We start from the raw sequence: 55,003 nt of genomic DNA, 5'->3' as shown, positions 1-55,003 counted from the left end.
CTTCGGTGTGGACCCGGAGATCGCCGACAACGGCTGGACCATCTTCCTCGGCGGCCAGCAGGCCGAGCCGGAGCCGTACAAGAAGACGTACCGGTCCATCCCGGCCAGCGCGTTCTTCTCCAGCCAGACCGGCGAGGCGACGAACGAGACGCAGGTGACGATCGTCGAGAACACCGGCAAGACGCTCACCGGCATCTGGCACTTCAAGCTGAAGAAGGAATCCTGATCCTCCGGTGCGCTGCCGGATCCTGATCGTGACGGCCGTGGCGGCGGAGGCGGACTCCGTCGCCGGCGGCCTCACGGCGCCCGCCCGCCGGGGCGGGGAGCTTCCCGTGCCGGGCGGCCTCGTGCTGCGCCGCCACGGGGACGCGGACGTCCTCGTGGGCGGGGTCGGCCCCGCCGCCGTCGCCGCCGCGACCGGGGCCGCGCTGACCCGCGCCGCGCTCGCCGGCGAGCCGTACGGGCTCGTCGTCTCCGCCGGGATCGCCGGCGGCTTCCCGGGCCGTGCCCCGCTCGGCTCGCTCGTCGTCGCGGACGCGATCGTCGCCGCCGACCTGGGCGCCGACACGCCCGACGGCTACCTGCCCGTGGAGGAGCTGGGCTTCGGCCGCTCCGTCCACCGCGTGCCCGCCGCCCTCACCGGGCCCGTCGCCGCCGCGCTCGCGGCCGCCGGGCTCCCGCACACCACCGGCGGCGTGCTGACCGTCTCCACCGTGACCGGCACCGCCGCCCGCGCCGACGCGCTCGCCGTCCGCCACCCGGGGGCCGCCGCCGAGGCGATGGAGGGCTTCGGCGTCGCCGAGGCCGCCGCCGCGCACGGCGCCGCCGTCCTCGAACTGCGGGCCGTGTCGAACGCCGTCGGCCCCCGCGACCGCGCCGCCTGGCGCGTCGGTGACGCCCTGGCCGTCCTGCGGCGGGCGGCGGGCGCCCTGGAAACCACCCTCTGCGCCCTGGAGGCACGGCCGTGCAGCTGAAGATCGCCTACTCGCCCTGTCCGAACGACACCTTCGTCTTCGACGCCTGGGCCCACGGCCGGGTCCCCGGCGCCCCGCACCTCGACGTCACCTTCGCCGACATCGACGTCACCAACGGCTGGGCGGAGGGCGGCACCGACACCCACGACGTCCTGAAGGTCTCGTACGCGGTCCTGCCGTGGATCCTCGACGAGTACGCGCTGCTGCCCTGCGGCGGCGCGCTGGGCCGCGGCTGCGGGCCGCTCGTCCTCACCCGGGACGCGGCGGCCGGCGCGGACCTCGCCGGGAGGACGGTCGCGGTGCCGAGCGAGCGCTCGACCGCGTACCTGCTCTTCCGGCTGTGGGCGGCCGAGACGGTGCCGGGCGGGGTCGGCGAGGTCGTCGTGATGCCGTTCCACGAGATCATGCCCGCCGTCCGGGACGGCAAGGTCGACGCGGGGCTGGTCATCCACGAGGCCCGGTTCACGTACAAGGCGTACGGGCTGCACAAGCTCGCGGACATGGGCGAGCACTGGGAGTCCGCCACCGGGCTGCCGATCCCGCTCGGCGCGATCGTCGCGCGCCGCTCGCTCGGCGCGGAGACGCTGCGGCTGCTCGCCGACTCCGCCCGGGCCTCGGTGCGGATGGCGTGGGACGACCCGGACGCCTCGCGGCCGTACGTCATGGAGCACGCGCAGGAGATGGACCCGAAGGTCGCCGACCAGCACATCGGGCTGTACGTGAACGAGTTCACCGCCGACCTCGGCGAGGCCGGCTACGCGGCGGTCCGGGGGCTGCTCACCCGGGCCGCGGCCGAGGGGCTGGTGCCGCCCCTCGGCCCGGACGCGCTCGCCTTCCCGTAGGGGAACGGGGTCAGACGTCGAGCTGGTCCGCGACCGCCCGCAGCAGGCCGGCGATCTTCTTGCCGGCCGCCTTGTCGGGGTACCGGCCGCGCTCCAGCATCGGCGTGATGTTCTCCAGGACCGTCGTCAGGTCCTGCACGATCGACGCCAGTTCGTCGGGCTTGCGGCGCTGCGCCGCCGCCACCGACGGGGTCGGGTCGAGGACCGTGACGGAGAGCGCCTGGTCACCCCGCTGACCCGCGACGACGCCGAACTCCACCCGCTGGCCCGGCTTCAGTGCGTCGACTCCGGCAGGGAGCACCGACGAGTGCACGAAGACGTCACCGCCGTCGTCACGGGAGAGAAAGCCGAAGCCCTTCTCGCTGTTGAACCATTTGACCTTGCCGGTAGGCACGTCTGTCCTCGTCCTCGTTGACTCGTCGGGGTAGCAAAAACAGCGGGTCGAAAGCGGCCCGCGGTCTCCAAGGCTAGCTGTCGGGGGACCGGTGACAAGACGCCGCCGGGCTGTTCCTGTGGCCAGGGAACTACCCTGGCGCCATGCGTAGTGAAACCCGTACAGAGCCGGTGGACGATTCCGCGCCGGGCGACGGTCTCGTCAAGGCCGGTGTCGTCGTCTTCGCGATCGGGGCGGTCGCGACGCTGGTGACGGTGGCTCCGCTCTTCCTCGGCACCGACCCGTTCCCGACCGTCGCCTACCTGGTGTCGATGCTGATGGGCGTCGGTTTCGCGCTCGCCGCCGCCGGGGTGCTGCGCTCGGTCGCGGCCCAGCGGCGGCAGGCCCGGCGGGGGCGGAGCACCGCCTAGCGGACGTACGTCTTCCACCAGGCGCGGAAGTCCGTCAGGTCCTTCAGGACCACGTCGGCGCCCGCCTCGTGGAGCTCCTCGGGGGAGCACGGACCGGTCGCGACGGCGACCGAGAACGCGTCGGCGGCCTTCGCGCCGCGCACGTCGCCGACGTGGTCGCCGACGTACACCGAGGCGCCGTGGGCGCGCAGCGCCTCCGCCTTGGCCTCGGCGAAGAGGCGGCCGACGATCGCGTCCGGCGCGATGCCCAGGTGGGCGAAGTGGCGCTCGGCGTCCGGGCCGTTCTTGGCGGTGACGACGACGGTCCGGCCGCCCGCCTCGCGGACGGCGTCGAGGGCGTCGCGGGCGCCGGGCATGGGGACGGTCGGCGCGATGGCGTGGTCGGCGTAGAGGGCGCGGTAGCGGGCGGTCATCTCGGGGACGTGCTCGGCCGGGACCCAGTGGGCCATCTCCTGCTCCAGCGGCGGGCCGAGGCGGGTGACGACGAGGTCGGCGTCGATCGCGACGCCGTACCGCTCGGAGAACGCCTCGAAGGCGGCCTTGATGCCGGGGCGGGTGTCGAGCAGCGTCAGGTCGAGGTCGAAGCCGACCGTGAGCGGGCCGGGGCGCGTGTTCGTCGTCATGGGGGACATTGTGCCCAGGTGTTCGAATACGGGTGCTGCTTAAACTGAGCCAAGCCTTACCGAACCTCCTCCTCGCCCGATGGGTGCACATGACAGCCGCTTTCCGTTCCAGACGGGTCCTCGCGACCTCGGCGGCCGTCGTCGCCCTGCTGCTCGCCGTCCTCCTCAGCCTCGCCGTCGGCGCCCGGACCATCGCCCCCGGCACCGTCCTCGACGCGCTCCTGCACGGAGCCACCGGGGACGACGCCGAGGTGGTGCGACAGCTCCGCGTCCCCCGGACCGTCATCGGACTCATCGTCGGCGCCGCCCTCGCGCTCGCCGGCACCGCCCTCCAGGGCATCACCCGCAACCCGATCGCCGACCCCGGCATCCTCGGCATCAGCCAGGGCTCCTCGGTCGCCGTCGTCCTCGCCATCGCCTTCCTCGGCGTGCACAGCCTCTCCGGGTACGTGTGGTTCGCCTTCCTCGGCGCCGCTCTCGCCTCCGTCGCCGTGTACGCCATCGCCTCCAGCGGCCGCGGCGGCGCCACGCCCGTGAAGCTGGCGCTCGGCGGCGCGGCGATCAACGCGCTGCTGCTGTCGGTGACGACCGGCGTGCTCACGACCAAGGCGGCGGCGCTCGACGAGTTCCGGTTCTGGCAGACCGGCTCGCTCGACGGGCGGGACGCGGCCACCATCGCGCAGATCTGGCCGTTCGCGCTGGCCGGCGCCCTCCTGGTGCTGTCGGTGGCGCGCGGCCTGGACGCGCTCGCGCTCGGCGAGGACGTCGCCAAGGGCCTCGGGCAGAAGGTCGCGACCGTCCGGATCGTCGGCGGGCTCGGCGCGACCGTCCTCACCGGCGCGGCCGTCGCCGCCGCCGGACCGATCGCCTTCGTCGGCCTCGCCGTCCCGCACATCGCCCGCGCCGTCGTCGGCTCCGACCACCGGTGGGTGCTGCCGACGGCCGCGCTCATCGGGCCCGTGATGGTGCTGGTCGCGGACGTCGCCGGCCGGATCGTCCTCCCGCCCGGCGAGGTGCCGGCCGGAGTCATGACCGCGCTCATCGGCGTGCCGTTCCTGGTGACGCTGGTCCGGCGGAAGGCGGTCCCGGCATGAGCCCCGACCGGACCCGCACGGCCGTCCCGGTCCGCACCGCGGCCCCGGCCCGCGCCGCCGCCGCCCGCCCCGCCGGGTACGCCCTGGTCCGCACCGGACCCGCCTCCTTCCTGGTCCACCGGCGGTCGGTGCTCGCCGCCGCGGTGCTGCTCCTGCTGCTGGCCGCGGTCTCGGTCGCGTACCTCTGCGTCGGCGAGCGGTTCGTCGCCCCCGGCGAGGTGCTCACCGTCCTGACCGGCGGCGACTCCCCCGCCGCGTTCGTCGTCGAGGAGCTGCGCGAGCCCCGGCTCGTCACCGCCCTCGCCACCGGCGCCGCCTTCGGCGTCGCGGGCGCCCTCATCCAGACCGTCGCCCGCAACCCGCTCGCCTCGCCCGACATCATCGGCATCAGCCAGGGCGCCGGCGCGCTCACCGTCGCCGCCATGACCTTCGGCCTCGCCTCGTACACGGTGCTGCCGTACCTGTCGATCGCCGGCGGGGTGCTGGCCGCCGCCCTCGTGTACGCCTTCGCCTGGCGCGGCGGGCTGCACGCCACCCGCTTCGTCCTCATCGGCATCGGCATCGCGATCGCGCTCCGCTCGCTGATCACCCTCTTCATGACCAAGGGCGACTACCTCGTCGCCCAGCAGGCGCAGATCTGGATGACCGGCTCGCTCAACGGGCGCGGCTGGGAGGAGTCCGCCCCGGTCCGGTGGACGCTGCTGCTGATGCTGCCCGCCGTGCTGTGGGCGGCCCGCGCCCAGCGGACCGTCTCCCTCGACGACGCCACGGCGACCGGGCTCGGCGTCCGGCTCGGGCGGGTGCGGCTCGGGCTCGTCGCGATCGGCGTGGTGCTGGCCTCGGTCGCGACCGGGGTCGCCGGGCCGGTCGACTTCGTGGCGCTGCTCGCCCCGCAGATCGCCCGCCGGGTGACGCGCACCGCGCAGATCCCGCTGTTCTGCTCGGCGCTGCTCGGCGCCCTGGTCGTCACCGCCGCCGACCTCGTCGGACGGCGGCTGTTCTCCCCGGTGGAACTGCCGGTGGGTGTCCTCACGGCGGCGGTCGGCGCCCCGTATCTGATCTGGCTCATCGTCCGGAGCCGCACGGGAGAGAGAGCATGAGCAGGCTGACCGCGCGCGGGCTGACCCTCGCCTACGAGAACCGGGTCGTCGTCGAGGACCTCGACCTGGCCGTCCCCGACGGCAAGGTGACCGTCATCGTCGGACCCAACGCCTGCGGCAAGTCGACCACCCTGCGGGCGCTCGGCCGGCTCCTCAAGCCCGTGCGGGGCGCCGTCCTGCTCGACGGCGAGGAGCTGGCGAAGCTCCCCACGAAGCGGATCGCCCGCGCGGTCGGCCTGCTGCCGCAGACGCCCGTCGCGCCCGAGGCGATCACGGTCGCCGACCTGGTGGCGCGCGGCCGGCAGCCGCACCAGGCGTGGTGGAAGCAGTGGTCCGAGGAGGACGAGCGGGCGGTCGCGGAGGCCATGGCCCGCACCGACGTCGCCGCCCTCGCCGACCGCTCCGTCGACGAGCTGTCCGGCGGCCAGCGGCAGCGGGTGTGGATCGCGATGGCGCTCGCCCAGGAGACGGACCTGCTGCTCCTCGACGAGCCCACCACCTACCTGGACATCGCCCACCAGGTGGAGGTCCTGGACCTGGTCCGCCGCCTCAACCGCTCCCGCGGCCGGACGGTCGTCCTGGTCCTGCACGACCTCAACCAGGCGGCCCGGTACGCCGACCACCTCGTCGCCATGAAGGCCGGCCGGGTCGTCGCCGAGGGCCCCCCGTCGGAGGTCGTCACCGAGGAACTCGTCCGCGAGGTCTTCGGCCTCCCGTCCGTCGTCGTCCCCGACCCGGTCACCGGCTCCCCCCTGGTCATCCCGGGCGCGCCGTGGGACGCGGAGCCGGCCTAGCGTCCGGCCCTCAGGCGCGGCGGGCGCGCCAGAGGAGGTAGAGGGCGGAGGCCGCGGCGGCGGCCTTGAGGGTCCAGGGCCAGGTGGCGGCGACGGCCGCGCCCATGGCGTCGCCGCCCGCGGCGATCGGCTCACCCCAGCGGCCCTCGACGCGGCCCCACAGCCAGGCGACGCCGCCCGCCGCGGCGAGGCCGGGCAGGACGAAGACGGCCGTCTTGACCTCGCCGGGGGTGAGGCGGCGGGAGCCGTACGCGATGAGCCAGCCGGCGGCGAGGGCGAGGAGCCAGCCGAAGACGGCGCCGGCGAGCAGGAGCAGCGCGGCGAGCAGCAGGAAGGGGTGGGCGAAGCCGCGGCGGGCGGAGGCCCGGGCGGGCGCCTCCTCCTCCGGCTCCGCCTCGGCGGCTTCCGCCGGGCGGCGGCGCAGCAGCAGGCGGGCCAGGCGGCGCGCCCGGCTCGCGGGGGCCGCCGGCTCGCCGGGGCCCTCCTCCTCCGGTGCCTCGGGCTCCGGCGGGCGGAAGAGCTCCGGGGCCTCCACGCCGCCGACGAACCCGGGGACGATCGGCTCGCCGTCGTCGTCCCCCGGCCCGCCGGGGCCCCCGAACCACCAGTCGTCCGCCCGCGCCGCCGCCGACGCCCCGGTCGCCCGGGGGCGCGGCACGGGCGCGGGCTCGGCGGGAGCGTCCGTACGGCCGCCGCCCGCGTCGGAGGCCCCGCGGGGGCGCGGGGGGCCGGCCGGGGGCGTCGCGCCGCCGGCCCACCACGCGGCGCGCCCCTCGGCGGGGCGGGCGGACGGTTCGGTACGGGGGGACCCGTCCGGCCCGGGCGCGGCCGGTTCCGCCGTGGCGGCGGCGCGGCCGACGACCTCGTCGGGGGTGCCCAGGTCGCCGAGGATGCCGCGGACGGCGGCGGGGGACTCCTCGCCGCGGGTGGCGCGGCGGCGGTCGATCTCGTCGCGGAGGCCCGCGACGAGGGCGCTGCGCTCGCCCGGCGGCAGGTGCTGCTGCTGGGCCAGGTCGCCGACCCGGCTCAGGTAGTCGAAGACCATCCGGTCGCTCTCGATGCCCACGCCGTCCCTCCCCGTCCGGCCGAACGCCGTCCCGGTCCTGACGGTAGCGCCTGCGCAGCGGATAACGTGGGGCGGATGGGGATCGGCGAGCTGGACCGGGAGGCGCACGTGCCCGAGGGACGTCCGAGTGGGACCGCGGGGAGCCCGCGCACGCTGGCCGAGGCGCTGCGGGCGCGCGGGGACGACGGGCTGGCCGCGCTGTTGCGGGCCCGCCCCGACCTGCTGGGGCCGGTGCCGAACGACCTGACGCAGCTGGCCACCCGGGCCGGGACGCGGGCGTCGGTGGTGCGGGCGCTGGAGCGGCTCGACCGGTTCACGCTCCAGGTGGCGGAGGTCCTCGCGGTGGCGCCGGACCCGGCGCCGTACCCGGTGCTGCTCGGGCTGTTCAGCGGCGGCGCCGCCGCGCCGGAGGTCGAGGCGGCGCTGCCCGGCGCGGTGGCGCTGCTGCGCGAGCAGGCGCTGGTGTGGGGCGACGACGACCGGCTGCGGCTGGTGCGGACCGCGCGGGAGCTGCTGTCGCCGTCGCCGCAGCACCCCTCCCCCACCGGCCTCGGGCCGACCGTCGCGGAGGCGACGGCCGGGATGTCGCCGGGCCGGCTCCAGGAGATCGTGGCGGCGGCCGGGCTGCCGTCCACGCACGACCCGGTGTCGGCGGTCGCCGCGCTCACCGCGCTCTTCACCGACCGGAAGCGGATGGGGGCGCTGCTCGACACGGCGCCGCCGGAGGCCCTCGCGGTCCTCGACCGGCTGGTGTGGGGGCCGCCGTACGGCGAGGTGACGGCGAAGCCGACGCCGCCGGTGAGCTGGCTGCGCGACCGGGGGCTGCTGCTGCCGGTGTCGCCGCGCACGATGGTGCTGCCCCGCGAGGTGGCGCTGCACCTGCGGGGCGGGCGGGCGCACCGGGCGCCGGAGCCGCGCGCCCCCGAGGTGGAGGCGGCGCGCGCGTACCGTCCCGAGGTGGTGGACGGTGCCGCCGCCGGGCAGGCGTACGCGGCCTTGGCCGCCGTCGAGGAGCTGCTGAAGTCCTGGGAGCACGGCGGTCCTGCGGTGCTGCGGGCCGGCGGCCTGTCGGTGCGGGACCTGCGGCGGACCGCGACGGCGCTGGACGTGCCGGAGCCGGTGGCGGCGTTCTGGATGGAACTGGCGTACGGGGCGGGGCTGCTGGCCTCGGACGGCGAGGCGGACGAGCGGTACGCGCCGACGCCCGCGTACGACGACTGGCTCGACCTGCCGCCGGCCGAGCGCTGGGCGCGGCTGGTCACCGCCTGGCTGGCGGCGACTCGCACGCCGGGCCTGGTCGGCGGGCAGGACGCGAAGGGGCGGACGCTGGCGGCGCTCGGCCCCGATCTGGACCGGGCGGCGGCGCCGGAGGTGCGCCGCCGGGTCCTCGGGCTGCTGGCGACCCTGGAGCCGGGCACGGCGGCCGATCCGGAGAGCCTGCTGGCCCGGCTGCGCTGGGAGCGGCCGGCGCGCGGCACGGGCGGCACGGGCGCGGGCCGTCCGGGCACGCCCGCTCCCGCGCCGGCTCCGGCGCAGGAGGCCGGCGCGGCGGGGCCGTGGGCGTCCGAGCAGCGGGCCGCCGAACCGGCCGCCGGCCCGAGGCACCCCGCCGACCTGCGGGAACGGCTGGCCCGCTGGACGCTGGAGGACGCCGAGCTGCTGGGGGTCACCGGGCGCGGGGCGCTGTCCACGGCCGGACGGGCCCTGCTCAACCTGCCGCTGTCCGAGGCCGCCGCGCCGGACGCCGAGGGCGGCGGGGTGGAGCCGGAGGTGGCGGTCGAGCGGGCGGCGGAGCTCCTGGAGCCGCTGCTGCCGGAGGCCGTCGACCACGTGCTCCTCCAGGCCGACCTGACGGCCGTCGCGCCGGGCCCGCTGCTGCGGCCGCTGGCCGACGCGCTGGCGGTCCTGGCGGACGTGGAGTCGAAGGGCGGCGCGACGGTCTACCGGTTCACGCCCGGTTCGGTGCGGCGCGCGCTGGACACCGGCCGGACCGCCTCCGACCTGCACGCCTTCCTCGCCGCGCACTCCCGCACGCCGGTGCCGCAGCCGCTCGCGTACCTCATCGACGACGTGGCCAGGAAGCACGGGCATCTGCGGGTCGGGGCGGCGTCCGCGTACGTCCGCTGCGACGACGACGCGCTGCTCGGCGAGATCCTCGCGGACCGCCGCTCGGCCGCCCTGGGGCTGCGCCGCCTCGCCCCGACGGTGCTGGCCGCGCAGGCGGACCCGGTCGCGCTCCTGGAGGGCCTGCGGTCGATGGGCTACGCCCCGGCGGCGGAGTCGGCGGAGGGCGACGTGCTGATCGCCCGCGCCGACGCCCACCGCACCCCGCCCCGTACGCCCCCGGTCCCCGTCCCCGACGGCCCGCCGGTCCCCGACGCCACCCTGCTCGCGGCGGCGGTCCGCGCGATCCGGGCCGGTGACCGGGCGGCCACGGCGGTCCGCAAGGAGCCCGCCGCCGTCCCCGTCACGGCCGGCGGCCTCCCCCGCACCTCCGCCGCCGAGACCCTGGCGACGGTCCAGGCGGCGGCGATGACGGGCTCGGCGGTCTGGATCGGCTACGTCAACGCCGAGGGCGCCGCCAGCCAGCGCGTCATCGCCCCGGTCCGCGTCGAGGGCGGCTTCGTCACGGGCTACGACCACACCGCCGACGAGGTGCGGACGTACCCGCTGCACCGGATCACGGGGGTGGCGGAGCTGGCGGACGAGGAGGTCTAGGCCCTCGGCGCGACCAGGGCGGCCGGGTCGACCTCCAGCGGGAAGGGCTTCTCGATCGGCGTCGTCCGACCCGCTTCGGCGACCGTGCGCTCGACGTAGCGGCCGTCCCGCAGCTCGCACACGACCAGTGTCGGCACCGGCTCCAGTTCGAGCCGCCACAGGTGCTCGATGCCCGCCTCCGCGTAGTACGGCGGCTTCAGCAGGCGGTCGGTGCGGCGGCCGGACGACGACGGGGAGACGATCTCGACGACGAGCAGCACGTCGTCGGCGTCGCACGTCGCCGGGTCCTCCGCCGCGGCGGCCGCCTCGACGACGACGATGTCCGGGATGAAGAGGCCGTCGGGCAGCACGAGATTGACGGCCTCAAGGACCTCCGCCGCCACGCCCGCCCTCTGGACGGCATGGTCCAACAACATCGCGAGGCGCAGCGACGCCCGCTGGTGCTTGAATCCCGGAGCCGGTGACATCACGAGCGCTTCCCCCATCAATTCACGACGCTGACCACGGTCCTCCCCCAATGCCAGGACTTCCTCTATGGTCCAGGGCCCGTAGTGCGGATCGTGCGCGACGCTCATCTCGCCACCTCCCTCTCGTGGAACCGGTCGCCTTCAGTGTGGCAGCCCCCTCCGGCATCGGCCGCGCATCGTGCAGACTGGACGTTTGGCCGCGCGGAAGGGAACCCACATACGTGAACGGTCCACTCATCGTCCAGAGCGACAAGACGCTGCTCCTGGAGGTCGACCATGAGCTCGCCGAAGCCTGTCGGCGGGCGATCGCGCCGTTCGCGGAGCTGGAGCGGGCGCCCGAGCACATCCACACGTACCGGGTGACGCCGCTCGGGCTGTGGAACGCGCGGGCCGCCGGGCACGACGCCGAGCAGGTGGTGGACGCGCTCGTGGAGTACTCCCGCTACCCGGTGCCGCACGCGCTGCTCGTGGACATCGCCGAGACGATGGGGCGGTACGGGCGGCTCACGCTCAGCAAGCACCCGGCGCACGGGCTGGTGCTGACGACGACCGACCGGCCGGTGCTGGAGGAGATCCTGCGGTCGAAGCGGGTGCAGCCGCTGGTCGGGGCGCGGATCGACGCCGACACCGTGGTCGTGCACCCGTCCGAGCGCGGGCAGATCAAGCAGACGCTGCTGAAGCTGGGGTGGCCGGCCGAGGACCTCGCCGGGTACGTGGACGGCGAGGCGCACCCGATCGAGCTCGCCGAGGACGGCTGGAGCCTGCGGCCGTACCAGCGGCACGCCGTCGAGGGGTTCTGGCACGGCGGGAGCGGGGTCGTCGTGCTGCCCTGCGGGGCCGGGAAGACGCTGGTCGGGGCCGGGGCGATGGCCAAGGCTAAGGCGACGACGCTGATCCTCGTCACCAACACGGTCTCCGCCCGGCAGTGGAAGAACGAGCTGGTGAAGCGGACCTCGCTGACCGAGGACGAGATCGGCGAGTACAGCGGGACGAAGAAGGAGATCCGGCCCGTCACCATCGCCACGTACCAGGTGCTGACGACGAAGCGGAAGGGCGTCTATCCGCACCTGGAGCTCTTCGACTCCCGCGACTGGGGCCTGATCGTCTACGACGAGGTGCACCTGCTGCCCGCGCCGGTCTTCAAGTTCACCGCCGACCTCCAGGCCCGGCGGCGGCTCGGCCTGACCGCGACGCTCGTGCGCGAGGACGGCAAGGAGGCGGACGTCTTCTCCCTCATCGGGCCGAAGCGGTTCGACGCGCCGTGGAAGGAGATCGAGGCGCAGGGGTACATCGCGCCCGCCGACTGCGTCGAGGTGCGGGTCAACCTGACCGACTCGGAGCGGCTCGCGTACGCCACCGCCGAGGCGGAGGAGAAGTACCGCTTCTGCGCGACGACGGCGACCAAGCGGCGGGTGACGGAGGCGCTGGTGAAGCGGTTCGCCGGGCAGCAGATCCTCGTCATCGGCCAGTACATCGACCAGCTCGACGAGCTCGGCGCGCACCTCGACGCGCCCGTCATCAAGGGCGAGACGTCGAACAAGGAGCGGGAGCGGCTCTTCGACGCGTTCCGCAACGGCGAGATCAACGTGCTCGTCGTGTCGAAGGTCGCGAACTTCTCGATCGACCTGCCCGAGGCGACCGTCGCCATCCAGGTCTCCGGCACCTTCGGCTCCCGCCAGGAGGAGGCGCAGCGCCTCGGCCGCGTCCTACGGCCGAAGGCCGACGGGCACCAGGCGCACTTCTACTCGGTGGTGGCGCGGGACACCATCGACCAGGACTTCGCCGCGCACCGGCAGCGGTTCCTGGCCGAGCAGGGGTACGCGTACCGGATCGTGGACGCGGACGAGCTGCTGGCGCCGTAGGGGGGCCGGTACGCTGGCGCCGGGACCCGCACGACGGCAGGAGGAGGCCGGGATGCCTCACCAGGAGATCTACGAGGTGCTGTTCACCGAGGCGGCGGCCGCTTCCCGCGACCGGCTGGACCCCGTGCGGCGGGCCTCCTTCGACAAGGCCGTCGAGATCCTCGCGCGCGACCCGTACACCGAGGTGTCCCAGCCCATAGGGGCGGGCGAGCAGGACCGGGAGATCCGGCTCACGCCGCACATCGTGGCGGAGTACATGGTGTCCCGGGGGCGTCTGCTCCTGGTCGTCCTGCGCATCTTCGACGACGCGGACATCCTCCTTCCGGAGGGCTGAGGGCCCGCCGGGCGCGGTCGGGGGGCTCAGTCCCGGGCCCGGTCCCGTACGTGTGCGGGGCGGGGGTTCCTGACGCCCGCCTCCGGCGGCCCGGGGTCGCCGAGGAGGGCCACGCCCACGGCCGCGCCGCCGAAGGCGCGCACCGCGCGGAGGGCCGTCGCCGCGACGCGGCGGGGGCGGGGGACGGTGGTCACGAGGGTGAAGGTCGTCGCGGTCATGTCTCCATGATGGAATCCGGACATTCGGAACACATCGGCCTGGGGGTGGAATCCGGGGAGAACCGGGGTCACCCTTACGGCGGACCCCTCCCCCTACGGGAAAACGATTCGCACCGGACGGCGGGGCGGAGTTAGACTCACCGGCTTCCCCCGCCTCCCGTCGCGTACGGAGAGCGCCGCCGTCCGGTCGGAAACCGGCGGCCACATCGACGTGTCCGTGTGTCCGTATGTCCGACCGGAGGCTTCACCGTGTCCGCAGCTGTGCCCACCGACGACCCGCTCGTACGCGAGCGGGCCCACCTCTCCGCCTCCCGCGCCGCCCTGCGCGCGATGCGCGAGGAGGTGGAGGCGCTGGACATCAAGGACGTCACCGCGAACTGGGTGAACTCGATCGTCCTGGAGCGGCAGATCGAGGACCGCATCAAGGCGCTCGCGGACCTCGCCCACACCCCGCTGTTCTTCGGCCGGCTCGACTACCTGCCGCCCGACCGGCTCGGGCGGCCCGTCGTCGGAGACGACTCGATCGGCACTGTCTACATCGGCCGCCGGCACGTCCACGACGCGCAGGGCGACCCGATGGTCATCGACTGGCGCGCGCCGGTCTCGCAGCCGTACTACCAGGCGTCGAAGAAGGACCCGCAGGACGTCGGGCTGCGCCGCCGCTTCGGATACACGGGCGGCGAGCTCACCGCGTACGAGGACGAGCACCTGTCCGACCCGGCCGAGCTGGAGCGGACGAGCCGGCTGCTCCAGGCGGAGATCGAGCGGCCGCGCGTCGGCCCCATGCGGGACATCGTGGCGACGATCCAGCCGGAGCAGGACGAGATCGTCCGCTCCGACCTGTCGGGGACGCTGTGCGTGCAGGGAGGGCCGGGCACCGGAAAGACGGCGGTCGGCCTGCACCGCGTCGCCTATCTGCTGTACGCCCACCGGGAGCGGCTGGCCCGCACCGGCACCCTCGTCATCGGGCCGAACCGGTCCTTCCTCCAGTACATCGAGCAGGTGCTGCCCGCCCTCGGCGAGCTGGAGGTGAAGCAGGCGACCGTCGACGACCTCGTCGCCCATGTGGAGGTGCGCGGTACGGACGAGGCGGCGACGGCCGTCGTGAAGGGCGACGCCCGCATGGCGGAGGTCCTGCGGCGGGCGGTGTGGTCGCACGTGTCGATGCCGTCCGAGCCGCTGATGGTGGTGCGCGGTTCGCGGCGCTGGCGGGTTCCGGCGTACGAACTGGAGGAGATCGTCCGGGAACTGACGGAGCGTGACATCCGATACGGGGCGGCGCGCGAGGCGCTGCCGCAGCGGATCGCGCACGCGGTGCTGGTGCGGATGGAGCAGGCGGGCGAGGCGCCGGACGACCGGGTGCAGAACGCGGTCGCGCGGAACGCGGCCGTGAAGGCGCTGGTCAAGGAGTGCTGGCCGGCGGTCGACCCGGCGAAGCTGGTGCTGCGGCTGCTGAGCGACGCGGAGTTCCTGGCCGAGCACGCGGAGGGCGTGCTGAGCGAGGAGGAGCGGAAGCTGCTGCTGTGGGCGAAGCCGGCGCGGAGCGTGAAGACGGCGAAGTGGTCGGCGGCGGACGCGGTGCTGATCGACGAGGTGACGGACCTGGTCGAGCGGACCCACTCGCTCGGGCACGTGGTCCTCGACGAGGCGCAGGACCTCTCCCCCATGCAGTACCGGGCGGTGGGCCGGCGCTGCACGACCGGTTCGGCGACGGTCCTCGGCGACCTCGCGCAGGGCACCACGCCGTGGGCCACGCGGAGCTGGGAGGACGCCCTCGCGCACCTCGGCAAGCCGGAGTCCCGGATCGAGGAGCTGACGGCCGGCTTCCGCGTGCCGAGCGAGGTCATCGCGTACGCCTCCCGGCTGCTGCCGCACATGGCGCCGGGGCTCGCGCCGGTGGAGTCGGTGCGGGAGAACCCGGGCGCCTTCGAGGTCCGGACGGCCGCCCCGGGCACGGAGGACGCCGCCGTGGTCGCGGCCTGCGCGGACGCGCTCGGGCACGAGGGCTCGATCGGCCTGATCGCCGCCGACGCGCGGATCGCGCCGCTGGCGGAGGCGCTGGAGGCGGCGGGGATGCCGTACCTCGCGCCCGGCGAGGAGACGACCGCCGCGTCGCGGCTCACGCTCGTGCCGGCGTCGCTCGCGAAGGGCCTGGAGTACGACTACGTGGTCCTCGACGAGCCCGCCGCCGTCGTCGACGGCGAACCCGACGAGCGCACCGGCCTGCGGCGCCTGTACGTGGCCCTCACCCGTGCCGTCTCCGGCCTGACGATCGTCCACGCGGCGCCCCTGCCGCCCCAGTTGGAGCCGTCGGCCTGACGGCGGCCGGGGCCGGGGTCAGTCCGTGGCGATGCCCCGGGCGGCGAAGATCCCGGCCGCGTCCGGCACCGCGAGGACGCCGTCCTCGACGAAGGTGACCTCCCGCAGGTTGGGCAGCAGGTCGAGGTCGTCGAGGGAGCGGACGTCGAAGAGGTCGTCCTCGCCGTCCCAGGCGGGCGCGCACTGGTGGAAGACGGTCGTCCCGGCGTCGAAGCACAGCTCCTCGACGGTGGCGAGGAGCTCGGCCGGGATCTCCAGGGCCTCGAAGTAGGCCCGGGACTCCGGCAGCACCTCCTCGTGGAGGCCGTTCTCCAGGACGTAGGAGGCGGGCTGCCGGATGCCCCGCTCGGCCATGCGCGCGGCCAGGTCGTAGACCGGGAGCAGCGTCCCGGCCTGGTACATGAGCTCCTCGATGACGAGCAGCTTGAGGTTGAAGTCGCGGAACTGGGTCATGGGACCAGGGGTACCACGGGGGTACGACGGTCCCGTCGGGCGCGTCGGCCCCGTCGGGCACGTCGGTCCCGTCGAGCGCGTCGGGCGCGTCGGCCCCGCGGGGGCCTCGGTCCCGCGGGGGCGTCAGTCCTCGACGCGGCGGAGGAAGGACTCGCGCACCTCCACGGCCAGTTCCCCGATCTCGGCGCGGCTCATGTGCTCCGCCACGAAGGCGGCGGAGCCGGTGCTCCCCTTGTCCGCCCACAGGCACACGGCCTTGCGGAGGCCGGCGGGGTCGGTGGTGCGGGCGCACTGCATCCAGCCGCCGTGGGCGCCGGGGTCCGCCGCCCAGTCCTCCTGGACGTCGACGGTGGCCGCGAGGCCGCCGAGCATGCCCCGGCTCCCGGACACGTCCTGGGCCCGCACCTGGTGGAAGTCGCCGGCCGCGACGTAGACCACGAGCTGCGAACCGTCCTCGGTGCCGGTGCCGTAGATCCGGAGCAGCCAGTCGTCCACGCCGGGGATCGGGGGCTCCTCGGCGCGGACGCCGTACCGGAAGGACTCCATGCCCCGGAACGCGTCGTGGGCGACCACCTCGTAGCGGGGGTACGCGAGGGCCGCGCCGTACGCCACGCCGCCGGCGGCCAGGGCGAGGACGAGACCGGCGCCGGCGAAGGCGTACTCGCGGCGGGTGAGGCGCGGCACGGGCGGCAGCTCGGGCGCCCCGGAGCCGTCGGCGCCGTCGGGCCCGCCCTCCGTCCCGCCGTTCGGTCCGCCCTCCGTACCGGCGCCCGGTCCGCCGTCCGTCCCGGTGTCCGTCACGGCCGCCGCCGTCCGCTCGTCCGCCCGGGTCCTGGCGGACCGCAGGTGCTTGCGGAGGCCGAGGAGCGGCAGTTCCAGCAGCACGGCCAGGCCCACCGTCGCGGCGACCGGGACCTCCGGCAGGACGGTGAGGCGCAGGAGCACGAGCAGGACGACGAGCGCGCCGGCGGCGAAGCGGTACTCGGGGCCCCGGAGCAGCAGCAGGCGGAGCCAGGCGCGGCCGGGGGCGGCGAGGGCGGCGGTCGTCTCGGCGAGGACGGCGAGCCGCCGGTCGTGCGGGGCGGCGGCGGCCCACCGGGCGGCCCGGGCGGCGGCCTCCTCGGGCGCGGGCGCGTCGGCGAAGGCGCGGGCCGCGTCGAACGCCTGCACCCGGCGCGCCGAGACGGCGTCCTTGACGTCGGCGGGGACGGAGTTCCCGGACGCCTCGGCCCGCCTCAGCTCCGGCGAGCCGGGGGCGAGCTCCCGCAGCCGGGCGAGGACGGCCTCGCCGCGGTCGCGTCGGCCGGGGCGGTCGAACGCGTCGGCCCGGGCGCAGAGTTCGGCGTACCCGCCGAGCAGCCCGAGGTCGTCCGGGAAGGCGTCGAGGCCCTCCCGGAAGACCCGTTCGGCGGCGTCGTCGTGGTCGTCGTCGTCCTCGGCCATGTGCGCGCGGGCCAGCGCGAGGCAGAGCCCGGCGTCGGGCCCGTCCGCGTCGAGCGCGTCCCGCGCGAGGGTCCGCGCCTCCCCCGGGCGCCCGGCGGCGGTGAGCGCTTCGACGCGCGTACGGATGTCGTTCACAAGAGTCCCCACCCTGATGGAACCGGCCGGGGCGGTCCCCGGCCGGAAGCGTCACCCTCACCCGGCGCGGAATCCCTGTCAACCGTCCATGGACGGCTCTGACCTGGCTTTTCTCCACACATCGGGGCACAAACGGACGCGCTCGCGGCCGTCCCGCCGCCCGGTCAGCGGCCGAACTCGGGCAGGGCCTCGGTCCAGGAGCGGCGGGCGACGGCGGCGAGGACGGGGTTCGGGACGGGGGCGGTGCCGGGGCCGGTCGATTCGCCGTAGTAGTGGTCGGTGACGAGGCCCCAGCAGAGGGCCCAGCCGCGGCCGCGGGCCCAGGTGGCGTCGTCGACGCCGGCGGCGGCGCGGAAGGCGGGGCGGGTGGCGGGGTCGAGGAGGGTCCAGGCGGGGAGGAGGTCGGCGGCGGGGTCGCCGGTGCCGAGGCCGCCGAAGTCGATGACGGCGGTGAGCCGGCCGTCGCGGGTGAGGAGGTTGCCGGGCAGCAGGTCGCCGTGGAGCCAGACCGGGTCGCGGTCCCAGGCGGGGAGGGCCAGGACCTCCTCCCAGGCGGCGAGGGCGGCGCGCGCGGCGGGGGCGCCGAGGCGGCCGGCGGCGGCCAGGGCGGCGACGGCGGGGCGCAGCGCGCCCCGCTCCCAGTCGGTGACGGGGCCGCCCCGGAAGGAGCGGGGGCCGCCGGTGGCGTCGATCGCGCGGAGGGCGACGCCGAAGCGGCCCAGCTCCTCGGCGGCGTGGGCGAGGTCGGTGACGGGCGCGGTCCAGGCGTCGGCGCCGTCCAGCCACGCGTACACGCCCCACGCCCGCCCGAACCCCTCGCCGGGCGCCCCGGCGCCCACCGGCACCGGCACGGGCAGCGGCAGCGAGGGCGCGAGCCGGGGCAGCCACCGCTGCTCCTTCTCCGCCTGTCCGGCCGCCCACTCCGCCTTCGGCATGCGCACGACGAGCCCGTCGCCGAGCCGGAACATCGCGTTGTCCGTCCCGGCCGAGGCCACCCGCCGCACGTCCAGCCCCGCCCACCCGGGGAACTGGTCGGCGACGAGCCGCCGCACGAGGTCTTCGTCGAGGCCGTCGTGTGCGTCGGTTCCGTCCGTCATGCGGGGGAGGCTAGCGAGGCGGTCGCGGGGGCCGCACCGCCTTTTCGCCGCCGGGGCCCTACGGGGCGTCGACGGCCTCGCGCCAGGCGCGGACGGCGTCCGCCGAGACCGGGGCGGTCCAGCCCTGGGGGCGGGCGGCGCCGCCGATGTGGAAGGCGGTGAGGCCGGCGGCGCGCAGGCGGGGGAGGTGGTCGAGGCGGAGGCCGCCGCCGACGAGGATCTGGGGTTCGTAGCCGGGTTCGCCGGCGCGGGCGGCCTCGGCCTCCAGGACCGGCAGGCCGGTGTCGACGCCGTGGGCGGAGCCGGCGGTGAGGTAGGTGTCGAGGCCGGGGAGGTCGGCGAGGCGCTTGCGGAGGCCGTCGCGGTCGGCGGCGCGGTCGATGGCGCGGTGGAAGGTCCAGCGGGCGCCGTCGAGGACCGCGACGAGCCGTTCGACGGCGACCAGGTCGGGGGCGCCGTCGGGGGTGAGGAAGCCGAGGACGAACTCCTCGGCCCCGGCGGCGCGGAGCTCCTCCGCCCGGCCGGTCAGCGCCTCGATGTCCCCGGCCGCGAAGCCGTCGGTCAGGCGGAGCATCACGCGGAGCGGGAGGTCGACCGCGCGGCGGATGGCGGTGAAACCGGCCGTCGGCGGGGTGAGGCCGTCCGCCGCCATGTCCGTGACGAGTTCGAGGCGGTCGGCGCCCCCGGTCTGGGCGGCGACCGCGTCCCGCTCGTCGAGGGCGATCACCTCCAGGACAGCACGGTTGCTCATTGCGCCCCTTCCTCCAAGGATGACGGCTACAGGTCTAGTCCAATGACCAGACTAGCCGTGCGTGTGGCCTCCCGCATCGTGCTCGTCCGTCTCCGGGGCCGGGGCGGAGGGCGCGGGGGCCTGCGGGGACGTGCCGTTCGGGCCGGCCTTCACCGTGAAGGCGGCGGTGCGGACCTCGCCCTCGTGCTGGAAGTCGAGGAAGAGGCGGTACGTGCCGGCGCTCGGCGCGGTGGCGGTGAAGGAGACGTCGGGGCCGGGGCCGCCCTCGTTCGGGTGGACGTGGAGGTAGGCGAGGTCGCCCTGGCGGAGCGCGACCAGGTGTCCGTACGCGCCCAGGTAGGGCTCCAGGTCGGTGACCGGCTTCCCGCCCTTGGTGACGGTGAGGCGCAGCTCGCCGGCCTTGCCGGGGTCCAGGGTGCCGGCGAGGCGGACCTGGTAGCCGTCGACGGTGGCGGTGGACGCGGCGGCGGGGAGCGGCCGGGGGGCGTAGGCGCCGGGGACGCCGAGGTCGACGCCGAGGGTGAGGTTCTTCGCGCCCTTCGCGGCGGGCTTGAAGTCGGCGAACGCCTTGTAGCCGCCGGCGGCGGGCAGGTCGGCCTCGACCGTCCAGGTGCCGTCGGCCGCCTTCTCGGGGTGGAGGTGGCGGAAGACCGTCAGGTCGCGCGAGGCGACGATGAAGTGGAGCTCCTTGCCGTGCTCGGTGGCGAAGGCGGTGACCTTCTTCCCGGCGGCGTCCTTGACGGAGAACTTCAGGGTGCTGCGGCCGACGGGCGGGGTGGGGGTCTCCAGGGCGAGGGTGTAGCCGCCGTCGGAGACCTGGAGGCCGCCGGGGAGCTCGGCGCCGGCCGGGGCGGGGGCCTCCTCGTGGCCCGCGTGCCCGTCGGCGGAGGCGCCGGGCGTGGGCGTGGCGGCCGCGTGTCCGGCGTGCTCCGCCTTCTTCGGCTCGTCGACCGGGCCGACGCCCTTCCCGACGCCGTACGCGGTGCCGAAGGTCGCGGCGAGCGCGGCGGCGAAGGCAGTGATCTTCACTCCGGTGTTCATGGCTGCTCTCCCTGATGCGCGGTGGCGGGCTTCTTCTGTTCCCTGCACTTCACCATACCCCTGGGGGGTATCAAGTCAAGTCGGTCCGGCACTTGCGTCCGATACCTCCGGGGGGTATACATGGATCCACACCGCCGATACCCCCCAAGGGTATCCGGTCCCGGACACACGATGGAGGACGACATGGGTTCCTGCTGCACCCCCGACAACAGCTGCTCGACCGGCACCACCACGGCGGTCGCCGTCGCCGACGCCACCAGCACCGTCTACGCGGTCTCCGGCATGACCTGCGGCCACTGCAAGACCGCCATCACCACCTCCGTCAGCGCGCTGGAGGGCGTCCTCACCGTGGACGTCGACGTCGCCGGCGGCCTGGTGACCGTCACCACGGACGGCGCGCCCGACGACGCCGCGATCGCCGCGGCGGTCGACGACGCGGGCTACGAGCTGACCGGCCGCGCCTGACCGCCGGCGCCTGACCGATCCGGCCGCCGGGGCCCGTCCCGTACCCCCGCCCGGGCCCCGGCCCCCGCGCACAGGAAAGAAAGAGGGAGCAGTTTCATGACCACGACGACCCCCGGCACCGCCCAGGTCGAGCTCGCCATCGGCGGCATGACCTGCGCCTCGTGCGCGGCCCGGATCGAGAAGAAGCTCAACCGCATGGACGGGGTCGAGGCCACCGTCAACTACGCCACCGAGAAGGCGAAGGTCACCTTCTCCGCCGACATCCCGGTCGCCGACCTGATCGCCACCGTCGAGGCGACCGGCTACACCGCCGCCGAGCCCGAGCCGCCGAAGAGCGAGACGCCGGGCGCCTCCGGCGGCGGCCCCTCCGACGAGGAGAAGGCCGACGAGGAGCTGCGGCCGCTCAAGCAGCGGCTCGTCACCGCCGTCGCCCTCGCCGTGCCGGTCATCGCGATGGCGATGGTCCCGGCGTTCCAGATCGAGTACTGGCAGTGGCTGAGCCTCACGCTCGCCGCGCCGGTCGTCGTCTACGCCGCCTGGCCCTTCCACCGCGCCGCCTGGACCAACGCCAGGCACGGCGCGGCCACCATGGACACGCTGATCTCGGTGGGCACGATCGCCGCGTTCCTGTGGTCCCTGTGGGCGCTCTTCTTCGGCACCGCCGGCACGCCGGGGATGACCCACCCCTTCGAGTTCACCATCGCCCGCACCGACGGCGCCGGGAACATCTACCTGGAGGCCGCCGCCGGCGTCACCGCCTTCATCCTGGCGGGCCGCTACTTCGAGGCCCGCTCGAAGCGGAAGGCGGGCGCCGCGCTCAAGGCGCTGATGCAGCTGGGCGCCAAGGAAGTGACCGTCCTGAAGGACGGCCGCGAGGTCACCGTCCCGACCGCCGAGCTCCAGGTCGGGGACCGCTTCCTGGTCCGCCCGGGCGAGAAGATCGCCACCGACGGCACCGTCGTCGAGGGCTCCTCGGCCGTCGACGCCTCCATGCTGACCGGCGAGTCCGTGCCGGTCGAGGTCGGCGTGGGCGACTCCGTCACCGGCGCCACCCTGAACGCCGGCGGCCGGCTCGTCGTCGAGGCCACCCGCGTCGGCGCCGACACCCAGCTCGCCCGGATGGCGAAGCTCGTCGAGGACGCGCAGAACGGCAAGGCCGCCGCCCAGCGGCTCGCCGACCGGATCTCGGCCGTCTTCGTGCCGATCGTCATCGCGCTCTCGCTCGGCACCCTCGGCTTCTGGCTCGGCACCGGCCAGGGGCTGACCGCCGCCTTCACCGCCGCCGTCGCCGTCCTGATCATCGCCTGCCCGTGCGCCCTGGGCCTGGCCACCCCGACCGCCCTCATGGTCGGCACCGGCCGCGGCGCGCAGCTCGGCATCCTGATCAAGGGGCCCGAGGTCCTGGAGACCACCCGCAAGGTCGACACCATCGTCCTGGACAAGACCGGCACCGTCACCACCGGCCGGATGACCCTCCTCAAGGTGCACACCGCCGCCGGTACGGACGAGACCGACGTGCTGCGCCTGGCCGGCGCCCTGGAGCACTCCTCCGAGCACCCGATCGCGCAGGCCGTCGCCACCGGCGCCGCCGCGAAGGTCGGCACCCTGCCCACCCCCGAGGACTTCGCCAACATCCCCGGCCTCGGCGTCCAGGGCGTCGTCGACGGGCACGCCGTCCTGGTCGGCCGCGAGAAGCTCCTGGAGGAGTGGGCGATGTCCCTCCCGGCGAGCCTCAAGGCCGCGAAGGACGCGGCGGAGAAGGCCGGGAAGACGGCCATCGCGGTCGCCTGGGACGGGGAGGCCCGCGCGGTCCTGGAGGTCGCCGACGCGATCAAGGAGACCAGCGCGGAGGCGATCCGCCGGCTCAAGGGCCTGGGCCTGACGCCGATCCTGCTGACCGGCGACAACAAGGCGGTCGCGGAGGCCGTCGCCGCCGAGGTCGGCATCGGCGAGGTCATCGCCGAGGTCATGCCGCAGGACAAGGTCGACGTCGTCAAGAGGCTCCAGGCGGAGGGCCGTTCGGTCGCCATGGTCGGCGACGGCGTCAACGACGCCGCCGCGCTCGCCCAGGCCGACCTGGGCCTGGCGATGGGCACCGGCACGGACGCCGCCATCGAGGCCGGCGACCTGACCCTCGTCCGGGGCGACCTGCGGGCCGCGGCCGACGCCATCCGGCTCTCCCGCAAGACGCTCGGCACCATCCGCTCGAACCTCTTCTGGGCCTTCGCCTACAACGTGGCCGCCCTGCCGCTCGCCGCGGCCGGCCTGCTCAACCCGATGATCGCCGGCGCCGCGATGGCCTTCTCCTCGGTCTTCGTGGTCGGCAACAGCCTCCGGCTGCGCGGCTTCCAGGCCGCGGACAAGTGACCCGGACCCCCTGACCCGACAGGAGCCCGCCGTGGCCGGTTACGTACAGCACAAGGAAGACATCATCAGAAGGCTCCGGCGGATCGAGGGACAGGTCCGGGGAGTGCAGCGGATGGTCGACGAGGACGTCTACTGCATCGACGTCCTGACGCAGGTCTCGGCCATCAACGCGGCCCTCCAGTCCTGCGCGGTGGCCCTCCTCGACGAGCACCTCAGCTGCTGCGTCACGGAGGCCATCGCGGCCGGCGGAGACCAGGCGAAGGTCAAGGTCGGCGAGGCGTCGAAGGCGATCGCCCGGCTGATCCGGACCTGACCGGACCGTCCACCGCCCCCGTGCGGGGGGCCCGCGGAAGCGGGCCTCCGGCCGGGGGCGGTGGCCGTTCCCCGGGCCGTCACGAACCCGCCACTCTACCCCTGGGGGGTATACCTCGGGCGGGTGTGCGACCCGTACGATGAGCCGCCCGCGAGGGGAGGGGATGCACGTGCGCCGGCTGGGAGAGCTGGAGGCCGAGATCATGGACCGGCTGTGGGCCTGGCAGCGGCCCGCCACCGTCCGCGAGATCGTCGACGACATCAACCGCGGCCGCCGGGTCGCCTACACCACCGTCATGACCGTGGCCGACATCCTGCACCGCAAGGGCTGGCTCCGCCGCGAGAAGGCGGGCCGCGCCTGGCTGTACGAACCCGTCCGCAGCCGCGAGGAGTACACCGCCGGCCTCATGCGCGACGCCCTCGGTGACAGCCAGGACCGCCCCGCCGCCCTGCTCCGCTTCGTCGAGGCCATCTCCGACGAGGACGTCGAGGCCCTCGACGCGGCCCTGCGCACCGCCCGCGGCGGCGAGGCCGACCCCGGAGCCCGCCCCGCGCCGGGAGGCCGCCCGTGAACCACCACGCCCTCGTCCCCGCCGGCCTGGCCTTACTCTCCGGCTTCGTGGTGCCGTGGCTGCTGGTCCGGGCCCGCTGGGCCCAGCAGGTCCCCCGGCTCGGCATCACCGTCTGGGCCGCCTGCGGCGCCGTCTTCGCCGTGGCGGGCGCCCTGGTCCCCGCCCAGCTGCTGCTGCCGAACGCCTCCAGCCACCGCCTCAGCGACATGCTGCTGACCCTCCGCCTCCCCTCCCCCGGACACCTGCTCGCCCTGCGCGGACGGGAGCTGGCCGCCCTCCTCGTCGCCGCCGCCCTCCTCGCCGTGCCGGCCGCCGCCTTCGCCCGCGGCCTGCTGCGGGCCCGCCGGGCCCGGCGGGCGCACGGGGACGTGCTGCGGCTGATCGGCCGGTACGACCCCGCGCTGCGGGCCACCGTCCTCGACCACGCCCGGCCCGCCGTCTACTGCCTCCCCGGCCGCAGCCGCCGGGTCGTCGTCTCCTCCGGCGCCCTCTCCACCCTCACCCCCGCCCAGCTCGCCGCCGCCCTCGCCCACGAACGCGCCCACATCGCCGGCCGGCACCACCTGCTCGTCGCCGCCGCCGAGGCCTTCGGCACGGTCTTCCGGCGGCTGCCGCTCGCCCGGCACGGCTCCACCGCGGTCCCGCTGCTCCTGGAGATGGCCGCCGACGACCGGGCCCTGCGCCGCTGCACCCGCGACGCGCTCGCCACCGCGCTCTACGCCCTCGCGGCGGGCCGCGCGCCCCGCTCCGCCTTCGCCGCCGGCGGTCCCTCGGCGGCCCTCCGGATGCGCCGGATCCTCACCCCGCACAGCGCGGGACACCCCGTGCTCCGCGGGCTGTTCACGATCGCCTCGGCGGCTCTCGCGATGGCTCCGCTCGTCGTCGCCTGCTGTTCCTTCCCGACCTAATGCCGGACCCAACACACGTATTTACTAAGCGAATTCGTAGATTTCGCATCGGTCACGCACCCGGGAATCGGTCGGTATTGTGGGTACGTTGGGGCTCCGGCTCGACACGGCGAAGGGTACAGATCCAATGCAGCTCGCTGGCGTCCGTACGGCAGCGGCCGGCGACGCGACGACGATATCCCGGCTGCTCGCCGACGCGATCCGGAGCAGTTACGCCGGAATGCTGGACGAAATCCCGCTGCGCCGGCTGATCTCCACGCAATGCGCGCTGCCCCGCATACGCGCGGAAATAGAAATTCCGGGAGGCGCGCCCGGCTGGCTCGGCTGGCTGGTCGCGGAGGACCCGGAGGGCCGGCTCGTCGGCGCCGCCGCCTGCGGGGTGCCGGTGCCGGGCGAGGGCGAGCTGTACGCGCTGGCCGTCGAGGAGGGCGCGCGCCGCCGCGGGATCGGTACGGCCCTGCTGGCGGCGGCCACCGAGCGGACCCGCGGCTACGACGCCCGCGAGCAGCGGCTGCAACTGCCGGTGGAGACGGACCCGGCCCTGCCGTTCTACCGGGACCAGGGCTTCACCGCCCTCGGCCCGAACCGCTGGGGCCGCGCGCTCTGAGCCACGCCCCCCCCGGAGCGCGTCCGGAGCGCGCCCGGCCCGGCCCGTGGCAGATCCACGCCATCGCGTGTTCACGCAGCCCGATCCGGTGGATCGGGGCTCCTCCCCCCGGTCAGGATGGTCGCAGCGGCGCGGTCCCGGCGGCACGGGAACCCCGCCCCCGGACGGCATGGACCGCGCGAGCCCCTGGAGGAGCGATGCACACCCCGAGCGGCACTTCCCTGCCCGCCGTGCCCGCAGCGCTCGCGCCGGTCCTGCCGTCCCGGTACGACCCGGAGCGGACGCCCGCGGCCGGCGCCGGGGTGCGGATCGCCTCCGACGCGCTGCCCGGCCTGGAGTCCGTCTCCGCCGTGGACGAGGGGTCCGTCTGGCTGCACGACGCCCTGCTCGGCCCGCACAGCGCGGACATCGTCCGGTACCTCGGCCTCGCCCGCTCCACCGGCGGACCCGTCCTGGACCTCGGCTCCGGCGCGGGGCGGCTCGCCGTCCCCTTCGCCCGGCACGGCTTCGCCGTGGAGGCCGTGGACCGGGACGCCTCCGCACTGGAGCGCCTCGACGCCTGGGCCCGCCGGATCGGCCCGCAGGTGGCCGGCCTGGTGGCGACCACCCGCGCGGACCTCACCGAGCTGCGGCTGCGCGGGAGTTACCGGCTGGCGCTGCTCGCCGGCGCGATGGTCTCGGCGGTCCCGCCCGGCCGCCGGCCCGGACTGCTGCGGGAGGTCGCCGGGCACCTGGAGGCGGGCGGGGCGCTGGCCCTCGACTACACCGCGCACCGGTGGCCGGAGCTGGTCGCCGAACCGCGCCGGACCTGGGCCTTCCAGGTGCCGCGGTTCGACGGGATCGACGAGTGGGTGGTGGCCCGGCAGGACTTCGACCTGGGGGCGATGAGCGAGCGGATCACCTACTACGCGGCGCGGACCGGGAAGCTGTCGACGGAGCGGACCGTGCTCACCACCGAGAAGTGGATCGTGGACCCGGACCGGCTGGCGGCCGAACTGCACGCGGCCGGGCTGCACGTCGAGGGCCGGCGGCGGCAGCGGATCGACGACCGCACGGAGTCGGTGCTGCTGGTCTGCCGCCCCGACGAGTGACCGGACACCGCCTGGCCGAGTACCGCCTGACGGCGTGGACGGGCAAGAGGTACGATGCCCACAAACGTTTGGGCCGACCAGGTGGCGGCGCGGGAAGAGGGCAGTCGTGGAAGAGCTGACGGGCCGCGAGGCGGTGATCCAGCGCCTGAGGGACGTGGGGCTGCGGGTCACCGGGCCGCGCCTGGAGGTCCTCTCGGTCCTCGCCGCCGGCGGCCACCTCGACGTCGAGGCGATCACCGCGGCCGCCCGCGAGCGGCTGGGCACGCTCACCAGCCAGGCCGTCTACGAGATGCTGCGGCACTTCCAGGAGACCGGCCTGGTCGGCAAGTTCGACCGGCCCGGCCTGCCGGCCGTCTTCGAGATCTCGGGCCCCCGGCACCAGCACGCCCTGTGCGTGCGCTGCGGCCGGGTGGAGAACGTGGACGCGCCCGCGCCCGCGCCGCCGCGCGGCTCCCTGCCCGGGTGGCGGGCCGGCGAGACCGAGCTGGTCTTCAAGGGGCTGTGCCCCGCGTGCGCGGAAGCGGCCGCCTGATCCCGCCCGTGCGACTTCGCCCCAGGGCCTCGTGCGGAACGTTCGAATGTGTGGCAGGGTCAGCCGGGGCGTTTTTCAACGGGATCCGCGCGATCCGAGGGGAGTCTGCTGCCGCCGTGTCCAGGAACGCCGCCGGAATACGCACAGGAGGCGAGCAGGCCCTCGCCCTCTACCAGGCCCTCCGCGCCGCTCCGGGCACCCCGCTCGCCGAGGCGGCCCGCGGCCTCCGGCTCACCGACGCCGAACGGGACCGGGCCCGGGCCGAGTTGGCCGCCCTCGGTCTGGTCGACGCCGCCGGGCCCACCCCCCAGGTCGTCGCCCCCGACGTGGCCCTGGTCGGACTGCTGCGGCACGAGCGGGACCGGCTGGAGAGCCGGCTCGCCGAGACCAGCCGCGCCCACACCGCCCTGGAGACGCTCGCCGGGACCTTCCTGCGGGCCCGGACCGAGCCGGGCTCCGAGGTCGAGGTGGAGATCGTGGAGGATCCGGAGCGGATCCGGCGCGAGCTCGCCGGCCTGACGGAGACCGCCCGGGAGTCCGTCCACTCCATGGCCACCGGCTCGGTCCGGCGCGAGGAGATGGCCCTCGAACTCGACCGGGACCGCGCGCGGGTGGCCCGCGGCGTCCGCGTCCAGGCCATGTACAGCCACCGGGTGGGGCAGGTCCCGGAGATGGACCAGCACCTGGCCGCCCGGACCGCGCTCGGCGCCGAGGTCCGGCTCTGCTCCGTCGTCCCGATGAACATGGTCCTCGCCGACGAGTCCTTCGCCCTGCTGCCGACCGACCCCCGCGACCCCGACTCCCCCGCGATCCTGGCCCGCGGGCCGGGCCTGGTGCGCGTCTACCGGTCCCTGTACGCGTACTGCTGGCACGCCGCCACCCCGTACGGCCACCAGGAGCCCGGGGGGAGCGACGGCGACGGCCTGACCGAGCAGCAGCGGACGGTGCTGCGGATGCTCGCCTCGGGCATCAAGGACGAACAGGTGGCGCGCGCCCTGGGGGTGTCGCTGCGCACGGTCAGCCGGCTCATCTCCGAGGTGATGCACGAACTCGGCGCGGCCAGCCGCTTCGAGGCGGGCGTGAAGGCGGCGCGGCTGGGCCTGCTGGACGGCGAGGGCGGCGACGCCGGCGCCGGGGGCGCGTGACGCCGCACCACGTAGCCTGACGGTCCGGGACGGTCGATTCGCGACGAGGAGGGGGAAGTTCGCCATGGTCACGACGGGCGGTGACACGGAGGACGGCGGCACCGGGACGCTGGTGGGCCTGTACCAGGAGCTGCGCCGTCGCGGGGTGTCGAACTTCGGGGAGGTGGCCGCCGGCTTAGGGATCGCGCCGGAGGAGCACGAGCGATGTCGGGCCGAACTGCTCTCCCTCGGCCTGATCGTCCCGACCACCAGCCGCCACGCCAGCGCCGCCGACCTGCGCAGGGCCGACTGGCGGCCCGAGGAGGGCGCGGTCGCCTCGGTGCACCCGGAGATCGCGCTGCTGCGGATCCTGAACCGGGAGCGGGCCCGGCTGCGGGAGCACCTGGCCGAGGCCGACCAGGCGTACGGCGCCCTGGAGACGCTGGCCGGCGCCTTCCTGCGGCCCGGCTCCCTCTCCGGGTCCGAGATCGCGATCGAGGCGATCACCGACTACCGGCGGATCCAGCAGGCGCTGGAGGACATCGTCGACGTCACCCAGGAGGCGTCCTGCTCGATGTACCCCATGGGTCCGGGCCGCCAGGTGCCGGAGCGGATCTTCGAGCGCGACGCGCGCAAGCTCGAACAGGGCGTCCGGATCCGCGCGATCTACCGCACGGAGGACGCCGTCGGGCCGGAGGAGGCGGAGGTGCTGCGGCGCCGCGCGGAGCTCGGCGTCGAGGTGCGGATCGCCGCCGAACTCCCCATGACGATGGTGCTGGTGGACCAGCAGTACGCGATGGTGCCGCTGCACCCCGAGGAGCCCGGCCGGGGCGCGATCCTGGCCCGCGGCCCGCTGCTCGTCGGCTCCTTCCTGAGCCTGTACGAGCACTGCTGGCACACGGCCGTCCCGTACGGCGACGACGTGGCGCCCGAGCGGGGCGGGGACGGCCTGTCGGAGCAGCAGCGGGCGGCGCTGCAGATGCTCGCGGACGGCATGAAGGACGAGAAGATCGCCCGCAATCTCGGGATCTCGCTGCGCACCGTGAGCCGCATGCTCTCCGAACTCATGCAGGAATTGGGGGCGTCGAGCCGATTCGAGGCGGGGGTGCGCGCGGTGCGGCTCGGCTGGCTCGACTGAATTCCCCGCCACGCGAAAGCCCCGTGATCGTGGCAGGGCGATCACGGGGCTTTCGGGGATTGCGGTACGGCGCGGGTCAGTTCACCGGGGCCGGGGTCGCGGTGGCCGTGGTGTGCGGCCAGTCGACGGTGACGCCGGCGTGCTGCACCGGGGATTCCGGGGCGTCGCCGGGGGCCACCGCGAGGGCGGCGCCGCCGGCGACCGCCAGACACGCCGTGAGGGCGAGCAGGAACTGCCGGGCGGTCTTCTGCATTCCGGAGTTCTTCTCGACGGACATGATTCCTCCAGGATCTGGAACGGCGAATGTGCTGTTTCCCTCTTCCGGGGGCCCGTGCCGCCGGGCTCTCCCTGAAGACAACTCCATTCTGGCGAGCGGCTGTTGACGAATCCAGAGTTCTCCGATGCGTGGACCCGCCATGGCGTGAGTGCGTCAATGCGCCGCCAACAGGCCACCGGATCAACGGAATTGACCGATCCGCACCGCTCCTAACCTTTGGTCGAACCAAAAGAGGTGCTACGCTCGTGCTACGGCCTTCTCGTTCCTCCAGGAGAGAGGGGCCGCCGGGGCAGGGGCGTGCCGCCGCCCTTGCCCCACCCGTGACGCCCCCGCCGACCGCCGCGCCAGCGCGTCCTCGTAGACCTCGGCCGTCCGCGCGGCGGAACCCCGCCAGCTCATCCCCCGGGCGTGCCCCACCGCCGCCGCCGCCATCGTCGCCCGCGCCTCCGGGTGCCGGGCCAGCCACAGCAGCCGGCGGGCGTACTCCACCGGGTCGTGCCCCCGGACCAGCAGCCCCGTCACCCCCTCCCACACCGCCGTCGGCAGCCCGCCCACCGCCGCGGCGAGCACCGGCGTCCCGCACGCCTGCGCCTCCGCCGCCACCAGCCCGAACGACTCGCTGCGCGACGGCACCACCACCACGTCCGCCGCCCGGAACCACTCCGCGAGCCGCTCCTGCGGCACCGGCGGACAGGGCCGCAGCACGTCCGCCACGCCCAGCTCCGCCGCGAGCCGCCCCACCGCGCCCCGCTCCCCCGCCCCCGAGTGCCCGCCGATCACCGGCACCAGCAGCCGGCCGCGCAGCCCCGGCGCCGTCCGCAGCAGCTCCGCCACCGCCCGCACCAGCACGTCCGGCCCCTTCAGCGGCTGGATCCGCCCCGCGTACAGCGGCACGAACGCCCCGGCCGGCAGCCCGAGCCGGGCCCGCGCCGCCGCCCGCCCCCCGTCCGGCCCCGGCCCGGGGGCGAAGGTGCGCAGGTCCACCCCGGGGCGGACGACCGCGGTGCGGGCCGGCTCCGCCCCGTACAGCGACCGCAGCGCCTCGGCCTCGTCCGCCGTGTTGGCGATCAGCCGGTCGGCCTCCGCCGCCAGCTGCCGCTCGCCGAGGACCCGGGACTCCGGCTCGGGGAGGTCGCCCGCGCCGAGGTGGGCGTTCTTCACCAGGGCCAGGGTGTGCGCGGTGTGCACCAGCGGCGCGTCCCAGCCGAAGGCGGCGATCCGGCCGGCCTGCCCGGAGAGCCAGTAGTGCGAGTGGACCAGGTCGTAGCGCCGCCCCTGCCGGAAGAGGCCGAGCGCGAAGGGCAGCACCAGGTCCGCCACGGCCTCCTTGGCGACCGCCCGGCGCGGGCCCGCCACCACGTGCCGGACCCGCACGCCGGGCGCCAGGTCGACGGTGCCGGGCTCGCCGCCGTCCTGGCGGCGGGTGAACAGGTCGACCTCCACGCCCTGTTCGGCGAGGGCCCGGGAGAGTTCGGCCATGTAGACGTTCATGCCGCCGGCGTCCCCGGTTCCGGGCTGGTGGAGCGGGGAGGTGTGGACGCTGAGCATGGCGACGCGCAGGGACACGAGGGGCTCCTGAGGGGTGGGGGAGCCGCGTGCCCCCGCGCGTCTCGCGCCGGGGCACGCGGCGGGGTGGACGTACCCGGACCGTCCGGCCCGAACGGTCCGGTCCGAACTATCCGGCTTCTTAGTGGCTTAGAAGACAGGGGCCGGGAAGGCGGGGCGCGAGCCCGGCGACCGGACCCGGGCGGGGCGGGTCAGAAACCGAAGACCGGACCCGACGGCGGGGCGAGCCGGGTGCCCGGCAGCGGGGGGATCAGCGCGTGCCAGTCCACCGGCCGCCCCGCCTCCACCCGCAGCGCCGCCGCCAGCCGGTCCGCGCCCTCCGGCATCACCGGCCGCGCCCACGCCGTCAGCGCCGAGGCGACCGCCAACTGGGCCGCGAGCGCGGGCAGATGGCGGCAGGCGGTGGTGGGGCGGCACCGCTCGTGGGCGTTGACGTGGCCGAAGTCGGCCGCCGAGCGGACCATCTCGTCGAGGACCGCGACCGCCCGGCGCGGGTCGAAGGCGTCCGGGCCGTACGCCTCGCGCAGGTCGTCCACGGCCCGGTGCAGCCGCCGCTCCAGGACCTCCCAGCCGGTGCCGCCGGGCAGCGCCTGCGGGGCGAGCCCGTCGCACTCCTCGCGGACGGCGGCGAAGAGGCGGGAGAGCCAGCTGTTCCAGTTCTCGTCGAGCTCGCGCCGGGCGGCGGCCAGCCGGTCCCGGCGGAAGACCGTGCGGCGGCCCAGCGGGCGGGCCTGGAGGACGTGCCGGCGCAGGGTGTCGGAGCCGTACTCGGTGAGCAGGTCGAGCGCCCACGCGTTCCCCTCCCGCACCCCCTCCTCGATCACGAAGGACTCGTTGACGTTGAAGTCCTGCGGCAGCTTCACGTCCTGCGCGAGCAGCAGCACCGGCAGCAGCACCGCGTGGCAGAAGGAGTGCCCGAAGCCGCAGAAGTGGATGGCGCGGGCCGGCAGCGGCCCCTTGGCGTCGTAGCCGAAGAGGTGCATGGCGGCCGCCTCGAAGCAGCCGTCGATCCGGTGGTCGGGGAAGCCCTCCACCGGCACCTCGAGACCCCACTCGGCCGGGTGCCCGACCGCGATGTCCGGCAGCCCGTCCTCCACCAGCGACTCGCACAGCGCGGCGAGCCGCGGCGGCAGCCCGGCCGCCGCCCAGTAGTCGGCGAGGGTGTCCCGGAAGGGTTCCAGGGGGATGTAGAGCCGGCGGCAGCGGCGGGCGACCGCCGGGGTGCCGCAGAGCGCGCAGCGCGCCCCGATGAGGTCCCCGCCGTCGTTGGGCCGCGCGCACTCGTGGCACATCCCGCCGTCGCTCGCGGCCCCGCAGTGCGGGCAGGAGCCGGTGGCGTGCGCCCCGTGCAGCCACCGGTCGCACGGCTCGCAGTACGGCAGGAGCCGGGTGCGCGGGGCGATGACCCCCTGCGCGTACAGCTTCGCGAAGAGGTCCCGCACCCACCGGGCGTACCCCTTGTCGCGGCGGGGCCGGACGATGTGGTCGAACGCGACGCCGGAGCGCAGCCAGTCGGCGGTGATCGCGGCCCGGTACCCCTCCGCGACCTCCTCCGGCTTGCGGCCGAGCCGCAGCGCCCTGACCTCGACGGAGCTCGCGTGGTCGGCGGTGCCGGTGGTGAACCGGACGGGCTCGCCCTCGGCCCGCAGGTATCTGGTCAGGACGTCGGCGGCCACGTACGGCCCCGCGAGGTGGCCGATGTGGAGTTCGCCGTGGGTGGCGGGCGGGGTCGCGGTGATCCAGACGGGGGTGCTCACGGAATCCTCCTGAGCGTCGGCAGGAAAGGGTGGTTCGGCGGGTCAGCGGGGCTCGAAGTGGAAGGAGCGGATGAAGCAGTCGCGGGGCTGCTCGACGGCGTAGACGATGCACTCGAAGAGGGCCTGGGTGGTGAGCTTGTCGTCGGCCGCGACCCGGCTCGGGTCGGTGCCGTCCCACTCGGCGAAGCGCGGGTCGGCGGTGGAGAAGTCGGGCGGGAAGAGGGAGAAGACCCGCACGCCGGAGGGGCGCAGCCGGCGGGCCAGGATGTCGGCGAAGCCGGCCTGGGCGCTCTTCGCCGCCCAGAACGCCTCGTGCGCCCCGCCGGCGGCGGTCGCGGAGGCGCCCTCGGCGTCCCGGACGGCCACCATGTTCACGATGTCGGGCCGCAGCGAGCCGCGCAGCAGCGGCAGGAAGTGCTTGACCATGAGGACGGTGCCGCCGGCCGTGGACTCGATGGTCTCCACGATCTCGGCGTCGCTGGTGGACTCCAGGTCCATGCCGTCGAGCCAGCGGGCGCCGTTGTTCACCAACAGGTCGACGCGGTCGGTGTGTTCGCCGACGCGGGCGGCGAACTCCCGGATCTCGGCGGGCCTGCTGAGGTCGCAGCCGAAGGCGTGGATGCGGTCCCGGGCCGAGCCCATCACCTCGGTGCGGGTCCGCTCGGCGGCCTCCACGGTCCGCGCCGACACGTAGACCTCGGCGCCGAGATGGGCGAATCCGACGGCGAGCGCGCGGCCGAAGTAGCGGGACGCGCCGGTCACGACGACACGCAGATTCTCGAATTTCATGTGTGTCCGCTCTCCCCATGGATACGGCGGGTGATGGCCGGTCCGTTTCAGCGTGGCAGAGGGTCCGGGGGCGTGACCTGCGGAGCGGGCTGCGCGTTCACGCCGTTGCGTGGATACGCCAGGGCAGCGGGCACGTGCCGAGCACGGTCGCCCGCTTGTGGCGCACGCTGACCCGGTCCGGGCCCGCGCAGACGGTGACGGTGCCGCCCGGCGTCCGGACCGGCCGGTCGACCGGCGGCACGACGGTCCCCTCCAGCGCCCCCGCCGCGGCGAGCGCCGCCGCGCCCGTCAGCGCGAGCCGCGGGTGCCAGCCGCCGACGGTCAGCGCGCGCACGGAGAGCCCGCGGGGCGTGACCCGGACCGCCGCGATCTTGGGGAGAGCGGAGTGCGGGGGGTGCCCGAGGAGCCGGGCGGCCTCGGCGCGGAGGGCGAGCAGGTGGGTACGGCCGCGGGCGTGGCGGGCGTCGACGAAGACGTACGGGTTCCCGTACGAGACGAGGCTGACGGGCACGCCGAGGAGCCGGTCGCGGGGGCGGCCGGTGGGGAGCGTGCCGGGGGCGTCGGGGGCGCGGAGGAAGTGCAGCGTGTACGCACCGCCGTACGGCCCCGGCCCCGGTTCCGTCCCCGCCCCTGGTCCCGGTCCCGGCTCCGGCTCCGGTTCGCACAGGACGGTGTCGCCGGTGGTGAGCGCGCGGACGGTCACGGGGCCGGGGCGGGCCGCGGCGACGACGCAGGCGAGCAGCGAGTGCCCGCAGCCGGCCCGGAAGTCGAACCCGCCGTCCGGCAGGGCCTGTACGAACCGGTACCGCAGGCCGCCGGCGCCGTCCTCCCCGTAGAACGCGATCTTCCGTGGCCCGGGGGGCAGTCGGGCCAGCTCCTCGGCGAGCCCCAGGACGTTCCCGGGCAGGTCGTCGGCCCGCACGACGAGCGTGGGGCCGGGCGCGTCATGGGCGCGGACGACGAGGGCGCCGTCTCCCCGGCGGCACGTCACGCCGCCGCGCAGTCCGCGGGGACCTGCATCGTGCGGAGGACGTCGGTCCAGAGTTCGTGGACGGCCAGGGCCCAGAGGGCCTGGGCGTCCGCGCGGTTGGGGCGGGCCGTCTGGCGGGCGAGGAGGCGGCCGACCCGGTCCGCGCGGAGCTTGCCGCCGAGGACCAGGCGGGCCGGCGAGAGCAGCTCGCGGACGGTGTCGAGCAGCGGCCCGCCGGGCGCGATCATCGCCTCGACCGGAAGGGTGAAGGGCTGCTTGGGGCGGCGCAGCACCGGCGCGGGCAGGAGCTCCGCGCCCGCCTCGTACAGGGCCCGTTTGCCGGTGCGCGCGGCGGCCGGCAGGGCGCGGGCGTGGGTGACGACGGCGGGCTGGCAGAAGGGGAGGCGCGTCTCGACGGCCCAGGCCATCGCGAGGTGGTCGACGCGCCGCAGGTGGTACGCGGGCAGCCGCCACCGCGTCTCCAGCGCGGTCGTCGCGGTGACCCGGTCGGCGCCGACCGCCTCCGCCGAGCGCAGCTCCTGCTCGATGCGGTCGGCGGCGGACCCCGTGTCGGCGATGTGGGCGCGGTAGTCGGCCGTGTACAGGTGCTCGCGCAGGAGCCGCGGCGCGGCGGCGAGCGCGTCGGTGTAGGCCGCCGCCCAGTCGGCCCCCGGCGGGGCGGCGAGGGCCGCCGCCATCCGGTCGTAGCCGCCGAAGAGTTCGTCCGCGCCGTCGCCGGTGAGCGCGACGGTGAAGCCGTTCTGGCGGACGGCGCGGAAGAGGGCGTAGGTGGAGAGGGTGATGGGGTCGGCGTTGGGCTGGCCGAGGTGGCGGACGGTGCGGGTGAGTAGGGAGGGGAGTTCGTCGGGGTCGAGGGCGATCTCGTGGTGGACGGTGCGGGCGCGGCGGGCGACGGAGCGGGCGTGGGCGGCCTCGGAGCCGGGCCAGGTGCCGCGGTAGGTGAGGTGGAAGGTGTGGAGCGGGGGCGCGTCGGTCTCGCGGGCGTGTTCGGCGGCGAGGGCGGTGACGAGTCCGGAGTCGAGGCCGCCGCTGGTGACGGCGCAGACGGGGACGTCGGCGGCGGCGAGCCGGCGGACCTCGCGGCGCAGCACGTCCTGGGTGTCGCCGACGGGCGCGGCCCGGTGGGGACCGCGGCGGCGGACGACGGGAGCGGCGCCGGGCCGGACGAGGGCGGTGGCGCCGGGCGGGAGGACGCTGACGCCGTCGAGGGCGGTGGCGGTGGAGAAGGAGGTGCGGGTGGCGAGGACGGTGTCGAGGGAGTCGTCGCGGGGGCTGAACCGTACGCCGCCGAAGGCGAGGAGCGCGGGGATCTCGGAGGCGAAGCGGGTGGAGCCGTCACGGGGGTCGTGGTGGAGGTGGAGCGGTTTCATGCCCATGTCGTCGACGGCGAGGACGAGCTGGGTGCGGCCAGGCCGCAGGTCGAGGACGGCGACGGCGAACATGCCGTCGAGGTGCTCGGCGAAGGCGGGCCCGTACTCGGCGTAGAGGGCGGGCAGGAGGGTGCCGTCGCAGCGGTCGGGGAAGCGGTGGCCGCGGGCGGCGAGGGCGCGGCGGAGCTCGGCGTGGTTGTAGATCTCGCCGTTGAGGACGGCGAGGACGCCGGGGAGGTGGGGCAGCCGGTAGGGCTGCCGGCCGCCGCGGGGGTCGGTGACGGCGAGCCGGTCGCAGCCGAGGGACCAGCCGGGGCCGCTGAGGACCCGGTGTTCGTCGGGGCCGCCGTGGCGCTGGCGGGCCGAGGCCGATGCGAGCGCGGCCGGGTCGGGGCGGTCCGCCCCGGCGGCGAAGGAGCCGAGAATCCTGCACATGCCGGTCGCCTCCGTGTCGTCATCCAGGCATGACTCAATGATTTGAATCTACCAACTTTTTGAATGGCGCGTAAGTGCCATGTCCTGTTCACGCCACGGGTTGGCCTTGCGACGCCCCTCCGCCCCCAACAGGCTGGAGCCATGGAGGACTTGGCGACCGACCACCCCACCGTCCGCAGCGCACCGGAATCACTGCTGGTGGTGGCCGCGCACCCGGACGACATCGAGTTCTGCGTCAGCGGCACCGTGATGCAGTGGATCGAACGCGGCACCCGCGTCACGTACTGCATCGTCACGGACGGCGGCGCCGGAGGTTACGACCCGCTGCTCCCCCGGCAGGCGATGGCGGACCTGCGCCGCGCCGAACAGGTCCACTCGGCGAAGCTGAGCGGCGTCGCGGACGTCCGCTTCCTCGGCTACCCGGACGGCTTCGTCGAACCGACCGCGGAACTGCGGCGCGACCTGTGCCGGGTCATCCGGGAGGTCCGCCCGCAGCGGGCCGTCATCCCCTCCCCCGAGATCAACTGGGCCCGCGCCGCCGACCTCCACCCCGACCACCGGGCCGTCGGCGACGCCTGCCTGCGCGCGATCTACCCCGAGGCCCGCAACCCCTTCGCCCACCCCTCGCTCCTCAAGGAGGAGGGCCTGGAGCCGTGGACCGTCCACGAACTGTGGCTCATGACCGGCCCGACGCCGAACCAGTACGTCGACGTCACCCCCGTCTTCGACCGCAAGGTCGAGGCCCTGCGCATCCACACCTCCCAGACGGCCCACTTCGACGACCTGGCGGGCCTCCTGCGCACCTGGCTCTCCGAACACGCCACCGCCGCCGGCCTCCCCCCGGGCCGCATGGCGGAGGCCTTCCAGATCGTCCACATCGACTGACCCGGCGGGCGGGGCCGGCGCTCCTACACGTGCAGTTCGGGCGGGAAGCCGGTCCAGCGGAGTCCGGCGGGGAGGTGGCCGGTGTCGTTGAAGAGGAGGAGGGAGGGGGCGCGGCCGGGGGCGTAACGGAGCACCGTGAGCGCCGCGTTGGCGTGGTCGATCCCCATCCACCGCCACGCCGGGGCGCCCAGCGCCGCCCGGACGATCCAGCCGGCCAGGAAGTTGTGCGTGACGAGCAGTTCGTGGCGCGGCTCGTCCCCCTCGACCGGACCCGTGAAGCGGGCGCACGCCTCCGCCGCGAGCGCCGGCCCCCGCTCGCGCTCCTCCGCCGGGAGCCGGTCCAGGAAGCCGAGCATCGCGTCGGCGGTCTCCGCCGGCAGCTCCTCGCGGGCCGGCAGGTACGGGACGTAGTCGCCGGCCGCCTCGGAGCGGCGCAGCGGCACCCCGTCGAGCCGCCCGCCGATCAGCCGGGCCGTCTCCTCGGCCCGGGCGAGGGGCCCGTGGTGGACCGCCGCCAGCGGCACCCCCCGGAGCCGCTCCCCGAGCAGGACGGCCTGCCGCCGCCCCGCCTCCGTCAGCTCGCTCTCGTCGGGCGACGCCTCGGCGTGCCGGGTGAGGTAGAGGTGGCGGGCGGCGAAACCGGTCATGATCCGGTCCCCTCTCCGTGTCGCGCGGTACGCCCGCGAAGCCGGTCCCGCGGGTCTGTACGGGGACGCCGGGCCGTCCCGGCCGGTTGCGGGCGGTGTGGCAGGGTGGCGGGACCGTACGGGAGCGAGGAGAGCAGCGGTGGGCGGACAGGAGCGGCGCGCGGACCGGGCGGCGTCGGACCTGGCGGTGGTCACCGCCTGGTGGCGCGGGCTCGACCGGGACGGCTTCCTGGCGCTCCCGCCGCCCGGCCGCGCCCGCTACGACCAGGGCGACGGGCACGCGGACGCCGCCGAGCTCGCCGCCGGGCGGGGACTGACGGGCCCGGTCTCGTTCGCGTACTGGCACTGGCAGTCCCACACCCGCGCCTTCGACCGCTCCGGCGCCCTGACCGGCGAACTGCTGCTGCACTGGGGCGGCGACCACGCCACCGTCGCCGCCGGTCTCGGCCCCGGCCCGGACGGCTTCCGGATCACCGACAACGGGCCCCGCGGCGCCTTCGGGCTCGACCGGGTCACCGGGCGGGACGCCGACGGGCTGCCGGACCCGGCCGACCCCGACGGCGTGCGCCAGTTCCTCGCCGGCCTCGGCGAGCCGCTGGACCGCGGCGCCCCCGTCCTCCGGTACCGCCCCCTCTCCGCCGCCGAGGCCGCCTGGCTCCACGCCCGCCTCGCCGGCCCCCTGGACCTCGCCTCCGCCACCCCCTTCGCCGACGCGCTGGAGCGGCGGGACGCCCTCACCCCCGACGAGACGCGGCGGCTGCTGCGCGCCTGGCGGGAGCGGCACCCGGACCGCCCCGCCGAGTGGACGGGGCACCGGAACCTGCTCCACGCGCTGCTGCGCCACGGCCACGAGGAGGCATGGGAGGCCGTCGCCGCCCTCGGCCCCGGCGCGGCCGGAGTCCTCGCCTCGGTGCCGTCCGAGCGGGCCCTCGCGACCGTGCGCGGCTTCGCCCTCGCCGGGGACCGCGCCGCCGTCCACGCCTGGCTGCGCCTGCACCGCGCCCTGCGCGAACCCGGGGCCGTGCCGGCCGCCGCCGCCCTCGCGGCGGACCTGGCCGCGCACGACGCCCCGGAGGGCTCGCTGCGCGGCCTGTACGACGCGCTCGCCGGCGCCCTCACGACGGACTGGCGCGAGGAGACGGGCTCCGGTCACCACCCCGGCCGGTCCTACACGGCGCTCACGGCCGTCCGGCTCGCCACCGACGAACGCCTCCCGCGCCCCCTCCGCGTCCTCGCCGCCGCGGCGGCGGACGAACAGGCGGAGCGCGTGCGGGAGCAGGCCCTCGGAGGGCCGGAGGGCGCCCTCCCCGCCGTCCGCCCCGCCGACGCGCTCGCCGCCGTGACCCGCTTCGAGGCCGCCCGGGACGACCTGCTCGCCGGCACCGGCCCCGACCTCACCGCCCCCGAGGGCGCGCTGGGTGACCTGTGGCACCGCCACCGGACGCTCACCGACGCCGGCGTCCGCTGGCTGCGGGAGCGGATCGCCGACCCGGCGACCGGGCTCCAGGGCCTCGGCTTCTGCCTCGAACTGCTCCTCGCCCACGGCCTCGGCACGGCCGCCGAGGTCGACGCGCTGCTGCCGCGCCGGATGAAGGACCTCGCGAAGAAGTACCGGACGACGTACACCGAGTGGCGCCACCCCCTCGTCACCCTCACCTGCCTCGCCCTCGACCTCGGCCACCCGGCCGCCGGGAGGCTGGTCGCCTGGTGGGAGAAGGAGCGGCCGGTCTGGAAGGACGAGCTGCGGCTCCTCACCCACCTGGGCGCGCCCGACGAGGCCAAGGCGGCCGAGCTGTGGGAGTTCGCCGTCTCCGGCGCCCACGACGTGGGCCAGCTGCTGACCTGGGTCCTGGTCCGCGCCCGCCTCGACGGCGTCCACCCGCTGCTCGTCGCCGACCGGCTGCTGCGCGTCCCGGGCCCGCGCCCGTACGTCGTCCACCGGGTGCTGCTCGCGGCGGCCGACCCGGCGCAGCCCCTCTGGCACTACGACGTCGACCGGCGCAGCCGGAGCTGGTGGCAGCGCGCGGTGGAGGTCGCCGAGCACCCCGGCCTCTCCGCCGAGGCCCGCGCGATCGGCCTCCGCGCCGCCCGGGGCCACTACCTGCTCACCCACCCCGACCGGGTCGTCCCCCTCCCCACCGGGGCGGAGCGGGCGGCCGCCCTGAGGTGGGCGGAGGGCCGGCCGGCCGCCGGGACCCCCTGACCCCCGGACCGCCGGGCCGAGCGGGCGGTGCTCGTCACGACCGGGCCTCGATCTTCGAGCGGAGGGCGGTCAGGAGCTCGCGGAGGAGGCCGATGGAGACCTCGTCCGTCAGGTTGCCGTCCGCGTCGAAGCGCTCGTGCGCGCGGAAGAGGTGGACCTCCGGCTTGACGACGACGTCGCTGTCGGTCCAGACGAAGACCTGGCGGAGCGCCAACTGGGCGCGGACCGTGCCGAAGTTGGTGGGGGCGGCGCCGAGGATCGCGATCGGCTTGCGGTGCAGCGGGAGGCCCTCGGTGCCGGTCCAGTCGGTGGAGATCCAGTCGAGGGCGTTCTTGAGGACGCCGGGGACCGAGTAGTTGAACTCCGGGGTGGCGATGAGGATGCCGTCCGCCTCGGCGGCCCGCCGGCGCAGCTCCGCCACGGCGGCGGGGCGGCGGTCGGGGTGGTCGAGGTCCTGGTCGTACGGCGGGATCTCGCGCAGGTCCTCGTAGATCTCGATGTCGAGGCCGCCGGGGTTGAACTTGCGGGCGGCGCGCAGCAGGAGCGTGTTGTACGAGTCGGCGCGGAGCGAGCCGGAGACGGCGAGCACGGTGGCGGTCATGAAGTCCCCCCGGGGAGCAGGTGGTCGGCGGTGACGCCGGGCGGCGTCTCGACGGCCATGAACGTAAACCGAACGGTTCAGAACGTCAACCGAACCGTTCAGTCTTGACAGTGAACCGAACGGTGTAGTTCTCTCGCCGCATGACCACAGCAGCCGGCACCACCGCACAGGCCCTCGCTCAAGCCGTCGCCCGCGCCGGACGGACGGCCCGGACACCCGTCGGCGGCACGCCGTGACGGCCGGCGCCGGGGCGGTCGCGCCCCCTGTCGCGGAGGCGGAGGCGCGGGGCCGGGGCGCGGGGCTCGCCGTCCTCGCCGCGCCGGCCGCCGCCGGGGTCTCCGGGCCCGCGCTCGTCGTGCCCGAGGCCGCCGCCTCGCTCGGGGTCTCCGTCGGGGCCGCCGCCTGGCTCCTGACGGTCTTCGGGATCGGCATGGCCGCCGGTACGCCGCTGCTCACCGCGGCGGGCCGGCGGCGGGGGCCGGGCGGGACGCTGCGGGCGGCCTCCGTACTGGTCGTGGCGGGGACGGTGCTCGTGCTGGGCGTGCCCGGGTTCGCCGCCGCGCTCGCCGGACGGGGGCTGCTGGCGGCCGGCGCGGCCGGGTTCAACGTCGCCGCCTTCCAGCTGGCCGCCCGGGACCCGGGCGGCCGGACCGCCGGGGTCGTCGCGATCGGCAGCGCGACGGGCGGCACGGCGGGGCTGTTCGGCGGCGCGGCGGTGGCGGCGGCGGTCGACTGGCGAGCGGCGCTGGTGCTGCCGGTGCTGAGCCTGCCGGCGCTGCTCGCGGCGCGGGGCGCCCTGCGGCCGGAGCCGCGGGAGGAGGCGGGGGGCGCGGCGGCACCGGCGGGGGTCCTGCGGGTGCTGCGGTCGGGCCGGTTCCTCTCCCGCGCCGGGCTGATCCTCCTCCTCTCCACCGTCAACTTCGGCCTCATGTACGCCGGGCCCCGGCGGGTCGTCGGCCTCACCGGCTGGGGCGCCGTGCAGACCGGCGCGTACGCCTCCGTCGCCGCGCTCGCCGGGGCGCTGCTCTCCTGGGGGCTCGTCCGGGCCGGGGCCCGGTGGTGGGTCCTCGCCGGCGGGGGCGTCCTCGCCGTCGTGCTCGCCGCGGCCGGGCCCTGGGCCTGGGTCGTCCTGCTCGGCTCCGGGGTGAGCTCGCTCGCCACGGCCGCCGGCCAGGGGCTGCTCACGGGCGCCTCCGCCGAGGGGCTGCCGGAGTCCCTGCACGACACCGCCGTCGGCCTGTTCAACTTCGCGTTCCTCGCCGGCGTGGCCGCCGGCCCGGCGCTCGCCGCCTCCCTCTTCTGAACCCCCGCACCCCTGAACCCCCGCACCCACGCTCGAACGGAGTCGTCATGTCCTACCCCGACCCCCGCTACCCCGACCCCCGTTACTCCGGTGACCACGGCGAGGTCAGCGCCCGGTTCCGGCCCGCCACCGCCCCGCCCGACTTCGTCGCGACGGGCGCCGCGCCCGCCGCGTACCACTACCTCTCCACCACCCTCTCCACCCAGGGGGAGTACGGCCTCTACCGGGTGGACATGGGCCCGGAGTCGGCCGGGCCCCGCACGCACTTCCACAAGGCGATGTCGGAGGCGTTCTTCGTGCTCTCCGGGACGGTCCGGCTGTTCGACGGGGAGCGGTGGGTGGACGCCACCTCCGGCGACCACCTGTACGTGCCCGTCGGCGGGCTGCACGCCTTCCGGAACGAGTCCGGCGAGCCGGCGTCGATGCTGATGCTGTTCGCGCCGGGCGCGCCCCGGGAGGAGTACTTCGAGCGGATCGGCGATCTGGCGGGGATGAGCGAGGCGGACCGGGCCGCGTTCCTGGTGAAGCACGACAGCTTCTTCGTCTGAGACCGGAGCCGGTCTTTGCAGACCGAACCGTTCAGTTCATATACTGGACCACCCCTTTCCCCCAGCCCGAGGACGTACCGCCATGGCCGCCAGCAAGGACGTGCTCGACGAGTACGGGATCCCCGTCATCCCGGACCCCGCCGACGCGGCCTCGCGCAAGCGGCAGGCGATCATCGACGCGGCGCTGGCCGAGTTCCTGGCGGAGGGGTACTCGGCGGCGTCGATGGACGCGATCACCGCCCGGTCCGGGGTGTCGAAGGCGACGATCTACAAGCACTTCGGCAGCAAGGAGCGGCTGTTCCTCGCGGTCATCGGCGGGGTGCTGCCGAAGACGTACGCCGACCTGGAGCCGGCCAACTCGACCGTCGCCGACGCGCCCGACCTCCGCTCCGCGCTGGTGCGGCTGACGACGGACTGGGCGCGGATCCTGCTGCGGCCGGACATCATGTCGCTGCGGCGGCTCGTGATCGGCGAGATCGACCGGTTCCCCCAGCTGGGGCAGCTCTGGTACCGGGTCAGCTACGACATGAACAACGGGCCGCTGATCGAGGCGTTCACCGAGCTGGACGCGCGGGGCGTCCTCGACGTGCCGGACCCGAAGCTGGCGGTGCAGCAGCTGGTCGGGGCGACGGTCGGGGTGCCGCAGCTCGTGCGGACCTTCTCGCCGGAGGCGGAGATCGAGGAGGCCGAGCTGGAGCGGATCATCGGCTCGGGAGTGGATCTCTTCCTGGCGCGGTACGCCACCGGCGCCTGACCGCCGCCACGGCGAGCAGCGCCGCCGCCCACCCGCCGGTGGTGAGCAGCTGGGTGCGGGTCGCGGGGTCGCCGGCCATGAAGAGGAGGACGGCCCCGATGCCGGCGAGCGCCGCGAGCGAGCGGGCGGAGGGGCCGCGCAGCCGCAGGTGGGAGCCGGCGATCAGGGCCCAGACGATCAGGATCGCCGCGCCGATCGAGTTCAGCAGGAACGGGAAGACCGTGCGCGGCCACAGCAGGCTCAGCACGACGGAGCCGAAGCCGAAGGCGGCGGAGGCCAGGACGGCGGCGTACGGGACGCCGGCGCGGACCCGGCCGAGGGCGGGCGGCGCGTCGCCGCGGCCGACGAGGGCGTACAGCACGCGGGAGGCGCCGTAGACGTTGGCGTTCATCGCGGAGAGCAGGGCGATCAGGACGACCGCGCTCATGACGTCGGCGGCGCCGGGGACGCCGAGGCGTTCCATGACGGCGGTGTACGGGCCTTCGGCGACGCCGGGCGCGTTCCAGGGGACGAGGGCCACGATGACGGCCATCGAGCCGAGGTAGCAGACGGCGACCCGCCACATGACGGCGCGGACGCCGGAGCGGACGGCGCGGGCCGGCTCCTCGCACTCGGCGGCGGCGATGGTGACGGTCTCCAGGCCGCCGAAGGCGAAGACGGCGGCGATCGTGCCGACGGCGACGCCGTGCCAGCCGTGCGGCAGGAAGCCGCCGTCGCCGGTGAGGTGGGCCGCCCCCGGGGAGGCGAAGCCGCCGAGCAGGCCGGCCAGGGCGGCCGCGCCGAGCAGCAGGAAGCAGCCGATGGCGGCGATCTTCAGGCCGGCGAACCAGAACTCCAGCTCGCCGAAGCGGCGCACGCCGCCGAGGTTGGTGGCGGTGAAGACGGTCATGAAGACGGCGACCCACGCCCACGGGGGCACGGCGGGCAGCCGGTCGTGCGCGATCCGGGCCGCGCCGATCGCCTCGGCGGCGACGCTGACGACGAGCAGCGCCCAGTACATCCAGCCGGCCAGCAGCCCGGCCCAGCCGCCGAAGGCCCGCCGCGCGTGTTCCGCGAAGGAGCCGGTCACCGGCCGCTCGGCGGACAGGTCGCCGAGCATCCGCATCACCAGCACGGTGAGCAGCCCGGCGAGGACGTACGAGACGAGGACGCCGGGCCCGGCGGCGGCGATGCCCACCCCCGATCCCACGAAGAGCCCCGCGCCGACGGCCCCGCCGAGCGCGATCATCGCGAGGTGTCTCCGGCGCAGCCCGGACGTCAGTCCCCGTACCGTCATGTGCTCCCCGTTTTCCGCCCGTTCTGCCTGATGGTCCCTCAAGTGACCGACAGGAATGGTTCGTTCCGCATACCTCCCGATCAGTTGTGATCGGGAGGTGACTAATATGCACGCGTCGATGCACGTGCGGTGTTCGAACGGTGTCATCCGTTCTCTGTCGAGGAGCATGCCCTGCGCAAGCGCACACCCGAGCGGCCCCGCAGGACGTCCTCCCTGTCGCTGGGCCGGACCCTGCTGGTCATCGCCTTCGTCCCGGCCCTCGCCCTGATCGCCCTCTGGGCCGTCACCAGCGGCCAGGTCTTCCTCGACTTCCAGCGCCAGGCCGGCCAGGGCCTGCTCGCCGAGAAGGCGGGACAGCCCTCCAACCTCGTCTACTACAGCCTCCAGGAGGAACGGCGGCTGAGCGCCGAGGTGCTCGCCGGACGGCGCGGCGCCGCCGCCGCCCTCAAGGAGCAGCGGGGGCGGACCGACGAGGCCGTCCGGGAGTTCCAGACGCTCTCGGACGTCTCCGAGGACGGCGCCCCCCGGGAGGTCCTGGACGCCGTCGCCGCCGCCCGCGCGGCGATCGCCCGGCTCGACGCCCAGCGCGCCCTCGTCGACAGCGGCGACGACGACCAGCAGCAGGCCGTGTACGACTACTACACCGACCTCATCGCCGTCGACCTCGACCTCTTCGCCGCCCTCAGCCACGTCGACAACGGGCGCATCACCACGCTCTCGCAGCCGCTCGTCGACCTCTTCCGGGTCAAGGAGATGATCTCCCGCTCGGACGCCCTGCTCGCCCGCGGCTGGGCCGACCGCAGCCTCAGCGCCCGCGAGTTCGCCGAGTTCCGGCAGGTCGTCTCCGCACAGCCGCTCGTCGTCTCCTCCTCCGTCGTGCCCTACCTCCCGGCCGACGAGAAGGCGATGTGGAACGCGATCACCGACAGCCCGGAGTGGAAGGCCAAGACCGCCGCCGAGAACGCGATCCTCGCCCCCGGCCGGACCGCCTCCACCGGCTCCGTGCCCCTCACCGCCGACGAGGGGACCTGGCGCGCCTCCGTCGACGTCCTCGACGACCGCGTCGAGGCCCTGCTCCAGCACCGCACCGCCCTCGTCGTCGAGGAGGGCAAGGGCAGCGTCATGGCCCTGCTCCGCAGGATGGCGCTCACCACCGTCATCGGCCTGCTCGCCGTCGTCGCCGTCATCACCGTCACCTGGCGCCTCACCCGCGCCCTCCGCCGCCGCATCGGCCGGCTCCGCGAACAGGCCGAGGCGCTGGAGCGCAGCCTCCCCGACCTCGTCGAACGGCTCGCCCAGGGCGAACGCGTCGACGTCGAGACCGAGGCCCGGCGCATCCGGCAGGACGAGGACGACCGCGTCGACGACGAACTCACCCACCTCGGCGAGGCCCTGAACCTCGCCCGCACCAGCGCCCTCGAAGCCGCCGTCCGCCAGTCCGACCAGCACCGCGGCTTCGAACGGCTCCTCCAGCGGATCGCCCGCCGCACCCAGCAGCTCATCGGCCAGCAGCTGAAGAAGCTCGACGCCCTGGAGCACCAGCACGAGGACCCCGAGCTCCTGGAGGACCTCTTCGACCTCGACCACCTCACCGCGCGCCTGCGCCGGTACGAGGAGAACCTGGTCATCCTCGCCGGCGGCGCCCCGCACCGCCGCTGGCGCCGGCCCGTCCCGCTGCTCGACGTCCTGCGCTCCGCCCAGGGCGAGGTGCAGGACTACCGGCGGGTCGTGCTCGACCTCGACGGCAGCCCCTGGATCGCGCCGCGCGCGGTCGGCCCCGTCACCCACGTCCTCGCCGAACTCGTCGAGAACGCCCTCACCTTCTCCCGGCCGCCCAGCCCCGTCGAGGTCCGCGCCGCCCACGTCAGCCGCGGCCTCGCCATCGAGGTCGAGGACCGGGGCCTCGGCATGGAGGACGACCAGCTCGCCGAGCTCAACGCGCTGATGGCCCGGCCGCCCCGGATGGACCTCCTCGCCCGCACCGAGGACATCCGGCTCGGCCTGCACGTCGTCTCCCGCCTCGCCGCCCAGTACGGCCTCCGGGTCGAGTTCCGCTCCTCCGCCTACGGCGGCACCCGCGCCGTCGTCCTCGTCCCCCACGAGCACGTCGTCGGCCCCGCGGAGACCGCGCCCGACGCCCCGCGGGACGTCACGCCGCTGCCGTCCCCGCCCGCCGCCGGGCCCGTGCCCCCGGCGCCCGAGGAGGCCCCCCTGCCCAGCCGCGGCCGGGGCCGGGCCCTCGCCGAGGTGACCGGACGGCACACCCGGCCCGCCGAACCGTTCCCGTACGGGACGCCGGAGCCGTACGCGCCGGAGCCGGAGCCGTACGCCGCGGAGCCGTACGCCGCCCCGGCCCCGGAGCCGGAGCCGTACGCGCCGGAGCCGTACGCCTCAGCGCCCTACGCGACGGAGCCGGAACCGTACGCCCCGACGCCGGAGCCGGTGCCGTACGCGCCCGGGCCGGCGCCGCACTCCCCCGCGCCCGCGGCCCGTCCCGGCGTCCCCCAGCAGCCGCTGCCGCGCCGGGTGCGGCAGGCGAGCCTCGCCGAGGAGCTGCGGGTCGACCCGGCCGCGGGGCGGACCCCGGCCGCTCCCCCGCCGGACTGGCGGGCCGACCCGCTGCTGCGGCCCGCGCCCCGCCGGGCCGGGGCGACGATCGGCGCGTTCCAGCGCCGGTCCCGCGAGGCCCGCGCCCGGACCGAACCCCCCTCCCCCGCCCCCTCCACGAGAGAAGACTGGTCATGACCCCCCGTACCACCGCCACCCACCAGGAGCTGGACTGGCTGCTCGACGGCCTGGTGGAGTCCGTGGCCGAGACCCGCAGCGCCGTCCTGCTCTCCGACGACGGCCTCGTCGTCAGCCACTCGCGGTCCCTCGACCGCGCCTCCGCCGAGCGGCTCGCCGCGATCTGCACCGGCCAGCAGAGCCTGGCCCGCGGCGTCGGCCAGCTCTTCGACGGCGGCGCCGTGCACCAGGTGATCGTCGAACTCTCCGACCTGTGGCTGTTCATCGTCTCCGCCGGCCAGGGCACCCACCTCGCCGTCGTCGCCTCCCAGGAGGTGGACGCGGAGGTCATGTCGCTGGCCATGCACAACCTCGTCCAGCAGGTCGGCCAGAAGCTCGGCACGCCCGCCCGGTCCGACTTCGACGCCTTCGGCACCGCGCCCGGTCCCCGCTGATGACCACCGGCCGGCACACCGGGGACCCGTACGGGCACGACGGTCCCGAGGACGACGGGTACGAGGACGCGGCGGGCAGCATGGTCCGCCCCTACACCGTCACCCGCGGCCGGACCGCGCCCGAGCGGGACGACTTCACCCTCATCACGGTGGTCACGACCGTCGAGGAGCCCGTCGACGAGTTCGGCCGGCCGCTCCGCCCCCAGCGGCTCCAGCCCGAGCACCGGCTGATCCTCGACCGCTGCCGGCGCCCCCTGGCGGTCGCCGAGGTCGCCGCCGCCCTCGGCCTCCCCGTATCGGTGACCAAGATCCTGCTGGGCGACCTCGTGGGCCTCGGCCTGCTCACCGCCCGGGCACCGCTGTCGATGGCCCGGGCCGCCGGGGGCGCCCCGCACGGCCTGCTGGCCGCCGTCCGCGACGGAATCCGGAGACTCTGACACCCATGACCACCCACGGGACGGCCCCCGCCGCCGTCAAGATCCTCGTCGCCGGCGGCTTCGGCGTCGGCAAGACCACCCTCGTCGGCGCGGTCAGCGAGGTCACCCCGCTGCGCACCGAGGAGTACCTGACCACCGCCTCCGTCGGCGTGGACGACCTCGCGGGCGTCGGCGCCAAGGAGACCACCACCGTCGCCCTGGACTTCGGCCGCATCACCGTCAGCGACGAACTGGTCGTCTACCTCTTCGGCACCCCCGGCCAGGAACGCTTCTGGTTCATGTGGAACGACCTGGTGCACGGCGCCCTCGGCGGCGTCGTCATCGCCGACACCCGGCGCCTGGAGACGAGCTTCGCCTCCATCGACTTCTTCGAGAGCCGCGCCATCCCCTTCGTCGTCGCCATCAACTGCTTCCACGGCCACCACACCCGCACGGCGGAGGAGATCCGGGCCGCGCTCGACCTCGACCCGCACGTGCCCCTGCTCATCGGCGACGTCCGGCAACGCGCGTTCGGCAAGGAGACCCTCCTCGCCCTCGTCGACCACCTCATGAGCCTCCCGGCCCCGGCCTGACCCTTCCCCCTCCGTACCCCGAACGCCCCTGGAGGCACCCGAGATGGCATCACCCCTGCGCGTCCTCGTCCACGGCGGCGGCATCGGCGGGCTCACCCTCGCCACCCTGCTCGCCCGGCGCGGCCACACCGTGGAGGTCGCCGAGGTCCGCGACGCGCTCGACGCGCTCGGCGTCGGCATCATCCAGCCCTCCAACGCCCTGCACGTCATGCGCGAGGCCGGTCTCCTCGACGCCTGCCTCGCGGCCGGCTTCGAGTGGGAGGTCCTCACCATCGCCGACCCGGCCGGCACCCCGCGCGCCGAGATCCCGCAGCCCCGCATGGACGGCGCCCCGCCCGCCAACGGCATCCCCCGGCCCGCGCTCGCCGCCCTCCTCGCCGACGCCGCCCGCGGGGCCGGCGCCACGCTCCGCTTCGGCGCCACGATCGACACCCTCACCGACGACGGCAGCGGCGTCGACGTCACCCTCACCGACGGCTCCGCCGGCCGCTGGGACCTCGTCGTCGGCTTCGACGGCATCGGCTCCCCGCTCCGCACCCGCCTCTACGGCGACCGCCACACCCCCGAGTACACCGGCTTCGCCAACTGGCGGGTCACCGTGCCCCGCCTCCCGCGGGTGCGCGGCGTCGTGATGTGCATGGCCGGGCCGGAGGCGAAGGCCCTCCTCACCCCGATCACCGACGAACTCATGTACCTGGGCGCGGTGTTCGCCGAGGACGAGGAGTACCGCCCCGACCCGGAGACCGCGCACGAGGAGCTGGCGAAGCGGCTCGCGGTGTTCTCCGGACCGGTCGCCGAGGCGCTCGCCTCCGTCACCGACCCGGCGTCCGTCGTCCACACCCGCATCTCGCAGGTGACCGTCGACGACCCGTGGCACGTCGGCCGGGTCGTCCTCGCCGGCGACGCCGCCCACGCCTCCACCCCGCACCTCGCGCAGGGCGCGGCGATGGCCGTCGAGGACGCCCTCGTCCTCGCCGACTCGCTGCGCGACGAGGAGACCGTGCCCGCCGCCCTCGCCGCCTGGGAGGCGCGCCGCCGCCCCCGCGCGCTGTGGGTGCAGGCGCTGTCCCGCGCCGTCCTCAAGCAGGAGACGGGCACGGCGACGACGCCCGAGGAGGACGAGCTCCTGAAGGTCGGCATCCCGGGCGCCGCGCACGTCCTGGCCCAGCCCTACTAGACCGCCGGGCCGGGGCTCACACCACCAGCCCCACCGCCAGGACCGCGATCAGGGCGCTCGACGCCAGCCCCGTCAGGAGCCGGGCGCGGGCGCCCGTCAGGGCGTGCCCGAGGAGGGTGCCGGTGGAGGCCAGGAGGAGCTGCCAGCTCGCCGAGGCGGCGAAGGCGGCGGCGACGAAGACGGCCGCCTCGGCCGGGCCCGTCGTGACGTGGCCGCCCAGGACGAGGGCCGTGAAGTACAGGACCGTCATCGGGTTCAGGATCGTGAGGCCGAGGAAGGCCCAGAACGCCCGGTGCGGGGCCGTCGCCGGCCGGTCCGCCACCGGGGTGCCGGCGCGGTGCGCGCGGATCGCGGTACGGGCCGAGGCCGCCGCGAGGACCAGCAGGACGAGGACGGACGCCCAGCGCAGGGGCGTCGCCACCGGCGCGAGGAGCGGGGCGAGGGCGGCCCCGCCGGCGACCGCGACCAGGGCGTACACCCCGTCCGCCGTCGCGACGCCGAGCGCCGCGCCCGCTCCCGTACGCCACGGGCTGCGGGCCGCGACCGCCACCAGGTGCGCGCCGACGGCGCCCACCGGGACCGCGATGCCGTAGCCGGCCAGCAGGCCGGCCACCGCCGCGCCGGTCACGCGACGGCGGGGATCGCGCCTCCGGGGAGCGGGGCCGTCTGCTGTCGGTGGTAGGCCGCGCCGTCCTTCGTCCGGGCCAGGAAACCGCCGGTGACGAGGTACCGGCGGAGGGCCGGGAAGTCCGCGTGGACGGTCTTCAGCGCCTCGTTGACCTCGGCCTCGCGGTAGACGCGGCCGGTCTCGAAGAGGGTCTCGGCGAGGTGGGCGAGGAGCGCCGCGCGGCGGGCCGGGCGGCGCGGGATCGCGACGAGCCGCCCGTCGGCGGCGAACAGGTCCGCCACGGGGCGGGGGGAAGGATGACTGCTCATGGGGGAAGGGTGGCGGCCCGGCTCGCCGCCCCGCAAAGGGTTTTCCCGCCCCGCGAAGGACCCCGCCCCGCGACGCGGACCGAACGGGGCGGGGCCCGGGGCGGGGCGGGGGCTCAGCGGTAGATCAGGAGTTCCTGTTCGGTCGCGCCGGTGAGGGCGTAGCGGGTGCGGACCAGGGGGCGGCCCGCGTAGATGCGGATGAGGGTGGCCGCGTCGCCGTGGAAGACGGCCGGCGGGCGGCCCTCGATCTCGTTGCCGAGGGCCACCTCCCCGGCGTGGTCGGCCAGCCGGCCGACCAGGCGCGGGGTCTCCCGCCGGCGGCTGGTCACGGCGAGCAGCGGGAGGGCGAGGGCGAGGGAGTCGCCGCAGTAGGCGCCCGGCTCGCCGAACGCCTCCCGGACGTCCCCCGCGTGCACCCACTCCCCGAGGGCGACCGCGTCGAGCCGCCCGTCCTCGTGCCCGGCGATCACCGGACCCGCCTCGGTCATCCCCCGCTCCAGCTCGTCCAGGATCCGGCCGAGCGGCCAGTCCTCCCGTTCCGCCACGTCGCAGGCGTTGGCCTCGGGCAGGAAGACGCCCTCTTCGAGGCGCCCCTCCACGATCCGCACCAGTGCCGCCCCGCAGTGGGCGAGGACCTGCCGGGCCGTCCAGCCGGGGCAGGCGGTGCGGAGCTCGTACGCCTCCTCGGGGGTGCGGCGCAGCAGCGGCATCAGCAGGTCCCGTTCCGTCCGCAGGAGGCGGTCCGGGAGCCAGGGGTCGCGTTCGGCGGGCAGACAGTCGGTACACATGCGGGCTCAGTAGCGGTAGTGGTCCGGCTTGTACGGACCCTCGACCTCGACGCCGATGTAGGCGGCCTGCTCCGGGCGGAGGGTCGTCAGCTTCACGCCCAGGGCGTCGAGGTGGAGGCGGGCGACCTTCTCGTCCAGGTGCTTGGGCAGCGTGTACACGTCGGTCGGGTACTGCTCCGGCTTCGTGAACAGCTCGATCTGGGCCAGGGTCTGGTCCGCGAAGGAGTTCGACATCACGAACGACGGGTGACCGGTCGCGTTGCCGAGGTTCAGCAGGCGGCCCTCGGACAGGACGATGAGGACCTTGCCGTCGGGGAACGTCCAGGTGTGGACCTGCGGCTTGACCTCGTCCTTGACGATGCCGGGGACCTTGGCGAGGCCGGCCATGTCGATCTCGTTGTCGAAGTGGCCGATGTTCCCGACGATCGCCTGGTGCTTCATCCTGGCCATGTCCGAGGCCATGATGATGTCCTTGTTGCCCGTCGTCGTGATGAAGATGTCGGCCGTCTCCACCACCTCGTCCAGGGTCGTCACCTGGTAGCCGTCCATCGCCGCCTGCAGCGCGCAGATCGGGTCGATCTCCGTCACGATCACCCGGGCGCCCTGGCCGCGCAGGGATTCGGCGCAGCCCTTGCCGACGTCGCCGTAGCCGCAGACCACGGCCGTCTTGCCGCCGATGAGGACGTCGGTGGCGCGGTTGATGCCGTCGATCAGGGAGTGGCGGCAGCCGTACTTGTTGTCGAACTTCGACTTCGTCACGGCGTCGTTCACGTTGATCGCCGGGAAGAGGAGCTGCCCCGCGCGGTGCATCTCGTACAGGCGGTGGACGCCCGTCGTCGTCTCTTCCGTGACGCCCCGGATGCCGGCGGCGAGCGCCGTCCAGTCAAGCGGGCTCTTCTCCAACAGGGCGCGCACGACGGCCAGTTCCTCGTTCTCGGCCTCCGGCAGGACTCCGGTCTTGAGGTACTCCACACCCTTGTGGACGAGGAGCGTGGCGTCCCCGCCGTCGTCCAGGATCATGTTCGGGCCCTCGCCGCCGGGCCAGGTCAGGGCCTGCTCGGTGCACCACCAGTACTCCTCCAGGGTCTCGCCCTTCCAGGCGAAGACCGGGATCCCGGCGGCGGCGATCGCGGCGGCCGCGTGGTCCTGGGTGGAGTAGATGTTGCAGGACACCCAGCGGACCTCGGCGCCGAGGGCGACGAGGGTCTCGATGAGGACGGCGGTCTGCACCGTCATGTGCAGGGAGCCGGTGATGCGGGCGCCGGCCAGCGGCCTGGCCTCGGCGTACTCGCGGCGGATCGCCATCAGGCCGGGCATCTCGTGCTCGGCGAGGGTGATCTCCTTGCGGCCGAAGTCCGCGAGGCCGATGTCGGCGACCTTGTAGTCGGTGACGTCAGACATGAGCTGCAACTCTCCTTGCGCTGAGGATGGTCCGGTGGATTTCCAGGGCCGCCGTCGACTTGTTGAGGGTGATGTAGTGCAGGCCCGGCGCGCCCTCGTCGAGGAGGCGCAGGCCCATGCCGACCGCGTGCTCGACGCCGATGCGGTGAGCACGCGCCGGATCGTCCTTGGCCGCCTCCAGGCGGTGGGCCAGGTCTTCGGGGAAGGCCGCGTCGGAGAGTTCGGCGAAGCGGCGGATCTGGCGGACGTCGGTGGCGGGCATGATCTCGGGGATGATCGGGGTGTCACAGCCGGCGGCGGCGACCCGGTCCCGCAGCCGCAGGTAGTCCTCGGGGTCGAAGAACATCTGGGTGACGGCGTAGTCGGCGCCCGCCCTGCACTTGGCGACGAAGTGCGCGAGGTCGCTCTCCGGGCTCGCCGACCGGGGGTGGCCCTCGGGGAAGGCGGCGACGCCGATCCTGAAGTCGCCGAGCGAGCGGACGAGTTCGACGAGCTCGTACGCGTACCGGAAGCCGTCCGGGTGCGGGGTCCAGGGGCCGCGCGGGTCGCCGGGCGGGTCCCCGCGCAGCACGAGCACGTCCCGGACGCCCGCGTCCGCGTACTGGCCGATGATCGCCCGCAGTTCGGCGACCGAGTGGCCGACGGCGGTGAGGTGGGCGACCGGGCGGAGCGTGGTCTCGGTGACGATCCGCTGGGTGACCCCGATGGTCCGGTCCCGGGAGGAGCCGCCGGCACCGTACGTGACCGAGACGAAGTCCGGTCGCAGCGCCTCCACCCGCCGGATCGCGTCCCACAGCGTCCGCTCGCCCCGGTCGGTCCTCGGCGGGAAGAACTCGAAGGAGAAGGTGGGGTTCACCTGCGGCCTCCCGCGTTGAAGTAGCCCGCCTCCGGGTGGTGGACGACGATCGCGTCCGTCGACTGCTCGGGGTGGAGCTGGTACTCCTCCGACAGCACGACCCCGATCCGCTCCGGGCGGAGCAGCTCGGCGATCTTCGCCCGGTCCTCCAGGTCCGGACAGGCCGGATAGCCCAGGGAGTAGCGGCAGCCCTGGTACTCGGTGCGGAGCATGCCGTCCAGGCCGGCCGGGTCGGCGCCGCCGATCCCCCACTCGCGCCGCACCCGCGCGTGCCAGTACTCGGCCAGCGCCTCCGCCAGCTGCACGGACAGGCCGTGGAGCTCCAGGTAGTCGCGGTAGGCGTCGGCGGCGAAGAGCCGGGCGGTCTCCTCCCCGATCCTCGATCCGACGGTGACCACCTGGAACGCGACGGCGTCGACCTCCCCGGACTCCTCGGCGCGGTGGAAGTCCGCGAGGCACAGGCGGCGGCCCCGCCGCTGCCGGGGGAAGGTGAACCGGGTCCGCTCGTGGCCGTCCTCGTCGAGGACGATCAGGTCGTCGCCCTTGGAGACGCACGGGAACCAGCCGTGGACGACGGCCGCCTCGACCAGCCCCTCGCGCGCGATCCGGTCGAGCAGCGCCCGCAGCCGGGGCCGCCCCTCCGCCTCGATCGACGCCGGGTCCTTCAGCCCCCACTGCCCCTTGAAGAGGGCGGCCTCGTCGAGCCAGGGCGCGTACGCGTCCAGCGGGATGCCGGTGACGACCTTCGTCCCGAGGAAGGGGGGCTCGGGGACGGGGTTGTCGGTGGCGACGTCCGAGCGCCCGGCCGGCTCGGGCTCCCGCACCTCCAGGGGCGTCTCCCGCTTCGGCACCCGCCGCTGCTTCAGCGCGGGCAGCGCGGCCCCGGGCACCCCCCGCTTCACCGCCATCAGCGCGTCCATGAGGCGCAGGCCCTCGAAGGCGTCGCGGGCGTAGCGGACCTCGCCCTGGTAGATCTCGTGGAGGTCCTGTTCGACGTAGGCCCG

General features: G+C 75.3%; 56 protein-coding genes (1 of these 56 cut by a window edge). 31 read left to right on the top strand and 25 right to left on the bottom strand.

Annotated features, from left to right (window positions below):
• The 3 genes in view from AB0E83_RS14960 to AB0E83_RS14950 are tightly spaced (at most 7 nt apart) and all read left to right on the top strand, a layout consistent with a single transcriptional unit that may run on beyond the window.
• Positions 1-226: the end of a DUF2771 domain-containing protein gene (locus tag AB0E83_RS14960; RefSeq protein WP_362110410.1), read on the top strand. The gene continues 254 nt to the left of window position 1, outside the view; 226 of the gene's 480 nt are visible here — the last part of the coding sequence; its start codon lies off the left edge, out of view; it ends in the stop codon at positions 224-226.
• A gap of 7 nt (positions 227-233) precedes the next feature.
• A complete protein-coding gene (locus AB0E83_RS14955; RefSeq protein ID WP_362110407.1) occupies positions 234-974 on the top strand; it encodes a futalosine hydrolase in 741 nt (246 codons plus the stop codon).
• Positions 965-1,816, top strand: a complete 852-nt coding sequence (locus AB0E83_RS14950; RefSeq protein WP_362110404.1) for a 1,4-dihydroxy-6-naphthoate synthase — start codon at positions 965-967, stop codon at positions 1,814-1,816. The genes AB0E83_RS14955 and AB0E83_RS14950 overlap by 10 nt, the downstream gene beginning before the upstream one ends.
• A 10-nt stretch (positions 1,817-1,826) precedes the next feature.
• Here AB0E83_RS14950 and AB0E83_RS14945 read toward each other — a convergent pair whose 3' ends face one another.
• A complete protein-coding gene (locus AB0E83_RS14945) occupies positions 1,827-2,210 on the bottom strand; it encodes a cold-shock protein (protein ID WP_359530043.1) in 384 nt (127 codons plus the stop codon).
• Positions 2,211-2,353: 143 nt separating this feature from the next.
• On the opposite strand from AB0E83_RS14945, the gene AB0E83_RS14940 reads away from it, so the two are divergent.
• Positions 2,354-2,620 (top strand): hypothetical protein, encoded by a 267-nt coding sequence (locus tag AB0E83_RS14940; RefSeq protein ID WP_362110401.1) that lies wholly within the window; start codon positions 2,354-2,356, stop codon positions 2,618-2,620.
• On the opposite strand, the gene AB0E83_RS14935 is transcribed toward AB0E83_RS14940, so the two are convergent.
• Positions 2,617-3,252, bottom strand: a complete 636-nt coding sequence (locus tag AB0E83_RS14935) for an HAD family hydrolase (protein ID WP_362110398.1) — start codon at positions 3,250-3,252, stop codon at positions 2,617-2,619. The genes AB0E83_RS14940 and AB0E83_RS14935 overlap by 4 nt on opposite strands.
• Positions 3,253-3,332: 80 nt before the next feature.
• Here AB0E83_RS14935 and AB0E83_RS14930 point away from each other — a divergent pair, with 80 nt between their 5' ends.
• From AB0E83_RS14930 to AB0E83_RS14920, 3 genes are read left to right on the top strand one after another with little or no spacing between them, the layout of a single operon-like run.
• Positions 3,333-4,337, top strand: a complete 1,005-nt coding sequence (locus AB0E83_RS14930; RefSeq protein ID WP_362110395.1) for an iron ABC transporter permease — start codon at positions 3,333-3,335, stop codon at positions 4,335-4,337.
• Complete coding sequence (locus tag AB0E83_RS14925; protein ID WP_362110392.1) at positions 4,334-5,437, top strand: iron chelate uptake ABC transporter family permease subunit; 1,104 nt, start codon at positions 4,334-4,336, stop codon at positions 5,435-5,437. The genes AB0E83_RS14930 and AB0E83_RS14925 overlap by 4 nt, the downstream gene beginning before the upstream one ends.
• Complete coding sequence (locus AB0E83_RS14920) at positions 5,434-6,231, top strand: ABC transporter ATP-binding protein (protein ID WP_362110389.1); 798 nt, start codon at positions 5,434-5,436, stop codon at positions 6,229-6,231. The genes AB0E83_RS14925 and AB0E83_RS14920 overlap by 4 nt, the downstream gene beginning before the upstream one ends.
• A 10-nt stretch (positions 6,232-6,241) precedes the next feature.
• Here the strand turns inward: AB0E83_RS14920 and AB0E83_RS14915 are convergent, their stop codons facing one another.
• Entirely contained in the window at positions 6,242-7,297 is a 1,056-nt protein-coding gene (locus AB0E83_RS14915; protein WP_362110386.1) for a hypothetical protein, read from the bottom strand.
• Between the two features lie 75 nt (positions 7,298-7,372).
• Between AB0E83_RS14915 and AB0E83_RS14910 the strand changes: the two genes are divergently transcribed.
• Positions 7,373-10,015, top strand: coding sequence for a helicase C-terminal domain-containing protein (locus AB0E83_RS14910; protein ID WP_362110383.1), 2,643 nt, complete (start codon positions 7,373-7,375; stop codon positions 10,013-10,015).
• Here the strand turns inward: AB0E83_RS14910 and AB0E83_RS14905 are convergent.
• On the bottom strand, positions 10,012-10,590 hold the full coding sequence (locus AB0E83_RS14905; protein WP_362110380.1) for a Uma2 family endonuclease: 579 nt from the start codon (positions 10,588-10,590) through the stop codon (positions 10,012-10,014). The two genes, AB0E83_RS14910 and AB0E83_RS14905, sit on opposite strands and share 4 nt — an antisense overlap.
• 113 nt (positions 10,591-10,703) lie before the next feature.
• On the opposite strand from AB0E83_RS14905, the gene AB0E83_RS14900 reads away from it, so the two are divergent.
• Positions 10,704-12,344, top strand: a complete 1,641-nt coding sequence (locus tag AB0E83_RS14900) for a DNA repair helicase XPB (RefSeq protein ID WP_362110377.1) — start codon at positions 10,704-10,706, stop codon at positions 12,342-12,344.
• A 52-nt stretch (positions 12,345-12,396) separates the two neighbouring features.
• Complete coding sequence (locus AB0E83_RS14895; protein WP_362110374.1) at positions 12,397-12,678, top strand: hypothetical protein; 282 nt, start codon at positions 12,397-12,399, stop codon at positions 12,676-12,678.
• A 26-nt stretch (positions 12,679-12,704) separates the two neighbouring features.
• Here the strand turns inward: AB0E83_RS14895 and AB0E83_RS14890 are convergent, their stop codons facing one another.
• Complete coding sequence (locus tag AB0E83_RS14890; protein WP_362110371.1) at positions 12,705-12,896, bottom strand: hypothetical protein; 192 nt, start codon at positions 12,894-12,896, stop codon at positions 12,705-12,707.
• Positions 12,897-13,226: 330 nt separating this feature from the next.
• Between AB0E83_RS14890 and AB0E83_RS14885 the strand changes: the two genes are divergently transcribed.
• The gene (locus tag AB0E83_RS14885) at positions 13,227-15,215 is read left to right on the top strand and encodes a UvrD-helicase domain-containing protein (RefSeq protein WP_362110445.1); all 1,989 of its coding nucleotides are present in this window, start codon (positions 13,227-13,229) and stop codon (positions 15,213-15,215) included.
• Between the two features lie 18 nt (positions 15,216-15,233).
• Here the strand turns inward: AB0E83_RS14885 and AB0E83_RS14880 are convergent, their stop codons facing one another.
• From AB0E83_RS14880 to AB0E83_RS14860, 5 genes are all read right to left on the bottom strand, one after another.
• Positions 15,234-15,668 carry a hypothetical protein gene (locus AB0E83_RS14880; RefSeq protein WP_362110368.1) on the bottom strand — a complete coding sequence of 145 codons (435 nt, stop codon included), beginning with the start codon at positions 15,666-15,668 and terminating at the stop codon, positions 15,234-15,236.
• Between the two features lie 123 nt (positions 15,669-15,791).
• Entirely contained in the window at positions 15,792-17,246 is a 1,455-nt protein-coding gene (locus AB0E83_RS14875; RefSeq protein WP_362110365.1) for a hypothetical protein, read from the bottom strand.
• Between the two features lie 164 nt (positions 17,247-17,410).
• Complete coding sequence (locus AB0E83_RS14870) at positions 17,411-18,343, bottom strand: aminoglycoside phosphotransferase family protein (protein WP_362110362.1); 933 nt, start codon at positions 18,341-18,343, stop codon at positions 17,411-17,413.
• A gap of 58 nt (positions 18,344-18,401) precedes the next feature.
• On the bottom strand, positions 18,402-19,094 hold the full coding sequence (locus tag AB0E83_RS14865; protein WP_362110359.1) for a copper homeostasis protein CutC: 693 nt from the start codon (positions 19,092-19,094) through the stop codon (positions 18,402-18,404).
• A 51-nt stretch (positions 19,095-19,145) separates the two neighbouring features.
• Positions 19,146-20,135 (bottom strand): hypothetical protein, encoded by a 990-nt coding sequence (locus tag AB0E83_RS14860; RefSeq protein ID WP_362110356.1) that lies wholly within the window; start codon positions 20,133-20,135, stop codon positions 19,146-19,148.
• A 183-nt stretch (positions 20,136-20,318) separates the two neighbouring features.
• On the opposite strand from AB0E83_RS14860, the gene AB0E83_RS14855 reads away from it, so the two are divergent.
• From AB0E83_RS14855 to AB0E83_RS14810, 10 genes are all read left to right on the top strand, one after another.
• Positions 20,319-20,600: a cation transporter gene (locus AB0E83_RS14855; protein ID WP_362110353.1), complete on the top strand. Its 282-nt coding sequence runs from the start codon at positions 20,319-20,321 to the stop codon at positions 20,598-20,600.
• A 96-nt stretch (positions 20,601-20,696) separates the two neighbouring features.
• On the top strand, positions 20,697-22,967 hold the full coding sequence (locus AB0E83_RS14850; protein WP_362110350.1) for a heavy metal translocating P-type ATPase: 2,271 nt from the start codon (positions 20,697-20,699) through the stop codon (positions 22,965-22,967).
• 10 nt (positions 22,968-22,977) lie between these two features.
• The gene (locus AB0E83_RS14845) at positions 22,978-23,280 is read left to right on the top strand and encodes a metal-sensitive transcriptional regulator (protein WP_362110442.1); all 303 of its coding nucleotides are present in this window, start codon (positions 22,978-22,980) and stop codon (positions 23,278-23,280) included.
• 169 nt (positions 23,281-23,449) lie between these two features.
• Positions 23,450-23,851 (top strand): BlaI/MecI/CopY family transcriptional regulator, encoded by a 402-nt coding sequence (locus AB0E83_RS14840; protein ID WP_362110347.1) that lies wholly within the window; start codon positions 23,450-23,452, stop codon positions 23,849-23,851.
• Positions 23,848-24,759, top strand: a complete 912-nt coding sequence (locus AB0E83_RS14835) for a M56 family metallopeptidase (RefSeq protein ID WP_362110344.1) — start codon at positions 23,848-23,850, stop codon at positions 24,757-24,759. Before AB0E83_RS14840 ends, AB0E83_RS14835 begins: the two co-directional genes overlap by 4 nt.
• 127 nt (positions 24,760-24,886) lie before the next feature.
• Positions 24,887-25,366 (top strand): GNAT family N-acetyltransferase, encoded by a 480-nt coding sequence (locus tag AB0E83_RS14830; protein ID WP_362110341.1) that lies wholly within the window; start codon positions 24,887-24,889, stop codon positions 25,364-25,366.
• Between the two features lie 197 nt (positions 25,367-25,563).
• Positions 25,564-26,457, top strand: coding sequence for a class I SAM-dependent methyltransferase (locus AB0E83_RS14825; protein ID WP_362110338.1), 894 nt, complete (start codon positions 25,564-25,566; stop codon positions 26,455-26,457).
• A 106-nt stretch (positions 26,458-26,563) separates the two neighbouring features.
• On the top strand, positions 26,564-26,989 hold the full coding sequence (locus AB0E83_RS14820; RefSeq protein ID WP_362110335.1) for a transcriptional repressor: 426 nt from the start codon (positions 26,564-26,566) through the stop codon (positions 26,987-26,989).
• Positions 26,990-27,105: 116 nt separating this feature from the next.
• Positions 27,106-28,134 carry a helix-turn-helix domain-containing protein gene (locus AB0E83_RS14815; protein ID WP_362110332.1) on the top strand — a complete coding sequence of 343 codons (1,029 nt, stop codon included), beginning with the start codon at positions 27,106-27,108 and terminating at the stop codon, positions 28,132-28,134.
• A 64-nt stretch (positions 28,135-28,198) separates the two neighbouring features.
• Positions 28,199-29,251: a helix-turn-helix domain-containing protein gene (locus tag AB0E83_RS14810; protein ID WP_362110329.1), complete on the top strand. Its 1,053-nt coding sequence runs from the start codon at positions 28,199-28,201 to the stop codon at positions 29,249-29,251.
• A 76-nt stretch (positions 29,252-29,327) separates the two neighbouring features.
• Here AB0E83_RS14810 and AB0E83_RS14805 read toward each other — a convergent pair whose 3' ends face one another.
• From AB0E83_RS14805 to asnB, 6 genes are all read right to left on the bottom strand, one after another.
• Positions 29,328-29,528, bottom strand: coding sequence for a hypothetical protein (locus AB0E83_RS14805; RefSeq protein WP_362110326.1), 201 nt, complete (start codon positions 29,526-29,528; stop codon positions 29,328-29,330).
• Positions 29,529-29,765: 237 nt separating this feature from the next.
• Positions 29,766-31,076: a D-inositol-3-phosphate glycosyltransferase gene (gene mshA / locus AB0E83_RS14800; protein ID WP_362110439.1), complete on the bottom strand. Its 1,311-nt coding sequence runs from the start codon at positions 31,074-31,076 to the stop codon at positions 29,766-29,768.
• Positions 31,077-31,285: 209 nt separating this feature from the next.
• Positions 31,286-32,851 carry a class I tRNA ligase family protein gene (locus AB0E83_RS14795; RefSeq protein ID WP_362110323.1) on the bottom strand — a complete coding sequence of 522 codons (1,566 nt, stop codon included), beginning with the start codon at positions 32,849-32,851 and terminating at the stop codon, positions 31,286-31,288.
• A gap of 42 nt (positions 32,852-32,893) precedes the next feature.
• Complete coding sequence (locus AB0E83_RS14790; protein WP_362110320.1) at positions 32,894-33,640, bottom strand: SDR family oxidoreductase; 747 nt, start codon at positions 33,638-33,640, stop codon at positions 32,894-32,896.
• A 97-nt stretch (positions 33,641-33,737) separates the two neighbouring features.
• Entirely contained in the window at positions 33,738-34,631 is an 894-nt protein-coding gene (locus tag AB0E83_RS14785; protein ID WP_362110317.1) for a hypothetical protein, read from the bottom strand.
• Positions 34,628-36,436: an asparagine synthase (glutamine-hydrolyzing) gene (gene asnB / locus AB0E83_RS14780; RefSeq protein ID WP_362110314.1), complete on the bottom strand. Its 1,809-nt coding sequence runs from the start codon at positions 36,434-36,436 to the stop codon at positions 34,628-34,630. The genes AB0E83_RS14785 and asnB overlap by 4 nt, the downstream gene beginning before the upstream one ends.
• Positions 36,437-36,577: 141 nt before the next feature.
• Here asnB and AB0E83_RS14775 point away from each other — a divergent pair, with 141 nt between their 5' ends.
• Positions 36,578-37,321, top strand: coding sequence for a PIG-L deacetylase family protein (locus AB0E83_RS14775; protein ID WP_362110311.1), 744 nt, complete (start codon positions 36,578-36,580; stop codon positions 37,319-37,321).
• Positions 37,322-37,344: 23 nt separating this feature from the next.
• Here AB0E83_RS14775 and AB0E83_RS14770 read toward each other — a convergent pair whose 3' ends face one another.
• Complete coding sequence (locus AB0E83_RS14770) at positions 37,345-37,968, bottom strand: histidine phosphatase family protein (RefSeq protein WP_362110308.1); 624 nt, start codon at positions 37,966-37,968, stop codon at positions 37,345-37,347.
• 139 nt (positions 37,969-38,107) lie between these two features.
• Between AB0E83_RS14770 and AB0E83_RS14765 the strand changes: the two genes are divergently transcribed.
• Complete coding sequence (locus AB0E83_RS14765) at positions 38,108-40,171, top strand: hypothetical protein (RefSeq protein WP_362110305.1); 2,064 nt, start codon at positions 38,108-38,110, stop codon at positions 40,169-40,171.
• A gap of 34 nt (positions 40,172-40,205) precedes the next feature.
• On the opposite strand, the gene AB0E83_RS14760 is transcribed toward AB0E83_RS14765, so the two are convergent.
• Positions 40,206-40,772 carry an NADPH-dependent FMN reductase gene (locus tag AB0E83_RS14760; RefSeq protein ID WP_362110302.1) on the bottom strand — a complete coding sequence of 189 codons (567 nt, stop codon included), beginning with the start codon at positions 40,770-40,772 and terminating at the stop codon, positions 40,206-40,208.
• Between the two features lie 232 nt (positions 40,773-41,004).
• Here AB0E83_RS14760 and AB0E83_RS14755 point away from each other — a divergent pair, with 232 nt between their 5' ends.
• The 3 genes from AB0E83_RS14755 to AB0E83_RS14745 all read left to right on the top strand — a co-directional run bounded on the left by AB0E83_RS14755 (position 41,005) and on the right by AB0E83_RS14745 (position 43,377).
• A complete protein-coding gene (locus AB0E83_RS14755; protein WP_362110299.1) occupies positions 41,005-42,075 on the top strand; it encodes an MFS transporter in 1,071 nt (356 codons plus the stop codon).
• A gap of 47 nt (positions 42,076-42,122) precedes the next feature.
• Positions 42,123-42,623, top strand: a complete 501-nt coding sequence (locus tag AB0E83_RS14750; RefSeq protein ID WP_362110296.1) for a cupin domain-containing protein — start codon at positions 42,123-42,125, stop codon at positions 42,621-42,623.
• 82 nt (positions 42,624-42,705) lie between these two features.
• On the top strand, positions 42,706-43,377 hold the full coding sequence (locus tag AB0E83_RS14745; protein ID WP_362110293.1) for a TetR/AcrR family transcriptional regulator: 672 nt from the start codon (positions 42,706-42,708) through the stop codon (positions 43,375-43,377).
• On the opposite strand, the gene AB0E83_RS14740 is transcribed toward AB0E83_RS14745, so the two are convergent.
• Positions 43,325-44,653: an amino acid permease gene (locus AB0E83_RS14740; RefSeq protein ID WP_362110290.1), complete on the bottom strand. Its 1,329-nt coding sequence runs from the start codon at positions 44,651-44,653 to the stop codon at positions 43,325-43,327. The genes AB0E83_RS14745 and AB0E83_RS14740 overlap by 53 nt on opposite strands.
• 129 nt (positions 44,654-44,782) lie before the next feature.
• On the opposite strand from AB0E83_RS14740, the gene AB0E83_RS14735 reads away from it, so the two are divergent.
• Genes AB0E83_RS14735 through AB0E83_RS14715 form a run of 5 tightly spaced genes read left to right on the top strand, consistent with a single transcriptional unit; the run spans position 44,783 to position 50,018 of the window.
• On the top strand, positions 44,783-47,398 hold the full coding sequence (locus tag AB0E83_RS14735) for a nitrate- and nitrite sensing domain-containing protein (protein WP_362110287.1): 2,616 nt from the start codon (positions 44,783-44,785) through the stop codon (positions 47,396-47,398).
• Positions 47,395-47,832: a roadblock/LC7 domain-containing protein gene (locus tag AB0E83_RS14730; protein ID WP_362110284.1), complete on the top strand. Its 438-nt coding sequence runs from the start codon at positions 47,395-47,397 to the stop codon at positions 47,830-47,832. Before AB0E83_RS14735 ends, AB0E83_RS14730 begins: the two co-directional genes overlap by 4 nt.
• A complete protein-coding gene (locus AB0E83_RS14725; protein ID WP_362110281.1) occupies positions 47,832-48,269 on the top strand; it encodes a DUF742 domain-containing protein in 438 nt (145 codons plus the stop codon). Before AB0E83_RS14730 ends, AB0E83_RS14725 begins: the two co-directional genes overlap by 1 nt.
• 5 nt (positions 48,270-48,274) lie before the next feature.
• Positions 48,275-48,841, top strand: a complete 567-nt coding sequence (locus AB0E83_RS14720; protein ID WP_362110278.1) for an ATP/GTP-binding protein — start codon at positions 48,275-48,277, stop codon at positions 48,839-48,841.
• Between the two features lie 43 nt (positions 48,842-48,884).
• Positions 48,885-50,018: an FAD-dependent monooxygenase gene (locus AB0E83_RS14715; RefSeq protein WP_362110275.1), complete on the top strand. Its 1,134-nt coding sequence runs from the start codon at positions 48,885-48,887 to the stop codon at positions 50,016-50,018.
• Between the two features lie 16 nt (positions 50,019-50,034).
• Here the strand turns inward: AB0E83_RS14715 and AB0E83_RS14710 are convergent, their stop codons facing one another.
• The 6 genes from AB0E83_RS14710 to AB0E83_RS14685 all read right to left on the bottom strand — a co-directional run.
• Entirely contained in the window at positions 50,035-50,646 is a 612-nt protein-coding gene (locus AB0E83_RS14710; RefSeq protein ID WP_362110272.1) for a LysE family transporter, read from the bottom strand.
• Complete coding sequence (locus AB0E83_RS14705) at positions 50,643-50,954, bottom strand: DUF2087 domain-containing protein (protein WP_362110269.1); 312 nt, start codon at positions 50,952-50,954, stop codon at positions 50,643-50,645. The genes AB0E83_RS14710 and AB0E83_RS14705 overlap by 4 nt, the downstream gene beginning before the upstream one ends.
• A 113-nt stretch (positions 50,955-51,067) precedes the next feature.
• Entirely contained in the window at positions 51,068-51,742 is a 675-nt protein-coding gene (locus AB0E83_RS14700; protein ID WP_362110266.1) for a maleylpyruvate isomerase family mycothiol-dependent enzyme, read from the bottom strand.
• Between the two features lie 6 nt (positions 51,743-51,748).
• Complete coding sequence (gene ahcY / locus AB0E83_RS14695; protein ID WP_362110263.1) at positions 51,749-53,143, bottom strand: adenosylhomocysteinase; 1,395 nt, start codon at positions 53,141-53,143, stop codon at positions 51,749-51,751.
• Entirely contained in the window at positions 53,136-53,999 is an 864-nt protein-coding gene (metF, locus tag AB0E83_RS14690; RefSeq protein WP_362110260.1) for a methylenetetrahydrofolate reductase [NAD(P)H], read from the bottom strand. Before metF ends, ahcY begins: the two co-directional genes overlap by 8 nt.
• Positions 53,996-55,003: vitamin B12 dependent-methionine synthase activation domain-containing protein (locus AB0E83_RS14685; RefSeq protein ID WP_362110257.1), on the bottom strand; the 1,008-nt coding region annotated here is incomplete at its 5' end. The genes AB0E83_RS14685 and metF, both read right to left, overlap by 4 nt.

Origin of the sequence: Streptomyces sp. NPDC035033, from assembly GCF_040636735.1 — a bacterium.
Lineage (GTDB): Bacteria > Actinomycetota > Actinomycetes > Streptomycetales > Streptomycetaceae > Streptomyces.
Note: the sequence above shows the minus strand (reverse complement) of the source record. Positions and strands in the feature narration are given on the sequence as shown.

Coding starts and splice junctions, on each gene's coding strand:
- AB0E83_RS14940 (WP_362110401.1), top strand. CDS start 2,354: ATGCGTAGTGAAACCCGTACAGAGCCGGTGGACGATTCCGCGCCGGGC.
- AB0E83_RS14935 (WP_362110398.1), bottom strand. CDS start 3,252: ATGTCCCCCATGACGACGAACACGCGCCCCGGCCCGCTCACGGTCGGC.
- AB0E83_RS14930 (WP_362110395.1), top strand. CDS start 3,333: ATGACAGCCGCTTTCCGTTCCAGACGGGTCCTCGCGACCTCGGCGGCC.
- AB0E83_RS14925 (WP_362110392.1), top strand. CDS start 4,334: ATGAGCCCCGACCGGACCCGCACGGCCGTCCCGGTCCGCACCGCGGCC.
- AB0E83_RS14920 (WP_362110389.1), top strand. CDS start 5,434: ATGAGCAGGCTGACCGCGCGCGGGCTGACCCTCGCCTACGAGAACCGG.
- AB0E83_RS14910 (WP_362110383.1), top strand. CDS start 7,373: ATGGGGATCGGCGAGCTGGACCGGGAGGCGCACGTGCCCGAGGGACGT.
- AB0E83_RS14905 (WP_362110380.1), bottom strand. CDS start 10,590: ATGAGCGTCGCGCACGATCCGCACTACGGGCCCTGGACCATAGAGGAA.
- AB0E83_RS14895 (WP_362110374.1), top strand. CDS start 12,397: ATGCCTCACCAGGAGATCTACGAGGTGCTGTTCACCGAGGCGGCGGCC.
- AB0E83_RS14890 (WP_362110371.1), bottom strand. CDS start 12,896: ATGACCGCGACGACCTTCACCCTCGTGACCACCGTCCCCCGCCCCCGC.
- AB0E83_RS14885 (WP_362110445.1), top strand. CDS start 13,227: ATGCGCGAGGAGGTGGAGGCGCTGGACATCAAGGACGTCACCGCGAAC.
- AB0E83_RS14880 (WP_362110368.1), bottom strand. CDS start 15,668: ATGACCCAGTTCCGCGACTTCAACCTCAAGCTGCTCGTCATCGAGGAG.
- AB0E83_RS14870 (WP_362110362.1), bottom strand. CDS start 18,343: ATGACGGACGGAACCGACGCACACGACGGCCTCGACGAAGACCTCGTG.
- AB0E83_RS14865 (WP_362110359.1), bottom strand. CDS start 19,094: ATGAGCAACCGTGCTGTCCTGGAGGTGATCGCCCTCGACGAGCGGGAC.
- AB0E83_RS14860 (WP_362110356.1), bottom strand. CDS start 20,135: ATGAACACCGGAGTGAAGATCACTGCCTTCGCCGCCGCGCTCGCCGCG.
- AB0E83_RS14855 (WP_362110353.1), top strand. CDS start 20,319: ATGGGTTCCTGCTGCACCCCCGACAACAGCTGCTCGACCGGCACCACC.
- AB0E83_RS14850 (WP_362110350.1), top strand. CDS start 20,697: ATGACCACGACGACCCCCGGCACCGCCCAGGTCGAGCTCGCCATCGGC.
- AB0E83_RS14830 (WP_362110341.1), top strand. CDS start 24,887: ATGCAGCTCGCTGGCGTCCGTACGGCAGCGGCCGGCGACGCGACGACG.
- AB0E83_RS14825 (WP_362110338.1), top strand. CDS start 25,564: ATGCACACCCCGAGCGGCACTTCCCTGCCCGCCGTGCCCGCAGCGCTC.
- AB0E83_RS14810 (WP_362110329.1), top strand. CDS start 28,199: ATGGTCACGACGGGCGGTGACACGGAGGACGGCGGCACCGGGACGCTG.
- AB0E83_RS14805 (WP_362110326.1), bottom strand. CDS start 29,528: ATGTCCGTCGAGAAGAACTCCGGAATGCAGAAGACCGCCCGGCAGTTC.
- mshA (WP_362110439.1), bottom strand. CDS start 31,076: ATGCTCAGCGTCCACACCTCCCCGCTCCACCAGCCCGGAACCGGGGAC.
- AB0E83_RS14790 (WP_362110320.1), bottom strand. CDS start 33,640: ATGAAATTCGAGAATCTGCGTGTCGTCGTGACCGGCGCGTCCCGCTAC.
- asnB (WP_362110314.1), bottom strand. CDS start 36,436: ATGTGCAGGATTCTCGGCTCCTTCGCCGCCGGGGCGGACCGCCCCGAC.
- AB0E83_RS14775 (WP_362110311.1), top strand. CDS start 36,578: ATGGAGGACTTGGCGACCGACCACCCCACCGTCCGCAGCGCACCGGAA.
- AB0E83_RS14770 (WP_362110308.1), bottom strand. CDS start 37,968: ATGACCGGTTTCGCCGCCCGCCACCTCTACCTCACCCGGCACGCCGAG.
- AB0E83_RS14760 (WP_362110302.1), bottom strand. CDS start 40,772: ATGACCGCCACCGTGCTCGCCGTCTCCGGCTCGCTCCGCGCCGACTCG.
- AB0E83_RS14750 (WP_362110296.1), top strand. CDS start 42,123: ATGTCCTACCCCGACCCCCGCTACCCCGACCCCCGTTACTCCGGTGAC.
- AB0E83_RS14745 (WP_362110293.1), top strand. CDS start 42,706: ATGGCCGCCAGCAAGGACGTGCTCGACGAGTACGGGATCCCCGTCATC.
- AB0E83_RS14740 (WP_362110290.1), bottom strand. CDS start 44,653: ATGACGGTACGGGGACTGACGTCCGGGCTGCGCCGGAGACACCTCGCG.
- AB0E83_RS14730 (WP_362110284.1), top strand. CDS start 47,395: ATGACCCCCCGTACCACCGCCACCCACCAGGAGCTGGACTGGCTGCTC.
- AB0E83_RS14725 (WP_362110281.1), top strand. CDS start 47,832: ATGACCACCGGCCGGCACACCGGGGACCCGTACGGGCACGACGGTCCC.
- AB0E83_RS14720 (WP_362110278.1), top strand. CDS start 48,275: ATGACCACCCACGGGACGGCCCCCGCCGCCGTCAAGATCCTCGTCGCC.
- AB0E83_RS14715 (WP_362110275.1), top strand. CDS start 48,885: ATGGCATCACCCCTGCGCGTCCTCGTCCACGGCGGCGGCATCGGCGGG.
- AB0E83_RS14705 (WP_362110269.1), bottom strand. CDS start 50,954: ATGAGCAGTCATCCTTCCCCCCGCCCCGTGGCGGACCTGTTCGCCGCC.
- AB0E83_RS14700 (WP_362110266.1), bottom strand. CDS start 51,742: ATGTGTACCGACTGTCTGCCCGCCGAACGCGACCCCTGGCTCCCGGAC.
- ahcY (WP_362110263.1), bottom strand. CDS start 53,143: ATGTCTGACGTCACCGACTACAAGGTCGCCGACATCGGCCTCGCGGAC.